The organism is Kitasatospora sp. NPDC090308 (assembly GCF_044769485.1).
Lineage (GTDB): Bacteria > Actinomycetota > Actinomycetes > Streptomycetales > Streptomycetaceae > Kitasatospora > Kitasatospora fiedleri.
In genome coordinates, this window is record NZ_JBIVXY010000009.1 from 56,433 (window position 1) to 102,130 (window position 45,698).

Here is a 45,698-nt window from a genome sequence, read left to right on the forward strand (position 1 = left end):
GGACGCCGTGGCCACCATCGTCGCGGACGAGGTCACCGCCTTCGGACAGGCCCAGCGCGCCGCCCGGATCGCCCCCACCGTGGTCGCCCTGCGCGCCATGGCCTCCGAGGTGGTCCGCGGCGAACTCGCCCGGCTCACCTCCCGGCTGCCGGACCTGGACGAGCGCTCCAGCGCGGAGATCTCGCAGACCGTCCGCCGGGTGGTCGACAAACTGCTGCACGCCCCGACCGTCAAGGTCAAGCAGCTCGCCGCCGAACCCGGCGGGGCCTCCTACGCGGAGGCCCTGCGCGAGCTGTTCGACTTGGACCCCGCGGCAGTGCACGCTGTCTCCGGCACCCCGATCGGCGCCCAGGCGGGTTCCTCGATCCCGCCGGGCGGCGTCCCCGCCGCCCAGGCCGCCCTCGCCCCGCCCGCCGGAGCGACCGCCCCGCCCGCCGGAGCAACCAGATGAACACCCCGTCAGCCCCCCAGCACGACCAGGACGATCACCTCATGAATGGTCCAGAGACAGTGACGCCGCTGCGCCTCGGCACCCGCCGCAGCGCCCTCGCCATGGCCCAGTCGGGCATGGTCGCGGAGGAGGTGGCCGCGATCACCGGCCGCCGGGTGGAGCTGGTCGAGATCACCACCTACGGGGACGTCTCCCGCGAGTCGCTGGCCCAGATCGGCGGCACCGGGGTGTTCGTCTCGGCCCTGCGCGACGCCCTGCTGGAGGGCCGGATCGACCTGGCCGTCCACTCGCTCAAGGACCTGCCCACCGCCGCCCCCGCCGGGCTGCTGCTGGCCGCCGTCCCCGAGCGCGAGGACGTCCGGGACGCGCTGGTCGCCCGCGACGGCCTGGACCTGGCCGGGCTGGTCGGCGGGAGCGCCGGCCGCACCGTCCGGATCGGCACCGGCTCCCCGCGCCGGATGGCCCAGCTGAACGCCTGGGCCCGCGCCCGCGGCGCCGACCTGGAGACCGTGCCGATCCGCGGCAACGTCGACACCCGGATCGGCTACGTCCGCTCCGGCGAACTCGACGCCGTGGTGCTGGCCACCGCCGGACTCAACCGGCTCGGCCGCTCCGCCGAGATCACCGAGCACCTCGACCCCGCGCTGATGCTCCCCGCCCCCGGGCAGGGCGCGCTCGCCGTCGAGTGCGTCGACCCGACCCTGGCCGCCGTGCTGGCCCGGCTCGACCACCGCCCCACCCGGGCCGCCGTGGTCGCCGAGCGCGCCCTGCTGGCCACCCTGGAGGCGGGCTGCTCCGCCCCGGTCGCCGCACTGGCCGGCTGGACCGGCACCGAGCTGCGCCTGGACGGCGTGGTCGGCACCACCGACGGCACCGAACTGCTCAAGATGTCCGCCAACGGCCCCCTCGTCCCCGACGAGACCGCCGAGGAGCAGGCCGCGGCCCTGGGCCGCGCCCTGGCCACCAGGCTGCTCGACACCGGAGCGGCCGACCTGATGGGGGAGCGCGCCCGATGACCGCCGCCGGATTCCACCCGCCCGCAGGGCGCTGCACCTTCCTCGGCGCCGGCCCCGGCGACCCCGGACTGCTCACCCTGCGCGCCGTCGACGTGCTCGGCACCGCCGACGTCCTGGTCGCCGACCCGCTGACCGCCGCCGCGGTCCGCACCCACTGCCCCAGCGGCGTCCAGGTCCTCGACCCGGCCGACGCCGGCCGGGAGCTCGCCGACCTGGCCGCCGACGCGGTCCGGGCCGGCCGCCACCTGGTCCGCACCGTCGACGGCGACCCCGGTCTGGACGGCTGCGCCGCCCAGGAGATGCTGCGCTGCGCCCAGGCCGGCGTGCCCTTCGAGGTCGTCCCCGGCGTCGCCCAGTCGGTCGGCGTGCCCGCCTACGCGGGCGTGCCGCTGCGCGGCGGCCAGGGCGCGGACGTCCGCTTCGTGGACGCCGAGGCGCTGCTGGCCGGCCAGGTCGTCGACCTGGGCTCGCCGGAGACCACCCTGGTGGTGCGCACCACCCTGGGCCAGCTGCCCGCCACCGCCAACTCCCTGGTGGCGCACGGCCGCAAGCCCGACGCGGCGCTCTCCGCGACGCTCTCCGGCACCACCACCCGGCAGCGCACCTTCACCTCCACGCTGGCCGCCATCGCCGCCGACCTGAAGGCCGCCCGGGTGCTGCCCTCGCCGGTCTCCGCCCCCGTGGACCCGGCGACCTCGGTGATAGCCGTGGTGGGCGAGCAGGTCGCCCACCGCGCCTCGCACTCGTGGTTCGAGACCAAGCCGCTGTTCGGCTGGAACGTCCTCGTCCCGCGCACCAAGGAGCAGGCCCACGGCCTGTCCGACCAGCTGCGCTCGTACGGCGCGGTGCCGCAGGAGGTGCCGACCATCGCGGTCGAGCCGCCGCGCACCCCGCAGCAGATGGAGCGGGCCATCAAGGGCCTGGTCACCGGCCGCTACGAGTGGATCGCCTTCACCTCGGTCAACGCCGTCAAGGCCGTCCGGGAGAAGTTCGAGGAGTACGGCCTGGACGCCCGGGCGTTCGCCGGGATCAAGGTCGCGGCGGTCGGCGAGACCACCGCCCAGGCGCTGGTCGACTTCGGCGTCAAGCCCGACCTGGTGCCCTCCGGCGAGCAGTCCGCGGCCGGGCTGCTGGAGGACTGGCCGCCGTACGACCCGGTGTTCGACCCGATCGACCGGGTGCTGCTGCCGCGCGCCGACATCGCCACCGAGACCCTGGTGGCCGGCCTGGTCGAGCTCGGCTGGGAGGTCGACGACGTGACCGCGTACCGCACGGTGCGCGCCTCGCCGCCGCCGGCCGAGACCCGGGAGGCGATCAAGGGCGGCGGCTTCGACGCGGTGCTGTTCACCTCGTCCTCGACCGTCCGGAACCTGGTCGGCATCGCCGGCAAGCCGCACAACGTGACCGTCATCGCCTGCATCGGCCCGGCCACCGCCAAGACGGCGGAGGAGCACGGCCTGCGGGTCGACGTGATGGCCCCGGCCCCGTCCGCGTCCGCGCTCGCCCAGGCGCTGGCCGACTTCGGGGCCACCCGCCGGGACGCCGCCACCGCGGCGGGCGAGCCGGTCTACCGGCCGAGCGAACGCCGCCCCGGCTCGCGCCGCAAGGCGCGCTGACCCTCCGGCGGGGGGAGGCCGCGGCCTCCCCCCGCCGCGTTCTTCCGTGACTCAGGGAGCCTTCGAAGTGTCCGCCGAATTCCCGTCCGTCCGCCCGCGCCGACTGCGCTCCACCCCGGCGATGCGCCGCCTGGTCGCCGAGACCCGGCTGCACCCGGCCGAGCTGATCCTCCCGGCGTTCGTCCGCGAGGGCATCACCGAGCCGAAGCCGATCACCTCGATGCCGGGCGTCGTCCAGCACACCCGGGACACCCTGCGCCGGGCCGCCGTCGAGGCCGCCGAGGCCGGGATCGGCGGCCTCATGCTGTTCGGCGTCCCCGAGGTGCAGGACGCGGTCGGCTCCGAGGGCACCAACCCCCGGGGCATCCTCCAGCTGGCCATCCGCGACGTGGTCTCCGAGGTCGGCGACCAGCTGGTCGTGATGTCCGACCTCTGCCTGGACGAGTACACCGACCACGGCCACTGCGGCGTGCTCGCCGAGGACGGCTCGGTCGACAACGACGCCACCCTGGAGCGCTACGCCGAGATGGCCGTGGTCCAGGCCGACGCGGGCGTCCACCTGGTCGGCCCGTCCGGGATGATGGACGGTCAGGTCGCGGTGATCCGCAGGGCGCTGGACGCGGCCGGCCACCGGGACACCGGCATCCTCGCCTACACCGCCAAGTACGCCTCGGCGTTCTTCGGCCCGTTCCGGGAGGCCGTCGGCTCCTCGCTCAAGGGCGACCGCAAGACCTACCAGCAGGACCCGGCCAACGCCCGCGAGGCGCTGCGCGAGCTGGAGCAGGACATCGCCGAGGGCGCCGACCTGGTGATGGTCAAGCCCGCCATGGCCTACCTGGACATCCTGCGCCAGGTCGCCGACGCCTCCCCGGTGCCGGTCTCCGCCTACCAGGTCTCCGGCGAGTACGCGATGGTCGAGGCCGCCGCGGCCAACGGCTGGATCGACCGCGAGCGGACCGTCCTGGAGACACTCACCTCGATCCGCCGGGCCGGCGCCGAGCAGATCCTCACCTACTGGGCGGTCGAGGCCGCCCGGATGCTGGGCTGACCCGGCCGCGCGACTCCGACCGCGCGCGGGGCGCGCCGGGCGCGGTCGGACTCCGGGAAGCCCTTCCGCTCGACCTCGGCGCGCCGCCCGTCCGGGTGGTGGAAGACGACGCCCTCGGCGAGCGCGCCCGGCGCGAACCGGCGCTCCGGCCCCGCCGGGTACGCCCGCGGCCCCGCGTGGTCGCGCGGCGCTCCCTCGTGCACCGGCGCCTCCCGGTCGAACGGCAGGCACAGGTGCCCGTCCAGCTCCAGCGGGTTGCCCTGGATCCGCGGGCCGAGCGCCTCGCCCGGGTGCTCGCCGCCCGGCCGGCCGCACGCGTCGGCGCCCCGGGCGGCGGCCAGGACCCAGCGGTCCTCGGCGGCGTCCTCGGCGGTGTCGGCGTACCGGCCGTCGACGACGCCCGCCCGCTTCTGCGCGGCGCTCGGGTCGCGGCGCCCCTCCACCCGCACCAGCTGCCCCGAGCGGACGGTCGGTCGGACGTCCGTGCCGTCCGGCTCCCCGGGCGCCGCGCCCTCCCCGGCGAACACCCGGGCGCACCCGGCGCGCGGGCGGTCCACCCCCCGGAAGGCGCCGTCCCGCTCGAACAGCGTCGGAATCTCCTCCACGACCGCCTCCCCCTCCGTACCCGGCCCGGCGGGGACGCCGAAGGGCGCGGCGGCCGTGAACGGCCGCCGCGCCCCGGGGCACTGACGCGGGGTCAGTGGATGGCGACGATGCCGCCCTCGCCGCCGCCGACGGCGGTGGAGGTGGCCCAGCCGTAGCCGCCGCCTGCGGTGAAGATGTGGGAGGTCTCGGCGAAGCCCGCCCAGTGACCGGCGACGAAGGGCTCGTCGGCGCTGGCCACGCCTTCCTGGCCGCCGCCGACGGCGACGTGCGCGTACGCGGGGGCGGCGATACCGGCCAGCGCCAGGGCGGCGACCGAGGTGACGACGACCTTGCCCAGCTTGCTCTTCATGGGGAGGTTCCTCTCTGCGTCGGGGGAGTGGTTTCTACGGGAACACAGCGGTGCGGCTGGAGCGGCGCTGCACGCGCCCACCGACGCTCCGATCACCCGATCGCGCCGCGGACGGCCGGGTTTCCGGGAGCGGCCGGAGACATGGAACCGCCGGGCCCGCGGGATCGCTCCCCCGGACCCGGCGGTCGGTCGCGACCGGAAGGTCAGCCGATCAGGTGGCTGACGCCACCGTCGCCGCTGCCCACGGTGTTCTGGCCGACGACGCAGGTCTGCGTCGGCTTGTTGTCCAGGACGTCGGCCTCGATCGGCACCGCGACGCCGATGACGGCGACGGCGATGTTGTGCACCTCGGGGAGGCAGAGGTTCGGGTTGTCCAGGGTGTGGAAGTTCGGGCTGTGGTTGCCCGAGGTGCCGGTGGCGTTGGTGCCGCCGCTGCCCTGGATGGAGGTGGCGGCGCCGTCCGCGTCGCCGATGGCCATCGCCGGGGAGGCGATCGTGGCGAGACCGGCGGCGGCGACGCCGGCGGCGGCGAGAGCCTTCTTGATCATTGGGTTATTCCTTTTCGGATCTGATGGAGTGGAGCAGCGGCCCGGCGCGTGGCTCGCGCCGGGTCCTGACCGCCGGGCCGGGGGAGCGGACCGGGCGGGTCGTGCCGCGCGGAGCGTGGGGCTCCGCGCCGGGGGCAGCGACGGTGGGTCAGCCGACCAGGTGGGAGACGCCGCCGTCGCCGCTGCCGAGGGTGCCCTGGCCGACCACGCAGGTCTGCTTGGGCTGGTTGTTGAGCGCGTCGACCTCGACCGGGACGGCCACGCCGAGCACGGCGACACCGATGTTGTGGATCTCCGGGAGGCAGATGTTCGGGTTGTCGGCGAAGTGGAAGTTCGGGCTGTGGTTGCCCCAGGTGCCGGTGGCGTTGGTGCCGCCGTTGCCCTGGATCGAGCCGGCCGAACCGTCCGCGTTGCCGATGGCGACGGCGGGGGTGGACACCGCGGCCAGCGCTGCGGCGGCCAGGCCGACGGTAGCGAAAGTCTTCTTGAGCATGGTGGAGATACCTCTCTGAAATGCTGTTCGAGGGGTGCTGCCCCGTCGTCGTCGGGATCAAAGAATGGCGGCACGGAAAGTTACGGGGTCTGCGGGAAATTCGTCATTGGCCACCGTTTTACCCGCGCGCCGGTCGGATTGTTGACGATGCGGAGATCGGACTATTCAGCCGTTCCGGTCAACACCCGCTATCCGCGGGGGAGCTGGCTCGTTCGCCAGGGTGCCCACCGGGCACTCGAACCGATTTCCCGAACTCCCCGAACGAACGGCGAACAGCATGAAGCTCTCCAAGCGGGCGACCGGCGCCCTGCTGCTGGCGGTCGGCGCCGGCGTGGCGGCGGCGCAGGGCGTGGCCCAGGCGGCTCCGAAGACCCCGGCCGAGGTGGCCGCGATCGAGAACGCCACGGCCGGCCAGGAGGTGCCGTTCAGCATCCCGCTCAGCACGGCCGCCTCCCCGCTCCCGCTGCTGCCGGACGGCGGCGGGATCCACGGCGCGATCCCGGCCTCGCCGCTGTCGGCCTCCACCGACAACGGCCAGAGCAGCACCCACCCGGTCCCGGACCAGGTGCTGCCGTCGATCGGCGGCGGCAAGGAGGGCCCCTCGCTGGCCGCGGCGCTGCCGCTGCCCGAGGCCGACCGCGGCGCCGAGCTGGGCACCCTCGGCCTGGACGCCCCGGCCGCCCCGCTCAACCTGGCCGGCCCGGCGCTGGGCCTGGGGCAGCCGGTCTCCTTCGTCGAGGGGCAGGGCGGGCAGATCACCGACGCCGCGCTGAGCCTGGACAAGGTCGACCCGCACCTGGTGACCGCGCCGGTGCAGGCCGTCCCGGGAGCGAGCGCCTCGCTCGGCGGCGAGCAGGACCAGCTCTCGGTCACCGACTCGGTGCGGAACCTGGCCGCCACCACCACCGCCACCACCGGCGAGATGATGAACCAGGCCGACCCGGTGGGCACCCTCACCGGCGCGCTGGACCAGAGCCGGGTCTGACCCGGCGGCACGCGAACGGCCCGGGCCCCGTCGGGGGCCCGGGCCGTCGGCGCACGCGCCGGTCGGCGTGCCGGGTGCTCGGCGTACCGGCTCAGCCCGGCAGCGCGCCGAGCAGCGGGCCGGCCAGCGGGAGGTCCTTCGCGCCGCCGCCGCCGGACAGCGGGGCGGTGAGCGGGGCGGTGCCGACCGGGGCGACGCCGTTGTCGGGGACGACCGCGACGCCGTTGTTCAGCACGTCCGCGCCGGACCCGGCCCACGGGTCGAGCCGCAGCTCCTTCAGCGGGGCGACCGCGTAGCCGAGCGCACCGGTGGTGCCGCCGAGGGCCTGCTGGGCGTCGGTGTTCTGCAGGTGGGTGGTGGGCGCGGGCAGCCCGCCGAGCGGTTCGGTCTCGGCGTGCGAGGCCTGGGCGGTGACGCCGCCGAGCAGCACGGCGGCGCCGAGCGCGGCCACGGCGCCGGTGGTCTTCCGGGTCATCGGCCAATCCTTCGGGGTGAGTGGAACGGTGCTCCAGGGGAAACGCGCGCGGCCCCCCGGCCACTGGGCCGAGGGGCGGTCTGCACGGGGTTGCCGATCAGCGGGGGCTGGTCAGCAGTCTTCGTCGACCGGCGGCTCGTGGTGCTCGTGGTGCTCGTGGTGCTCGGCCGGCAGGTCCACGTTGGCGCAGGAGTTGCCGAACGCCGGGTTCAGCAGGCCGATCACGTTGATCGAGTTGCCGCAGACGTTCACCGGGACGTGCACCGGGACCTGCACGGCGTTGCCGGAGAGCACGCCGGGGGAGTTGGCGGCGACGCCCTCGGCACCGGCCGAGGCGTTGGCCAGACCGGCCGAGCCGAGCACCAGGCCGGCCGCGGCGGCCGACAGGACGGCGGCCTTCTTCACGTTCTGCATGGGGGTTGATCTCCTAGATCACACAGGGAGTTGGTGCGCCGCACCGCACGGGACCGTGCGGTGCGGCGCGGGCGCTGCGTCAGGCAGTTCAGCCGACGTTGGCGCAGGAGTTGCCGAACGCCGGGTTCAGCAGGCCGATCACGTTCACGGTGTTGCCGCAGACGTTGACCGGGACGTGGACCGGGACCTGGATCAGGTTGCCGGAGAGCACGCCGGGGGAGCCCGCGGCGACGCCCTCGGCACCGGCCGAGGCGTTGGCCAGACCGGCCGAGCCGAGGACCATACCGGCGGCGGCGACGGACAGGACCGCGGCCTTCTTGAAGTTGCGCATAGCTTTCTTCCTCACGTTCTGCCCGACTGTGGATGGTCGGGTGCCGGGCGATCGCATCATCACCCGCGGTTTTCCGGATGCGCCGTGAATGTCACTCACGCGGCCCAACACCCTCGTGTCGCCCGTGGCTTGGGCGACGCGTGCCGCGTCGGGGTGCGCCGACGGCTGCCCACTCACGGCTGGGGGCGGTCGTTTGGCGGCGCGTCCAGGGCGGCACGGGGCTGCCTGTGGAGCGGTGTTCGTGAGGAAGAACGAGCCGGCGCGGCCGGGGAAACGGGCGGATTCCCCGATCACCCGAATGCGCGGATTAGGCCGAGTGGGTGATTGTTCGGGGGCGTCCGCAACTGCCCCGGGGTGGCTTCGTTGGCCTGGTGCACGTCCCGTGTGCTTCCTTCGGCAGCCCCCGGCGCGGCAATTGGAAGATCTGATTTATCGAGGAGACTCAATGAGCATCAAGAAGGCCGCCGCCGTCGGCGCCGCTGTCGTGGGCATCGTCGCCGCCGGTGCGGGCTCCGCCATGGCGAGCAGCGGCGCCGAGGGTGTCGCCGCCGGTTCCCCCGGTGTCGCCTCCGGCAACGAGATCCAGGTGCCGGTGCACATCCCGGTCAACCTGTGCGGCAACTCGATCGACGTCATCGGCGCCCTGAACCCGGCGTTCGGCAACTCCTGCGCCAACGTCGGCTGACGCACGGCCCGTCGGCCGAGCCGCCGTCCACACCCTCCTGGCGGGGTGCGGGCGGCGGCTCGTCCGCTTTTCCGGGCCCGGGTCCGCGCCCGGAGCGGTGCCGGACGCGGTGCCGGGCGCGGTCGCTGACGCGTCGTCATGCTGTCGCGAGTCTTGTTGTGTTACCTGTCAGTACCTAGCATGTGAGCCTGCCTCATGTTCTCCGGGCCCCCGCCCGGTCCCCGTGCTCCGCGCCGCCCGGCAGCCGCCGGGCGATCCCCCACCCTCGCAAGGAGTCATGAGTGTCCAGGACACCCCTCGGGAGGGCCGCCCGCCGCCGCCCGCCCGCGCTGCTCGCCACCGCCGCCCTGCTCGCCGCCCTCGGCCTCGGCGCCGGGCTCGGCACCGCCGACGCCAGTGCCGCGTCCGGGAACCCGGGCAAGCCCGCCGCGATCGTCGCGCTCGGCGACAGCGCGATCTCCGGCGAAGGCGCCGGCACCGACACCGGCGACGACTACGTCCCCGGCACCGACACCCCCACCAACTACTGCCACCGCTCCACCAGGTCCGAGATATTCGTGACCCAACTGCCCGGCGTCACCCCGGTCGACCTGGCCTGCTCCGGCGCGCAGACCGGCGACCTGGTCAGCGACCCCGAGCTGGCGAAGATCACCGGCCCCGGCAGCGGCGACTTCGGCGAACCCAAGCAGGACGTCCAACTCGCCGCGACCGCACGCCAGTACGACGTCAAGATGGTGGTCGTCACGATCGGCGCGAACGACGACTTCGAGTTCGCGAACATCATGATGGACTGCCTCGCCCAGTACTTCCCGATCCCGCAGTCCCAGGGCTGCCGGGACACCATCGGCAGCGCCGAGATCACCCGCCGCGCCGCCGGCGTCAAGCCCAAGGTGACCGCCGCGCTCACCAGCGTCCGCAACACCATGCGGGCGGCCGGCTACGCGGACGACTCGTACCAGCTGGTCTACCAGTCGTACTTCAACCCGATCACCCCCGACATCCGGCGCAACGACTACGCCGGCAAGGTCGCCGACGGCTGCCCGGCCTTCCCCGAGGACCTCGCCTGGGGCCACAACTGGGTCGTCCCCACCCTCAGCGACGCCCTGCGCGAAGCCGCCGCCGGCGTCCCCGGCGTGCGCTACCTCGACCAGCGCCGGGTCGCCTTCGGCCACGAGGTCTGCGCCGAGTGGACCAGCTCGCCGTACGAGTACACCAACGGCGACGTGATCGACCTGTCCGAGAAGACCCGCAACGGCTGCGACAGCCCGATCTCCATCCCCGGCCTGTGCATGAACAACGTCCGCCAGTCGTACCACCTGCGGGTCGCCGGGTACGCCGCCGAGGCCGCCTGCCTGCGGCAGTTCTACCAGCAGGCCGCGCTCGGCCAGGCGTTCTGCTCGCTCGACCAGCAGAACACCACCTCGATCACCCCGCTCACCCCCGGCAAGCCGTTCCCCGACACCCCCGAGGACGGCGCCTGGTACCAGCTCACCAACCAGTCCGACGGCCGGGCGCTCGACCTGTCCGGCGGCGGCAGCTACGGCGACTCCACCAACGGCCGCACCGCACTCACCTATCCGGCCACCGGCGGGCTCAACCAGTCCTTCGTGTTCGAGGCCAAGGCCGGCGGCTCCTACGAGCTCGACTTCAGCGGCAACCGCGACATGTGCCTCGACGTGGCCGGCGCCTCCACCGCCCCCGGCGCCAAGATCGAGCAGTGGCGCTGCAACGGCGGCGGCAACCAGCACTGGCTGCTCCAGCCCGTCGGCGACGGCAGCTACAAGCTCGCCGACTCCCAGGACCCGACCAAGCTCGCCACCGCCACCACCCAGACCGACGCCCAGGGCAACCACCTGGTCCAGCTCGCCGCCGACAACGGCTCCGCCGCCCAGCACTGGCAGCTCACCAAGCTCGGCATCGTCTACCTGCACGGCTGACGGGCCCTCAGCGAGCCCCGCAGCAAGCCCCTCAGCAAGCCCCTCAGCAAGCCCCTCAGGGCATGCCCAGCCGGACGGCCGTACCCGGAGCCACCGGGTACGGCCGCTCCGGCGGCAGCAGCCCCGCGTCCCGCGTCGCGTGCAACTCCCGGACCAGCGGCGTCAGGTCCTCGATCCGCACCAGCCACTCCCCGACGTACCGCCGCACCAGCTCCCCGCCCAGCCCGAGCTGGAGCGAGCGGTGGTCCAGCGGCCGCAGGTGCAGGTCCCGCTCCGGGTCCCACTGCACCCGGGCCGCGCCGCGCCGCAGCTCCCGCTGCCACTGCGCCTTCGAGGCGTGCACCCCGCGCCGGTACGAGCTCAGCACCGCCGCCGCCAGCGCGGCGTCGAACCCCTCCCGGCGGATCACCACCCCCAGCACCCGCTCCTGGCCCCCGGCGCGGGCCCAGTCGCTGCGGTGCAGCAGCCAGCGGAACGACGGCTTCACCCACGTCGTCCGCCCGGTGTCGAACGCCGCCGGGAACCGCCCCGCCGCGGCGGCGGGCTCCGCGATCTCCGGCCGGAACGCCTGGTGGACCGTCACCGTCTCCTCGTCGTAGCGGGCCCTGACCTGCCTCTTCGGTGTCTCTCCCACCCCTTCGTCCTGGCCGCCGGGTCAACCGGATTACCCGCCCCCGGGGGCCGGGAACGCGGCCGGGCCGCAGGTGGGAGCATGTGAGCCGTCGATCTGCCTGGAGGTGCGCGGTGGCCGGTGCGCGGCTGGTGTTGGGGTTGGACGTCGGGGGCACCAGTACCCGGGTGCTGGTCGCCGACCTGGACGGGCGGGTGCTGGGTGCCGCCCGCGGGGCCGGGGGGAACCCGGTCGCGCACGGGCCGGAGGTCGCGGCGAAGGAGATCGGGGACACCGTGCGGGCCGCGCTGGCCGGGCTGGACCCGGGGCGGGTGGCGGCGGGGGTGATCGGGCTGGCGGGCGGACTGGTGGCGCGGCCCGCGTTCGGCGGGCTGTGGGACGCGCTCGGGCTGGGCGCGCACCCCGTGCTGGTCAGCGACGTCCTGCTGGCGCACGCCGCGGGCACCTCCGCGCCGGACGGGAACGTGGTGCTCAGCGGGACGGGCGGGATGGCCGCCGAGGTCCGCGGCCACGAGCTGACCCGCACCGCGGACGGGCACGGCTGGTTGCTGGGCGACCGGGGCTCGGGCGTCTGGCTCGGCCGCGAGGCCGTCTCCGCCACCCTGACCGCCATCGACCGGGACGAGCCGCTCACCGGCCTGGCCGCGGCGGTCGCCGGGGCGCTGACCGGCCCGGTCGGCCCGGTCGGCCCGGAAGGCCGGGAGGGCCTGGGCGGCTCGGGCGACGACCTCCGTTCGGCGCTGATCACCGCCGTCCACGGGCAGGCCCCGACCCGGCTGGCCCGGCTCGCCCCCGTCGTCCTGGAGCGGGCCGGGGCGGGCGACCCGACGGCCCTCACCCTGGTCGCCCGGGCCGCCGACCACCTGCTCGACACGCTCGGCCTGCTCCGCGCCCGCGGTTGCGCCCTCCCGATCGTGCTGGCCGGCGGGCTGCTCAGCACCCCGACGCCGCTGGCCGCCCGGCTCCGCCCGCTGCTCGCCGCCCGCTGGCCGGACGCCCCGCTCCGCCCCGCCGGGAACGGCGCGGGCGCGGCGGCCTGGCTGGCGGCGCGGTCACTGGGCCGCGGCACCGAGGAGCTGCACCGCGCGCTGACGGCCTGACGCCCCGTGCACCGGGTGCACCGGGCTCGCCGGGCCCGCCGGGTTCACTGGCAGGTCATCGCCCAGGGCGCGATCTTGCCGGACGGCGCCGGGCGCGGCGCGCCGTCGGCGGTGCCCCCGGCCGGGCGGGAGGCCGCGCCCGGGAGGGCGATCTCGGCCCAGACCCACTTGCCGCCGCGCTTGCGCACCACCCCGTGCGCGAGGGCGAGTTCGGCGATCAGCAGCAGGCCGCGCCCGGACTCCTCGTCGTCGGCGGGGCGGCCGGGGGCGAGGCCGGGGAGGACGGGGGAGGAGTCGTAGACCTCGATGACGGCGCGGTGGTGCAGCGGGTCGGCGTGCACGCCGACGGTGACGGCGGGGCCGGTGGCGTGGCGGACGGCGTTGCCGAGGAGTTCGGAGGTGACGAGGTCGAGGGTGAAGCGGGTGTCCTCGTCGAGCGGGGTGTTCCAGGTGGTGAGGAGGTCGCGGACCCGGCGGCGTCCGGCGGCGACGGTGGCGGGCTCGCGGGGCAGTGAGAACCATCGACGGTGGACGGACATGGCGGGCTCCTCACGCGGTTTCGCCCGATGGGCGGAGACTCGGCAGCCGATATGAGGGTATGTCAGATCCCAACATCTCTAGACAAGCTGAAATCTCTAGAGATGTCAATGCGTCAGGGTCCCGGCCCTGCGTAGGATGTCTAGAGAGGGGAAGGAAGTCCGCCGCCATGAACAGTCACCCGCGCGTCACGCAGCCCAAGTACCAGCGGATCGCCGAGGACCTCAAGCGCGAGATCGACACCGGCCGCTACCGCCCCGGCGACCGGCTCCCCGGCGAGAACGACCTGATGGCGACGTACGGCGTGGCCAGGATGACGGCCCGTCAGGCGCTCGGGGTGCTCCAGGGCGAGGGGATAGCGGAGGCCCGCCGCGGTGTCGGCGTCTTCGTCCGGGAGTTCCGGCCGATAAGGCGGCGCGGCATCCAGCGGCTGTCCGGCCGCACCTGGGGCGGCGGCGCCTCGGTCTGGTCGGCCGACATAGCGGCCCGCGAACTGACGGTGGACCAGCTGAGCGTCACCGAGCGGAAGGCGCCCGAGCAGATCGCCGCCGTGCTCGGCCTCAAGGGCGGCGAACCGGCCTGCGTGCGCAGCCGCCGCTTCGTCCTGGACGGCAAGCCGGTGCTGGTCTCCGACTCCTACCTCCCCGCCGCCCTGGTCGCCGGCACCCGGATCACCGACCCGGACACCGGCCCCGGCGGCACCTACGCCCGGCTCGCCGAACTCGGCCACAAGCCGGTGCACTTCCAGGAGCAGATCCGCTCCCGGATGCCCGCCGGCGACGAGGCCGAACGCCTGGCCCTGGCCCCCGGCACCCCCGTCTTCCTGGTGCACCGGATCGCCTTCGCCGAGGACGGCCAGGCGGTGGAGGTCAACGAGATGGTGCTCGACTCGGCCTCCTACATCCTGGAGTACGACTTCGACGCCTGAACGACCCGCCCGCCACCGCCGGTGGAAAACCCGAACAGTTGTCCACAGGTCTGTGGAAAACCACCGCGCCCGTCCACCGTTCCGGAGCGGCGCCCGGCAGCACCGGTCGAACGGTGGCGGCCCGGGGGTGCGGCGTCGGGAAGGCCCGACTGCGGCTGACCGCAACGGAGTTCAGCGCCCTGGAGCGCCCGGACCGGCGGCCCGGGCCCGCTGCGTCATCGAGACGGTGCGCGGCGTCGGCTACCGGCCGGTGCCCTGAGGGTCAGGGCCAGACCAGGCAGTAGAGCTGGTGGCCGGCCTCGTGCAGGCGGCTGGCGAAGTCCTGCCACTCGTGGAGCATCTGGTAGATGACGAAGGCGTCCCGCGGGCCGCGGCGGTCGGGGACGGTGGACCAGATGAAGGCGGCGGCGCCGAGCTCGGTCTCGTCGGCCTTGCGGAGCGGTTCCACGACGGTGTGCGGGAGTTGGACCACCGCGTAGTCGGGGTGCAGGACGACCAGTTCGAGCGGTGGGACGTGGTGCAGCGGCACGCCCTGGATGCCGGTGAGGACCATCGCGCTCATGGTCTCGGGCTTGATCTTGGTGGAGAGGTGGCCGTTGACGGAGCCGCTGGTCTCCATCAGGTCGCCGAGCCGGCCGAGGGCGCCGAGCTCCCCGGCGTCGAGCCCGAGGCCGCCGGGGCCGAGGGCGGTGGGAACCCTGGCGGCGGTCGCACGGTCCGGAGCGCCGAAGTACTTGTAGGTGACCCCCACTCTGCCCTCGCCCCTCCTTCCCCTGCCGGTACCCGTACCCCCGCCGGTCTCGCCGGGCCTGCGGCCGTGGCCCGCGCCCTCGTCGAAACCGTCCTGCCTCTCGGACACTGGACCATCCTCACCGGAACTCGCCGGAATCGACAGACCCCCGCATGCTCGGTGTCCCTCCGAACATGCCCCTTACCCGTCTGTTTGGCGTGCTACACGAGCGCGCGTCACTCGACCTTACCTTCGGCACAGCCGGTGAGGGGAGCAGCACACGGATCATCGTTCCAGATGATCGGGCCCGACATGCAGAACGCCAGGACACGATTTGAGACCATGTGCGGGTAAGGGCGGTTCCCGGCCGCTCCCAGCACCCAACGGATGAGCGAGCAGATGAGCTACCCGTACGAAGCCCCCCAGTCCCAGTCGCTGTTCGACCGCGCCCTGGCCGTCACCCCCGGCGGGGTCAACTCGCCGGTGCGGGCCTTCCGCGCGGTCGGCGGCACGCCCCGCTTCATGGTGTCCGGCACCGGCCCGTACCTGACCGACGCCGACGGCCGCGAGTACGTGGACCTGGTCTGCTCCTGGGGCCCGATGCTGCTCGGCCATGCCCACCCGGCGGTGGTCGAGGCGGTCCGGCGGGCGGTGGCCCTCGGCACCTCGTTCGGGACGCCCGGGCAGGGCGAGGTGGAGCTGGCGGAGGAGATCGTCTCCCGGATCGCCCCGGTCGAGCAGGTCCGGCTGGTCTCCAGCGGCACCGAGGCGACCATGTCGGCGATCCGGCTGGCCCGCGGCTTCACTGGCCGCGCCAAGGTGGTCAAGTTCGCCGGCTGCTACCACGGCCACGTGGACGCCCTGCTGGCCGCGGCCGGCTCCGGCGTCGCCACCTTCGGCCTGCCCGACACCCCCGGCGTGACCGGCGCCCAGGCCGGCGACACCATCGTGCTGCCGTACAACGACCTGGACGCGGTGCGCGCCGCGTTCGCCGCCCATCCCGGCGAGATCGCCTGCGTGATCACCGAGGCCTCGCCCGGCAACATGGGCGTCGTCCCGCCGCTGCCCGGCTTCAACCACGGCCTGGCCGAGCTCTGCCGGGCCGACGGCGCGCTGTTCGTCTCCGACGAGGTGATGACCGGCTTCCGGGTCTCCAAGGCCGGCTGGTACGGGCTGGAGGCCGCCCGGGAGGGCTGGGCGCCGGACCTGCTGACCTTCGGCAAGGTGATGGGCGGCGGCTTCCCCGCCGCGGCCTTCGGCGGTCGCGCCGACGTGATGGCGCACCTCGCCCCGGCCGGCCCGGTCTACCAGGCGGGCACGCTCTCCGGGAACCCGGTCGCCACCGCCGCGGGCCTGACCCAGCTGCGGCACTGCACCGACGAGGTGTACGCGAAGGTCGACGCGGTCGCCGCCGAGGTCTCCGGCCTGGTCACCGCGGCGCTCGCCAAGGAGGGCGTGGCGCACCGGCTGCAGACCGCGGGCAACATGTTCTCGGTCTTCTTCACCGAGCAGCAGGTCACGAACTACGACGAGGCGCGCGCCCAGCAGGCGTTCCGCTTCAACCCGTTCTTCCACTCGATGCTGAGCCAGGGCGTCTACCTGCCGCCGTCGGCCTTCGAGTCCTGGTTCGTCTCGGCCGCGCACGACGAGCGCGCGGTCGAGCGGATCGCCGCCGCCCTGCCCGCGGCCGCCCGCGCCGCCGCCGAGGCCACCGAGGAGCCCAAGTGACTGACAAGAAGGACATCACCGTCGTCCACGTGATGCGGCACGGCGAGGTGCACAACCCGGAGGGCGTGCTCTACGGCCGCCTGCCCGACTACCACCTCTCCGACCTGGGCCGGGAGATGGCCGAGCGGGTCGCCGAGCACCTGAAGGACCGGGACGTCACGTACGTGGTGGCCTCGCCGCTGGAGCGGGCGCAGGAGACCGCCGAGCCGATCGCCAAGGCGCACGGCCTCCAGGTGGCGGCCGACCCGCGGCTGATCGAGGCGGAGAACGTCTTCGAGGGCAAGACCTTCGGCGTCGGCGACGGCTCGCTGCGCAACCCCGGGTACTGGAAGTACCTGACCAACCCGTTCCAGCCGTCCTGGGGCGAGCCGTACATCGACCAGGCGGTCCGGATGATGGGCGCCCTCGCGGCGGCCCGGGACGCCGCGCGCGGGCACGAGGCGGTGTGCGTCAGCCACCAGCTGCCGATCTGGATCCTGCGCTCGTTCGCGGAGCGCCGCCGGCTGTGGCACGACCCGCGCCGCCGGCAGTGCTCGCTGGCCTCGCTGACCAGCTTCACCTACGAGGGCGACCGGATCGTCTCGATCGGCTACCGCGAGCCGGCCCGGGACCTGCTGCCGGCCCACCTGGTGGGCAAGGGCAAGAAGGGCGACAAGCCGGTCGGGAAGAGCTTCGGCGCGTAGCCCGCACCGGCCCGCGGCCGGCGCGGGCGGCGCCCGCGCCGCTCCCCGCGGGGTAAGCGGCGGCGGCCGGTGATATGCCCGAATTAAGACGATCATAAGCGGAGAACGCGCAGGTCACGAGGGGTCCGGCCGACAAGGCCGGACCCCCCTAAAACGGGCCGAAGAGCCATGCGAAACTTTTCACATGTCACGGACGTCCAGCCGCCGCCTCCGCCTCACCGCCGCCCTCGGCGCGGCCACCGCCCTGGCCCTCGCCGGGTGCTCCAGCTCCGGCAGCAGCGGCGGCGGGGTCGGCTTCGTCACCGGCAAGGGCGGCGTCGCCACCGCCGCCCCCGCCAAGCGGGTCGCCGCGCCCGACGTCACCGGCACCTCGCTGGACGGCGGCGGCGCCCTCAAGCTCTCCGACTACCGCGGCAAGGTGGTCGTCCTCAACATCTGGGGCTCCTGGTGCAGCCCCTGCCGGGCCGAGGCCAAGGGCCTCCAGGAGACCAGCGAGAAGTACGGCGACCAGGTCCAGTTCCTCGGCATCAACACCCGGGACACCGACCCCGCCAACGCCGTCGCGTTCGAGAAGAACTTCGGGGTGACCTACCCGAGCATCTACGACCCGGACGGCGCCGAGATCCTCAAGTTCCCCAAGGGCAGCCTCAACCCGCAGTCCATCCCGACCACCATCGTGGTCGACCGGGACGGGCGGCTGGCCGCCCGGGCGATGCGCGCGATGTCCGCCGAGGACCTGCAGAAGATGGTCGACCCGGTGCTGGCGGAGTCGAAGTGAGCGCCCTGCTGGCGGCTGCGGACGCCGGGTACAACGAGACGGTCGGCAGCGGCGCGCTGGTGCTCGCGCTGCCGATCGCGCTGGCCGCCGGGCTGGTCTCGTTCTTCTCGCCGTGCGTGCTGCCGCTGGTGCCCGGCTACCTCAGCTACGTCACCGGCTTCTCCGCCGCCGACCTCTCCGACGCCCGGGGCGCCCGGCGCGGCCGGATGCTGGGGGGCTCGCTGCTGTTCGTGCTCGGCTTCGCCGCGGTGTTCGTCTCCGGCGGCGCGCTGTTCGGCTCCTTCGGCCAGTCCCTGCAGGAGCACCGGCGGGTCATCTCGATCGTGATGGGCGCGCTCACCGTGCTGATGGGCCTGGCCTTCATGGGCCTGCTGCCCGGCTTCACGGTGCGCGAACTGCGCTCGCACCGCCGCCCGGCGATCGGCCTGGCCGGCGCCCCGCTGCTCGGCGTGGTGTTCGGCCTCGGCTGGACGCCGTGCATCGGCCCGACCATGGGCGCCATCCAGGCGCTGGCCCTCAGCCAGGCCGACGCCGACGCCGGGCGCGGCGCACTGCTGATGGCCGTCTACTGCCTCGGCCTCGGCGTACCGTTCGTCCTGGCCGCCCTGGCGTTCCGCAAGGCGCTGGGCGCCTTCGGGTGGGTCAAGCAGCACTACCAGTGGGTGATGCGGATCGGCGGCGGCATGCTCGTCGCCGTCGGCCTGGCCCTGGTGACGGGGGTGTGGGACGCGCTGGTCAACCAGCTCCAGTACCTCACCCAGGACTTCTCGATCGGAATCTGACCGTGAGCGACACCAAGACCAGCCCCCAGCCGGCCGACGCCGCGCAGGACCCCGACGTCGAACGGCTCAGCACCGCGCCCGAGGAGAACGACACCGCCCCGGTCGGCATGGGCGTGCTCGGCTGGCTGCGCTGGTTCTGGCGCCAGCTGACCTCGATGCGGGTCGCCCTGCTGCTGCTGTTCCTGCTCTCGCTGGCGGCCATCCCCGGCTCGCTGGTGCCGCAGAACACCAACGCGTTCAAGGTCGCGGAGTGGAAGAACACCCACAAGGGCGTGGCGCCGCTCTTCGAGAAGCTCCAACTGTTCGACGTGTACAGCTCGGTGTGGTTCTCGGCGATCTACATCCTGCTGTTCGTCTCGCTGGCCGGCTGCATCCTGCCGCGCACCTGGCAGTTCGTCGGCGTGCTGCGCGCCCAGCCGCCCGCCGCCCCGCGCAACCTGACCCGGATGCCGGTCTACGCGGCCTGGCACACCGACGCCGCCCCGGCGGCGGTCAACGCCGCCGCGCACCGGCTGCTGCGCAAGCGCGGCTTCCGGGCCGCCGCCGGCCCCGGCTCGGTGGCCGCCGAGAAGGGCTACCTGCGCGAGGTCGGCAACCTGCTGTTCCACTTCGCGCTGTTCGCCCTGCTGGCCGGTTTCGCCTGGGCCAGCCTGTTCAGCGGCTCCGGCACCAAGATCGTGCTGGAGGGCCAGGGCTACTCCAACACCACCACCCAGCTCGACGACTTCACCGGCTCGGCGTTCTACGGCGTCGACGACCTGGACGCCTTCGGCTTCAAACTGGACGGCTTCACCGCCGACTACCAGACCCAGGGCCCGGCGGCCGGCACCGCCAAGGAGTTCGTCGCCAACGTCCGCTACTGGGACGGCACCGACTCCGGCAAGCAGAAGAACGCCCGGATCGAGGTCAACCACCCGCTGGAGGTGGGCGGTTCCAAGGTCTTCCTGACCGCGCACGGCTTCGCCCCGGTGGTCACCGTCCGGAACGCGAAGAACGAGGTCGTCTACCGCGGCCCGACGCCGTTCCTGCCCCGGGACTCCAACGTCACCTCGCCCGGCGTGATCAAGGTCAACGACTACGGCACCGACGCCCGGGGCGACAAGACCCAGCTCGCCTTCAAGGGCTTCTTCCTGCCCACCGCGGCGGCCGACTTCACCGGCACCGGCCCGATCTCGGTCTTCCCGGCCGCCGCCGACCCCCGCCTGGTGCTCAACGTCTACGCCGGCGACCTGCGCACCGACAGCGGCCTGCCGCAGAACGTGTACGAGCTCGACGACAAGGCGATGACCCAGCTCCAGGTCAACGGCGCGCCCGCCACCGCGATCCTCAAGGTCGGCGAGGGCTGGGAGCTGCCCGACGGCTACGGCACCCTGACCTTCGACGGCTACCAGCAGTGGGCCAACTTCACCGTCTCGCACCGCCCCGGCAACACGCTCGCGCTGCTCGGCGCGGTCGGCGCGGTCCTCGGCCTGATCGGCTCGCTGTTCATCCAGCGCCGCCGGATCTGGGTCCGGGCCACCGCCGGCGCCGACGGCCGCACCCTGGTCGAGGTCGCCGGGCTGGGCCGCAGCGAGTCCGCCCGCACCGCGGAGGAGCTCGCCGAACTCGCCGTCGACCTCCAGGAGGACGCCCCGGCGACCGACGAGCCGACCCGGCCGGCCGAACCGGACGGCTCCGACCGCCCGGACGGCTCCGACCGCCCCGACCGTTCCGACCGCCCCGAAGACCACGCACCCGCCGCAGCCGACTCCCCGGCCGCTGCCGTTCCCACCGCCCCGGAAACCAAGGAGTAGACGGTGCTGCTCGCGCAGGTCGACACCCAGTTGGCCAACCTCTCCAACTACCTCATCTACTCGGCGATGACGGTCTACACCCTGGCCATGTTCGCCCAGATCTTCGAGTGGACGTTCGGCGCCAAGGGCGGCGTCGCCGTCCGCTCCGCGCAGCAGAGCACCCTCGCCGAGACGGTCGCCGAGGCCGCGGACGCGGCCAAGGGCGTGCGCAAGGTCACCGTCACGGTCGCGGCCCAGGGCGGGGGCACCACCACCCTCACCCGCACCGCCCTCGCCGACGCCGGCGCCACCACGGTCACCAGCGGCCGCGGCGACGACGTCCCCGCCGACGGCACCGGCCCGGCCGGCACCAGCGAGAAGGCCGACCTGGCCGGCCGGATCGCGGTCTCGCTGACCGTCCTCGGCCTGCTCCTGCACGCCGGCAGCGTGATCACCCGCGGCCTGTCCGTGATGCGCTGGCCGTGGGGCAACATGTACGAGTTCTCGTGCGCCTTCGCCCTGATGATGGTCGGCGCGTACGTCATCCTGCTCGTCGCCGGGAAGAACGTCCGCTGGCTCGGCCTGCCGGTGACCGTCGTCGCGCTGCTGATCCTGGGCATCGCGGTCAGCGTGCTCTACACCGACTCCGAGCAGCTCGTCCCCGCCCTGCACTCCTACTGGCTCGGCATCCACGTCTCCACCGCGACGATCTGCGGCGGCGCGTTCTTCGCCGCGTTCGTCGCCACCGCCACCTACCTGCTCAAGGACCGCTACGAGCACCGGGTCGCGGCCGGCCTCACCGTCCGCGCCGCCAGCCTGATGGAGCGGCTGCCCGCCTCCGGCACCCTGGACAAGCTCTCCTACCGGATCAACGCGGTGATCTTCCCGCTCTGGACGTTCACCATCATCGCGGGCGCGATCTGGGCCGAGGCCGCCTGGGGCAAGTACTGGGAGTGGGACCCGAAGGAGACCTGGTCGTTCATCACCTGGGTCGCCTACGCCGCCTACCTGCACGCCCGGGCCACCGCCGGCTGGCGCGGGCGCAAGGCCGCCTACCTGGCCCTGCTCGCCTTCGCCTGCTGGCTGTTCAACTTCTACGGCGTCAACATCTTCATCACCGGCAAGCACTCCTACGCCGGCGTCTGACGCCCGTCCGCCCCACCCCCAACCACGCACCACAAAGCCGCGAGGAGGGCCGCACCATGGAGTGCGACGAGGTCATCATGACCGTCCGAATCACCGCAGCGGAACGCACGCTGCTGCGACGGCTCGCCCAGGGCCATCACAGCGACGTCTCCGAAGTCGTCGCCGACGGGCTGCTGGACGTCCTGCCCACGCTGCACTGCGCGGCGGACGCCTACCGGCTGCTCGCCGCCATCACCACCCCGGCGCCCTGCGCGCTCACCGTCTGGCTCCCCACCGAGCTGGCCGACCTGCTCACCATCGCCACCGCCCGGATCGCCCAGTCCACCGGCGTCCGGCTCGGCTCCTCCTGCATCATGCTGGGGGCCGCCGTCCGGCTCTGGCTCGCCCAGGACCCGCAGCGGCTGGCGGCCAACCTGACCACCATGCACGCCGGCCGCCCGCCCGCGCTGGCGGCCGCGTAGCGACGACGAGGGGCCCGGAGGACCGGGCGGGTGCGTCCCGCCGGTCCTCCGGGCCCCTCGTCGTGCCTCACGCGGCCTGCTGCCAGCTGACCGGGGAGAAGTAGGCCGGGCGGCGCTCGACGCGCGACCAGGTGGCGATCGGCTCGACGGCCGGGGCGGCGGCGGTGGCGGCGGCCACCGCGGCCCGGGCGGCCAGGACCGCGGTCAGCGCGGCCAGTTCCTCGGCGTTCAGCGAGCCGCGGACGATGCGGACGAGAGGTTCGCTCATGGTTCCTGTTCTCCCCCAAGCTTGATTCTGAAAGGTTTCGGCGCGCTTGACCGCCCGTTACATCGGCGGGTTGCCGTGCTTGCGGCTGGGCAGGTCGGCGTGCTTGGTGCGGAGCATGGCGAGCGAGGAGGCGAGCACGGCGCGGGTCTCGGCCGGGTCGATGACGTCGTCGACGAGGCCGCGCTCGGCCGCGTAGTACGGGTGCATCAGTTCGCTCTTGTATTCCTTGATCTTCTGCGCGCGCATCGCCTCCGGGTCCTCGGCCCCGTTGATGTCGCGGCGGAAGATGACGTTGGCGGCGCCCTCGGCGCCCATCACGGCGATCTCGTTGGTGGGCCAGGCGAAGGAGAGGTCGGCGCCGATGGAGCGGGAGTCCATCACGATGTACGCGCCGCCGTACGCCTTGCGCAGGATCAGCTGGATCCGCGGGACGGTGGCGTTGCAGTACGCGTACAGCAGCTTGGCGCCGTGCCGGATGATGCCGTCGTGCTCCTGGTCGACGCCGGGCAGGAAGCCGGGCACGTCGAGCATGGTGACCAGCGGGACGTTGAACGCGTCGCACATCTGGACGAAGCGCGCGGACTTCTCGGAGGCGTTGATGTCCAGGACGCCGGCCAGCGACTGCGGCTGGTTGGCGATGATGCCGACCACGTGGCCGTCGACGCGGGCCAGCGCGCAGATCACGTTGGTGGCCCAGCGCTCGTGGACCTCCAGGTACTCGCCGTGGTCGACGATCTCCTCGATGACCTTGCGCATGTCGTACGGGCGGTTGCCGTCGGCGGGGACGAGGTCGAGCAGCGAGTCGTTGCGGCGCTCGACCGGGTCGTCGTTGGCGACCGACGGCGGCATCTCGCGGTTGTTCTGCGGCAGCAGCGACAGGAGGTAGCGGACCTCCTCGATGCAGGACTGCTCGTCGTCGTAGACGAAGTGCGAGACGCCGGAGACCGAGGAGTGGACGTCGGCGCCGCCCAGGCCGTTCTGGGTGATCTTCTCGCCGGTGACGGCCTGGACCACGTCCGGGCCGGTGATGAACATCTGCGAGGTCTCGCGGACCATGAACACGAAGTCGGTCAGCGCCGGGCTGTAGGCCGCGCCGCCGGCGCACGGGCCGAGCATCACGGAGATCTGCGGGATCACGCCGGAGGCGCGGGTGTTGCGCTGGAAGATGCCGCCGTAGCCGGCCAGCGCGGTGACGCCCTCCTGGATGCGGGCGCCGGCGCCGTCGTTGAGCGAGACCAGCGGGGCGCCGGCCGCGATGGCCATGTCCATGATCTTGTGGATCTTCTGCGCGTGGGCCTCGCCGAGCGCGCCGCCGAAGATCCGGAAGTCGTGGGCGTAGGTGAAGACGGTGCGGCCGTGGACGGTGCCCCAGCCGACGATCACGCCGTCGGTGTGCGGCTTGCGGGCCTCCAGGCCGAAGCCCTGGGCGCGGTGCCGGCGCAGCGGCTCCACCTCGTGGAAGGAGCCCTCGTCCAGCAGCAGCTCGATCCGCTCGCGGGCGGTCAGCTTGCCCTTGGCGTGCTGGGCCTCGGTGGCCTTCTCGCTCGGGCCGCGGCGGACCTGCTCGCGCAGCTCGTGCAGTTCGGCGACCCGACTACGGGCATCGGCCGTGGCCTCGCCGCCGACCGGCGCATCGTGCAGGACCGTCATTTCGAACCACTCCAAGCTCGCGTGGGGCAGCGAACACCTCTACTGCTACGACAGTACGAGTCAGTGCGCCCGGCTTTCGGCGTCGAATCCGTACAAGGTCGGGAGCCGATCGCTGTACAGGCCCGACAGAAGGGGGCGCACGGGCCTCCCGCCGGACCGTCCGGGACGGGTACCGGGGCCGGTCCGGGGACGGGGGTGGCCGGAGGGTCGAACCGGCAGGTCAGCGGCGAGATCGGGACCGCACGAAGGCCGCCGGTCCGCCGCGCGCCGACAGGGGCGCACGGGGGCCGGCGGCCGGGTGCTCGGGCTCCGGATCAAGTCCGGATGGTAGGGATGCGCCAAAAGACGGGATCAGGGCCTGGGGCGGTCGCCGTCCCCGGGGCGGTCCTCGCCCCGGCGCAGCTCCTCCTCGCGGCGGCGCAGGTCCGCCTCCCACTGCTTGAGCATGTCCTCGTGCCGCTCGTTGCCGCGCTTCAGCGAGGCCAGGAACTCCGGGTCGTCGTCCGGGGCGAGCGGACGCCCGGCGCTCCCGTACGAGGGGGACCCGGCGGCCGGGCCGGACGGCCAGGACGCCCGGCGGCGGGCGCGGTCGCGGCCGGCCACCAGCCAGGCGATCGAGCCGACCAGCGGGAAGAGCAGCACGACGATCACCCACACCACCTTCGGCAGGTGGCGGACCTCGTCCTCGGGGGTGGTCAGGCAGTCGATGAACGCCCAGACCCACAGGGCCAGCAGCGCGACCACGGGCACGACTCTCAGCACAGCGCAGAACTCCGGAGCAGGTTCGGACAGGACCCTTGGCGGGCCAAGGGTAGCCCGTACCGGATACTGACAGGTATGGCATACGACGATCTCCGTTCCTTCCTCCGGGCGCTGGAGCGGGAAGGCGACCTGAAACGGATCAAGGTCGAGGTCGACCCCCACCTGGAGGTCGGCGAGATCGTCGACCGGGTGCAGAAGGCCAAGGGCCCCGCGCTGCTCTTCGAGAACGTCAAGGGCTCGGCGATGCCGCTGGCCATGAACGTCTTCGGCACCGAGCGGCGGCTGTCCAAGGCGCTCGGCCTGAAGTCGCCCGACGACATCGCCGAGAAGATCGGCGGCCTGCTCAAGCCCGAACTGCCGCAGGGCTTCACCGGCTTCCGGGAGGCGTTCGGCAAGCTCGCCTCGATGGCGCACGTCCCGCCGCGGAACGTGAAGTCCGCCGACGCGCCCGTCCACGAGGTGGTGCTCACCGGCGAGGACGTCGACCTGGAGGCGCTGCCCGCGCTGTTCACCTGGCCGCTGGACGGCGGCTCCTTCTTCAACCTCGGCCTCACCCACACCAAGGACCCGGACTCCGGCGTCCGCAACCTCGGCCTGTACCGGCTCCAGCGGCACGACCGGCGCACCATCGGCATGCACTGGCAGATCCACAAGGACAGCCGCAACCACGCCGCGGTGGCCGCCCGGCGCGGCGAGAAGCTGCCGGTGGCGATCGCCTTCGGCTGCCCGCCCGCGGTCACCTACGCCGCCACCGCGCCGCTGCCCGGCGACATCGACGAGTACCTGTTCGCCGGGTTCGTCGCGGGGGAGCGGGTCCGGATGGTCGACTGCAAGACCGTCCCGCTCCAGGTCCCGGCCGACGCCGAGGTGGTGCTGGAGGGCTGGCTGGAGCCCGGCGAGCTGCTCCCCGAGGGCCCGTTCGGCGACCACACCGGCTTCTACACCCCGCAGGAGCCGTTCCCGGCGCTGACCATCGACTGCGTGACGATGCGCCGCCGCCCGGTCCTGCAGTCCATCGTGGTCGGCCGGCCGCCCACCGAGGACGGGCCGCTCGGCAAGTTCACCGAGCGCTTCTTCCTGCCGCTGCTCAAGGTGATCATCCCGGACATCGTCGACTACGACCTGCCCGAGGCCGGCGGCTTCCACAACTGCGTGATCGTCTCGATCGACAAGAAGTACCCGAAGCACGCGCAGAAGGTCATGCACGCCATCTGGGGCGCCCACATGATGTCGCTCACCAAGCTGATCGTCGTGGTGGACGCCGACTGCGACGTCCACGACTACCAGGAGGTCGCCTGGCGGGCCCTGGGCAACGTCGACTACAGCCGGGACCTCTCGGTCGTCGAGGGCCCGGTCGACCACCTCGACCACGCCTCCTACCAGCAGTTCTGGGGCGGCAAGGCGGGCATCGACGCCACCCGCAAGCTCCCCGAGGAGGGCTACACCCGCGACGGCGGCTGGCCCGAGATGGTCGCCTCCGACCCGGAGACCGCCGCCCGGGTCACCCGCCGCTGGAAGGAGTACGGACTGTGAGAACCGACAGCCTGCCGAACACGGACCAGGTACAGGAAGACCTTCCCCGCACCCGCGGGGGTCAGCCGGAGTGCGGACTGTGACCACTGCCGCTTTCGAGGCTCCGCCGAGCCGGACCAGGGCCTTCCTGCGCCTGGTCGCCATCGAGCACTCGGTCTTCGCGCTGCCCTTCGCCTACACCGCCGCGCTGACCGCGATGTTCCTCGCCGACAAGTCGGTGCACTGGGGCGAACTGCTGCTGGTCACCGTCTGCATGGTCGGCCTGCGCACCTTCGCGATGGCCGCCAACCGGATCATCGACCGCGAGATCGACGCCCGGAACCCGCGCACCGCCAACCGCGAACTCGTCACCGGCGCGGTCTCGCTGCGCACCGCGTACATCGGCTCGGCGATCGCCCTGGTGGTCTTCCTCGGCTCGGCGGCGCTGCTCAACCCGCTCTGCCTGCTGCTGGCGCCGGTCGCCGTCGTCCCGATGGTGGTCTACCCGTACGGCAAGCGGTTCACCGACTTCCCGCAGGCGATCCTGGGCCTGGCCCAGGCGATGGGCCCGATCGGCGCCTGGCTGGCCGTCACCGGCAGCTGGTCCTGGGAGGCGGTGGTGCTCGGCCTCGCGGTCGGCATCTGGATCGGCGGCTTCGACCTGATCTACGCCTGCCAGGACGTCGCGGCCGACCGCGGCACGGGCGTCCGCTCCGTCCCGGCCCGCTTCGGCGTCCCCGCCGCGATCACCGGCGCCCGGGTCTGCCACGCCCTCACCACCGCCCTGCTGGCCTGGTACGCGGTGCTGACCGACGCGGGCGCGTTCTTCTGGTGCGGACTCGCGGTGGTGGCCGGCGCGTTCGTCTACGAGCACACCATCGTCAAGCCGCACGACCTGTCCCGGCTGAACCGGGCGTTCTTCTCCACCAACGGCTTCGTGGGCATCTCGCTGTTCGTCTTCGCGCTGATCGACCTGGTCAGCCGCGGTCTGACGGTCTGACGGTCTGACGGCCGTACCGGCAGGGGCGCGCGGAGGCACTCCGCGCGCCCCTGCCGTGCGTCCGGGCAAGTTCGCCGGCCGGGGCCGAGGTGGTGGTCACCGAGAAGCTCGACGGCGAGAACACCGTGCTGTACGCGGACGGGGTGCACGCCCGCTCGCCCGACTCCGGGCACCACCCGTCCCGGGCCTGGATGAAGGGGCTCCAGGGCCGGATCGCCCCGCGCGTCCCGGCGGGCCGGCGGATCTGCGGGGAGAACCTGCACGCCCGGCACTCGCCGGCCTGCACCGACCTGGACGGCTGGTTCTACGGCTTCTCGGTCTGGACGGCCGAGGACCGCTGCCCGGACCGGGACGCCACCGTCCGCTTCCTGCGCCGCCTCGGCGCGCCGACGCCCCGGGTGCTGCGGCGCGGCCGGTACGACGAGCGGGCGATCCGCGCGCTGAAGCCCGACCCGGAGCGCCAGGAGGGCTACGTGGTCCGCACCGCGGCCGGGTTCGACCGGGCCGGGTTCGGGCGGCGGGCGGCCAAGTGGGTCCGGCCGCACCACGTGCGGACCGACACCCACCGGATGCACGCGGCCGTGGTGGAGAACGGCCTCGGCCCGAACGCCGCGCTCTGGCACGCCCGTTCCGGTGGCGCCCCGGACGCGGACGCGCCCGGCGCCGCCCTCGGCACCCCGCTGCTGCCCGAACTCGACCGGTTCGCCGCCCGGTTGGACGCGCTCGGCCGGACCGGCGACGCCCGGCTCCCCGGCGTCCTCGCCATCGGCCCGGGCCCCACCCCGCCCACCCCCCCGCGACGCTCGCCCCCTGCTCCGCCACACCCTCCCCGACGTCCCCACCCGCCACCTCCCCGGCGGCGACCTCGACCTCTGAGCCGGGCGGAGCGGAGGACGCAGGACGCAGGACGGAGAACGGGGGCCCGGGAGCGGCGGGTCCGCGTCGCCCCGAACTCCCTTGCCGGTACGCCCTCGTGCGGCAGCGGACCGGTTCCCGTCGCCGCACCGGCACGCCACCCGACGGCCCGTGGGCACCCCCCCCGCCGGATGAACCGCCACCCGCCGCGCCGGTGCGCCATGCTGGGAGGCGGGGGCCACCACGAGCGGAACGGGGAACACGATGATCGGCACACTGCAGTGCGTGGTGCTGGACTGCCACTACCCGGCGGGCCTGGCCCAGTTCTACGCCGCCCTGCTCGGCGGCGAGGCCGACCGGCCCGACCCGCGCTGGTCGCTGGACGAGGACTGGTCCACCGTGCACCTGCCCGACGGCCGGGTGCTCGCCTTCCAGCGGGTCGAGGACTACCGCCCGCCGATCTGGCCCGACCCCGCCCATCCGCAGCAGCTGCACCTCGACATCGAGGTCGACGACCTCGCCGCCGCCGAGGCCGGGGCGGTCGCCCTCGGCGCCGAGGCCAAGGACCGGCACGAGCGCTGGACGGTCTGCACCGACCCGGCCGGCCACCCGTTCTGCCTGGTCGCCCGCCACCCGTCCTGAGCCCGCCACCCGCCCCGGGCCCGCCACCCGCCCCGGGCCCGCCGCCCGCGCGGCCCCGCCACCCGCGCGGCCCCGGCCCCGGCCCGGGTCCCGCCCCGCGCCGGCCGTCACACCAGCGCGAGCGCGTCCCCGATCCGCAGCGGGCCCGGCCGCGACACCGTGGCCAGCGCGGCCAGCTCGGTGTCCCGCTCGTGCGCGATGGTCTTCAGGATCTCCGGGGCGTGCGGCAGCCCGGGCTGGGCCGCCCCGACCATCGCGCACCGCACGCTGGCCCGGACGAACGCCAGCCGCGCCCCGCCCTCCACCCGGCCCTCCCGGCCGAACCACTTGTCCTCGCTGAACGGCGGCGTCCCCGGCGGGGTGCGCAGCAGCACGTTCGGCCGGAACCGGCGCTCGTCCACCACCGCCGAGGGCACCGCCTGCGCGACCCAGTCCAGGGTGGCGGTGGTCAGCACGCTCACCGGCAGCTCGTCGAAGTGCGACACCGTGTCCTCGCGGGCCAGCGCCACGTCCTCCTGCTCCAGGTAGGCGCGCAGGAAGGCGTCCGGGTCGGGCACCGCCATCCCCAGCGGGTCGAACAGCTCCGGGCCGTCGATCCGCGAGCCCAGCCGGGAGCTCAACCGCAGCAGGCCGTCCATCCGCCGGAAGCGCCGGGTGTTCTTCCCCGACCCGAACTTCCCGGCCCCGTCGCGCACCGCGTACAGCCGGTCGCCGACCAGGCCGCGCTCCTCGACCTCGACGGAGTCGAGCAGTTCGCCGCCCGTGGACTTCACGGGGTAGCGCCACAGGCGCTCGACCACACCGACGATCTCAGACATGGCGGGAGCCTAGCGGGGCGCTCCCGGGATGGTCTAGACCAAGTCCCGGAAGCGGGTGCCCCGTTGGCGCCCGCTCACCCGATCCGGGCCACCGCCCGCACCGGCGCCCCGTCCGCCGCCGTCAGCCGCAGCGGGAACAGCGACACCTCCACCGGCCGGCCGGCCTCCTGCGCCGCCAGCAGCGCCGACAGGTCCGTCAGGTTCTCCGCGATCACCCCGCCGCCCTCCGGTCCCAGCAGCACCCGGTGCGCCACCAGCGTCGCCTGCTCCGGCTCCGGGTCGTGCTCGTCCGCCAACTCGGCCAGCAGGCTCGCTATCTCCGGGTCCAGCGGCCCCGGGTCCGGCGTCGGGTCCACCGACAGCGCGTCGATCCCCACCGTCCGGACCCCCGCCGCGACGATGGCCTCCGCCGCCTCCCGGGCCAGGTACGGGTGCGCGAAGTACCGGTCCGTCCCCCAGTACCGCGGCCACCCCGTCGCCAGCAGCAGCACCGTCCCCGGCCCCGAGACCGCGAGCGCCGGCGCGAGGTGCTCCGCCGTCACCACCGCCCGGGCCGACAGCCCCCGCAGGTCCACCACCACCGCGGGCCCGGTGAACAGCTCCAGCGGCAGCCCGTCCAGGGTCGGCCACCGCACGTCCAGGTGGTAGGGCGCGTCCACGTGCGTCCCGGTCTGCGACCCCAGGTGCACCGCCAGCACGTTCACCCCCTCGTCCGCCACCGTCAACGCCGCCCGCAACTCGACGCCCGGGTCCCCCGGATACACCGGCATCCCGGACACCACCGGATGCGTCAGGTCCACCAACTCCGCTGCCATGCGGCCATTCTGACCCGAAAACCCGCCGACCGGCTGCTCCCCGGGAACCGGCGGGCCCGCGCCGCCGCCCGGGCCGGGGCGGGAACCCGGACCGCCGCGCGCCCTGGCCGCCCGGACCGCACGCCCCACAATGGGAACCATGAGCCCCACCCGCAAGCCCTGGGTCGTCGGCGTGTCCGGCGCCAGCGGCACCCCCTACGCCGCCTCGGTGATCCGCGCGCTGCTGGACGCCGGGGAGCCCGTCGACCTGATCGTCAGCCGGGCGGCGCGGCTGACCATCCTGGACGAGACGGGCGTCTCCTTCCGCGACGCGCACTGGCGCGCCGACCTGGCCGCCTGGCTCGGCACCGACGAGTCGCGGCTGCACGACGTCCGCCACTGGCCGGCCGGGGACTTCGCCGCGGGCCCGTCCTCCGGCTCGTACCCCGCGAAGGGCATGCTGGTCGTCCCGGCCACCACCGGCGCCGCGGCCGGCATCGCGCTGGGCCTGTCCAAGGACCTGCTCCAGCGCACCGCGTCCGTCACGCTCAAGGAGCGCCGCCCGCTGGTGCTGTGCCTGCGCGAGACCCCGCTGACCGGCAGCACGCTGCGCCACCTGGTGGCGCTGGACGAGCAGGGCGCGGTCGTCCTCCCGGCGTCCCCCGGCTTCTACGCGGGGGGCTCGACGGCCCGCGAGCTGGTGGACTTCGTGGCCGGCCGGGTGCTGGACGCGGTGGCCGTCCCGCACACGCTGTACCGCCGCTGGTCGGGCGCCCTGGGCGAGGCCGCGAGCACCCCGGAGGACCGCCCCGGAACACGGCCGCGCCGGGGTGAGTGAGCGGGCACGTGACGGGAGAGTATGTTCTCTGGGATACCCGGGTTGAGCGGCGCGCAGCGCCTTGGATTCCGGATAATGATCTGTGGTTCTGGTGAGGTTCGGAAGGACGCGGCAGGCAATGGACTCTGTGGACAGACAGCTCATCCAGGCACTCCGGGAGAACGGCCGCGCCTCGTACGCCGAGCTGGGCCGCCTGGTGGGCCTGTCCGGCCCGAGCGTGACGGACCGGATCAACCGGCTGGAGCAGGCCGGCGTGATCACCGGCTACCGGGCGACGGTCAACCCGGCGACGCTCGGCTACGGGGTGACGGCCCTGATCGGCCTCCAGCTCACCGACGCGGCCGACCACGACGACGTCTCGCACCGGCTGAAGGACCTCCCGGAGGTCGAGGACTGCTGGTTCATCGCGGGCGACGACTCGTACATGCTCAAGGTCCGGGTGCCGGACGTGGAGGGCCTGGAGTCGGTGGTCAAGCGGCTGTCCGGCACCAAGGGGGTGGCGCGCACCCGGACCACGGTGGTGCTCTCCACCAAGTGGGAGAACCGGGTCAGCGAACTCCCGCTCCACCTCGCCGAATAAGCTCCTCCCACCCGCCGTCAGCCGTCGAGGAGCCCCCGCCGTGACCCTGGTCGACCTGGAAGACCTGCGCGCCGCCCAACGCCGGATCGCCGGCACGGCGGTGCGCACCCCGCTGCTGCCCTGCCCGTGGGCGGCGGACGGCGGCCGGCGGCTCTGGCTGAAGCCGGAGAGCCTCCAGCCGACCGGGGCGTTCAAGATCCGCGGGGCGATGAACCGGCTGGCCGCGCTCACCGGCGAGGAGCGGGCCAGGGGAGTGGTCGCCCAGTCCAGCGGCAACCACGCCCAGGCGGTGGCCTACGCGGCCCGGCGGCTCGGCATCAAGGCGGTGATCGTGATGCCCGACACCTCGCCCGCCGTGAAGATCGAGAACACCCGCGCGTTCGGCGCCGAGGTGGTGGTCGTGACCGCCGAGGAGCGCGACACCGTCCCGGCCGAGCTGGCCGCCGCGCACGGCTACGTCTGGGTGCCGCCCTACGACGACCCGTACATCATCGCGGGCCAGGGCACGGTCGGCCTGGAGATCGCCGAGGACGCCCCGGACGAGCTGGACACCGTGCTGGTGCCGGTCTCCGGCGGCGGGCTGATCTCCGGGACGGCCGCCGCGCTCAAGCTGGCCTGCCCGGGCGTCCGGGTGGTCGGCGTGGAGCCGGAGCTGGCGGCGGACGCCCGGCAGAGCCTGCGCGAGGGCGTCCGCACCGCCTGGCCGGTCGCCGACACCTACCGCACCATCGCCGACGGCCTGCGCACCACGTCGGTGGGCGTCCTGCCGTTCGAGCACCTCACCGCCTACGTGGACGACATCGTCACCGTCTCCGAGGACGAGATCCGCGCCACCGTCGCCCTGCTGGCCCGCCGCGGCCGGCTGGTCGCCGAGCCCTCCGGCGCGGTCGCCCCGGCCGCCTACTTCCACCGGGCCGGTGAGCTGGGCGGACGGGTGTTCGCCGCGGTCGTCAGCGGCGGCAACCTCGACCCCGCCCTGCTGGCCGAACTGCTCGCCGCCTAGGCGTAGTCTCGGTCCCGGCAACGAATCGAAGTCCCGAGGAGGCGGAGCACCGCATGGACGCAGGGCTCAAGCGCGAGCTGGAGGCGAAGGTCTACGCCGGTGAGCGGCTGACCCGCGAGGACGGGATCGCGCTCTACGCGAGCGACGACCTGGCCTGGCTGGGCGGCCTGGCGCACCACGTGCGGACGCGGAAGAACGGCGACGTCGTCCACTTCAACGTCAACCGCCACCTGAACATGACCAACGTGTGCAGCGCCTCCTGCGCGTACTGCTCGTTCCAGCGCAAGCCGGGCGAGAAGGACGCGTACACGATGCGGATCGAGGAGGCCGTCCGGCTCGCCAAGGCGATGGAGTCGGAGTCGCTGACCGAGCTGCACATCGTCAACGGCCTGCACCCGACCCTGCCGTGGCGCTACTACCCGCGCTCGCTCAAGGAGTTGAAGGCCGCGCTGCCGAACGTCTCGCTGAAGGCGTTCACCGCCACCGAGATCCACTGGTTCGAGCGGATCAGCGGCCTGAGCGCGAGCGAGATCCTGGACGAGCTGATCGAGGCCGGCCTGGAGTCGCTGACCGGCGGCGGCGCGGAGATCTTCGACTGGGAGGTCCGCCAGCACATCGTCGACCACGACACCCACTGGGAGGACTGGTCGCGGATCCACCGCCTGGCGCACGAGAAGGGCCTCAAGACCCCGGCCACCATGCTCTACGGCCACATCGAGGAGCCCCGCCACCGGGTCGACCACGTGCTGCGGCTGCGCGAGCTGCAGGACGAGACCGGCGGCTTCCAGGTCTTCATCCCGCTGCGCTACCAGCACGACTTCCACGACTCCAAGGACGGCAAGGTCCGCAACCGCCTGATGGCGCGCACCGAGATGGCCACCGGCGCCGAGGCGCTGAAGACCTTCGCGGTGTCCCGCCTGCTGTTCGACAACGTCCCGCACGTCAAGGTGTTCTGGGTGATGCACGGCGTCACCACCGCCCAGCTGGCGCTCAGCCACGGCGCGGACGACATGGACGGCTCGGTGGTCGAGTACAAGATCACCCACGACGCGGACAACTTCGGCACCCCGAACAAGCTGGGCCGCGACGACCTGCTCGGCCTGATCCGGGACGCCGGCTTCCGCCCGGTCGAGCGCAACACCCGCTACGAGGTCATCCGCGAGTACGACGGGCCGGACCTGGCCCGCCGGGAGACCCCGCAGGCGATGCGCCTCTGACCACCCGTTCGGACCACGCGCCCGGTGACCGGTTTCCGGCCACCGGGCGCGGAGCTTTTCCGGGCGGCGCACGGGGTGAAGACGCACCACCGGGGCAGTCGGGAAGCCGAAGAAACGTTTCCTGGGCGCGTATGCTCACAGGCTCATCACACGGCCCGGGTTCCACCTCGTCCCCGCGGTCTGGGAGGATCGTTCGCATGTCCGGTTCCCATCGCGTCTCCTCGCACCGCCGCCCGGCCGCCGCGCCGACCGGCCGGGACGAGGCCGAGCAGCCCCAGGGCCGAGCCGCCGCCCGCCGCAGCCGCCGCAAGCCGAAGCAGCGCCGGGTCCGCAAGCTCACCGTCGGCACCGCGACCCTGCTGGCCCTCGCGGCCGGCTGGTTCAGCGTCGGCCCGGGCCGGGGCTTCCAGAGCGAGACCGCCAGCGCCGCCCCCGACCATGCGCCCGAGGTCGTCCCGATGCAGGCCGCCGACGCCGGGCAGCACACCGAGGCCCCCGCCGCGGACCGCTCCGACCGGGAGCGGATCACCGCCATCCCGGGCATCGGCGCCGACTGGATGGCCAAGGTCCCCGCCGAGACCCGCCAGCTGCTGGTCGCCAGCGGCCAGGGCAAGGACTCCTCGGACAACACCGTCACGCTGTGGACCCGCGGCGACGACGGCAGCTGGCAGGCCGGCCAGACCTGGCCCGCCCACAACGCCTACAAGGGCTGGACCGCCGACCACCGCTCCGGCGACCTGCGCAGCCCGATCGGCCTGTTCTCGCTCACCGACGCCGGCGGCCGCAAGGCCGACCCCGGCTCCAAGCTGCCCTACGACGAGAACAAGAACTTCGTGATGGCCGGACGCGGCTTCAACAACGAACCGCTGGCCGGCTCCTTCGACTACGTGGTGGCGATCAACTACAACCGGGTGGAGGGCAAGTCCCCGCTCGACACCACCTACCCGGAGGGCGCGGCCAAGGGCGGCGGCATCTGGCTGCACCTCGACCACGGCGGCCCCACCCACGGCTGCGTCTCGCTGACCGAGGACCACATGGTCGAGCTGATCAGGACCCTGGACCCGGCGCTGCACCCGATGATCATGATGGGTGACGCCCAGTCGCTGGCCGCCTGACCACGGGCCGGTTGTGAGGGACCTACAGCTTCCGGCACCCGATCCTGTGTCAGGGCGTCACCTCCCGACTCGCCGGTAACCCGGTTGAGTGGCTGTATGACCGCCTCCCGCATCATGGCGCTGGGCCACCACCAGCCGCCGAAGGTCCTGAGCAACGACGATCTCTCGGCGCTGGTCGACACCGACGACGAGTGGATCCGCTCCCGGGTCGGCATCCGCACCCGGCACATCGCGGAGGACGAGACCCTGGTCGACCTCGCGGTGGGCGCCGCCGAGAAGGCGCTGGCCAACGCGGGCGTGACGGCCGACCGGATCGACCTGGTCGCCGTCGCCACCTGCACCGCCGTCGAGCGCAGCCCCAACACCGCCGCCGCCGTCGCCGCCCGGCTGGGCATCCCGGCCCCCGCCGCGTACGAGCTGAACACCGCCTGCTCGGGCTTCTCGTACGCGCTGGCCACCGCCGACCACGCGATCCGGGCCGGCGCCGCGACCCGGGCACTGGTGGTCGGCGTGGAGCGGATGTCCGACATCATCGACTGGACCGACCGCACCACCTGCGTGATCTTCGGCGACGGCGCGGGCGCCGCGGTGCTGGAGGCCGTCCCGGACGAGCGGGCCGGCGTCGGCCCGGTGGTCTGGGGCTCCGAGCCGGAGAAGGGCGAGGCGGTGGCGATCAGCGGCTGGAAGCCGGTGATCAGCCAGCAGGGCCAGACGGTCTTCCGCTGGGCCACCACCCAGGTCGCCCCGCTGGCCCGCAAGGCGTGCGAGAAGGCCGGGATCGAGCCGTCCGAGCTGCGCGGCTTCGTCGCCCACCAGGCCAACCTGCGGATCATCGACGCCATCGCCGGCAAGCTCGGCCTGGCCGAGGACGCGGTGGTCGCCCGCGACGTGGTCGACTCCGGCAACACCTCCGCCGCCTCCATCCCGCTCGCCCTCTCCAAGCTGGTCGAGCGCGGCGAGCTGCACACCGGCGACCCGGTGCTGCTGTTCGGCTTCGGCGGCGGCCTGGCCTACGCCGGGCAGGTCGTGCGCTGCCCCTGAGCGGTGCGCCCGAGCGGTGCGTCGCCTCCGGGCGGCGGTGCCGGGCCCGGCGGGGCGGACAGCCCGGCGGTGCGGACAGCACGGAGGGGCGGCCGGGAGGAAATCCTCCCGGCCGCCCCTCGCGTCCGTTGCAGGACGGCGCTCCGCGGTACGTCGGCGAACCTCCCCCGAGGCACGGCCGCATCCGACACACCCGGACAGGAACCGGGGCCGAGCGCCAGTGGGCTGGAGTCTTACTTCGGCGGCTTCTTTCCGGTGACTCCCAGGTACACCTGGAGCGCCAGGTTGGGCTTGAGGTCCTTGACCTTCACGCCCCACGAAGTGAACGCCTTGCCGTGCTCGGCCGCCGCGGCCAGCAACGACACCAGGGCGCCGGCGACCGCCGACGGTTCGACCGACTTGTCGGTCTTGCCCTGGTTGTTGCGCACCGCTTCGGCGAGCGGGGCCGCCACCGAGTTGAGGACCTTCATGCGGATCTTGAAGAACCGCTTGTCCCCTTCGGCAGCACCGAGCGTGACCACTCGGAGAATGGCGTCATTCTTGCGCCAGAAGGCGAGGAATCCGTCCACCAGTTCTTCGGAAGTGGTGAAGCCGGACTTTCCCGCCCAGGGCTTTCCATCGACGAGCTCTTTGAGCCCGCCGCTGTCCTCGGCCATTTCCTCGGCGATCTCAAGGACTGCGCCCTCGACATCCGGGAAGTACTGGTAGAAGGTCGCGGGGGAGGTACCCGCCATACGGGCGACGTCGATGACCTTGACGTCCCGGTACGGCGACGTGCTGAGCATCTCGCGGAGGCAGTCGAGCAGCTTCTGCCGCGTCTCCTGTCCGCGCCGCCCGGCGACGCGACCGTCGACGGTGCGAACTTGTCCTGTCATGCCGTCAGCTTACAGCGGTGAGATCTTGGCGCTAATCGGTAGTGCGACTATTAGTCCGGGTGAGGGGGGAAACCGTGCCATTTCCGCTTGAGTTGTTGCCCCCCCGTGTGCTGATGACCCCACAGCGTGACGACAAGTCAGCTGAGGGGGGTCCGCCGGGGCCCCGCGGGCGGGCCCGGGGCGGTCCGGCGGGCGGACCCGGAGCGGGCGGCTCCGGTACCCGGGGGCGTGTCCCGGGCGGGGGAGATTGGCTCCCGGGCGGCGGGCATTGGAGAATCGGGGGGCGCCACCGCCGGGGGGCGTTGGCGGAAGGGGAGGTGGCTGAGGAGTGGACCAGCTGACGGCGCACGATCCGAGGCGGATCGGGCCCTTCGAAGTGCTGGCCCGGCTCGGCGCGGGCGGCATGGGCCTGGTGTACCTGGCCCGGTCGGCCTCGGGACGCCGGGTGGCCATCAAGACCGTCCGCACCGAGCTGGCCGAGGACAACCTGTTCCGGGTCCGCTTCGCCCGCGAGATCGCCGCCGCCAAGACGGTGGGCGGCTTCTACACCGCCGCCGTGGTGGACGCCGACGCCGACGCGGCCGTCCCGTGGCTGGCCACCGCGTACGTGCCCGCGCCCTCGCTGGAGGACCTGGTCACCGACTGCGGGCCGCTGCCCGCCGACGCGGTGCGCTGGCTGACCGCGGGCATCGCCGAGGCGCTCCAGTCCATCCACGCCGCGGGCCTGGTCCACCGGGACCTCAAGCCGTCCAACGTGCTGGTGGTCGAGGACGGGCCCCGGGTGATCGACTTCGGCATCGCCGCCGGGGTCTCCAGCACCCGGCTGACCATGACCAACGTCGCGGTCGGCACGCCCGCCTACATGTCGCCCGAGCAGGCCCGGGACAGCCGCAGCGTCACCGGCGCCAGCGACGTGTTCTCGCTCGGCTCGCTGGTGGTGTTCTGCGCCACCGGGCACCCGCCCTACCGCGGCTCCAACCCGGTCGAGACGGTGTTCCAGCTGCTGCGCGACCAGCCCGACCTGTCCGGGCTGCCGGTCGAGCTGGTCGACCTGGTCCGGGCCTGCATGCGGCCCACGCCCGAGCACCGGCCCACGCCCGCCCAGATCCAGGCCGAGCTGGCCCCGCACCTGTTCTCCCGGGCCGACGCCTCCGGCGAGGCCGGGGACTGGCTGCCGCCCGCCGCGCTCGACCTGATCGAGGCCAAGCGCAGCAGCAGACGTCCCGTCAGCGCCCAGCAGCCCCCGGCCCGGCCGCAGCCCCAGCTGGCGCTGCCGGCCCAGCCGGTCGGGCCGCCGCCGCTGCCGGGCGCCCCGGCCCCGGTCGGCGCCGCCGGGCCGGTCTCCGAGGCCGAGGTGGTCACCGAGCGGGTGCGCCCGCACCGGCGGCCGCCGGTCGGCGACCCGGGCGGCGACGGCGAGATCCGGCTGCCCGGCGCGCACGTGCCGATAGGGCCCGGGCCGCGGGCCGAACCGGCCGCGCCGACGCCCGCCCCGGTCGGCACCGACTGGGTGCGCCGCAGCTCCGCGCCGTCCGCCGCCCCGCCGCAGCCCGCCGCGCGCTGGCGGCCCTGGCGGTTCCGGATGTCGAACGACGTGTGGGGCACCCCGGTGGTCGCCGACGGCGTCCTGTTCGCCTCCAGCTTCGAGGTGCACGCGCTGGACATCGGCTCCGGCGAGCGCCGCTGGAAGACCCGGGACGTGGCCTGGGCGCTGGCCGTCGACGCCGGCCGGGTGCACGCCGCCGACGGCCCGCACCTGTACACGGTGGACGCCGCCGACGGCACCGAGCGCTGGCGGCACTCGCTGGACGGCTGGGTGTACGCGCTGGACGCCGCCGACGGCGTGCTGTGCTGCGGGGTGCGCGGCGGCGGCGTGCAGCTGCGCGCGGCGGCCACCGGCGCCGAGCTGTGGCGGGCCGACGACGCCCAGCAGGAGTACGAGAACCCGCAGTCCGGCCCGGCGCTGGTCGGCGGCGCCGCCTACTACCAGGGCGGCGGCCGGCTGCACTGCGTCGACCCGCGCGGCGGCGGGGTGCGCTGGTCGGTGCCGCTGGGCGGCAAGGTGCCCTCCCGGCCGGTCGAGCAGGGCGGCGTGCTGTACGTGACGTCCGGTCAGCGGGTGCACGCGCTGGACGCCGCCACCGGCGCCGAGCGCTGGCGCTTCGACGCGCCGGTGGCGCTGTTCACCCCGCCCGCGGTGGACGGCCGGGCGGTGTACGTCGCCGACTACCTCGGCACCCTGTACGCGCTGGACGCCGCCACCGGGCACGGCCGCTGGCGGGCCGCCACCGCCGCCCGGCAGGGCGCCGAGCCGGCCGTGGTCGCGGACGGGACGGTGCTGCTGGGCTCCGGCGACACCCTGTTCGCCTTCGAGGCGGCCGGCGGCCGCGAGCGCTGGCGCTACACCACCCGGGGCGACCTGGTCGGCTCCCCGGCGGTCGCCGAGGGCCTGGTGCACCTGGGCAGCCGCGACCACTCGCTGCACACCCTGGAGCTGGCCACCGGCCGGCTGCGCTGGGAGCTGGGCACCAAGGGCGAGCTGACCGGCTCCCCGGTCGCGGTCGGCGGCCGGGTCTTCGTCGGCTCCAAGGACCGCTGCGTGTACGCGCTGGACTCCTTCTACGGCACCGCCGTCCCGCAGTAGCGCGGCGAAACGGTACGGCCCCGGACCTCGCGGCGAGGTCCGGGGCCGGTTCGCGCGGGCCCGGGGCTACGGGTGGCGGTGCTGCCAGCCGGCCCAGGCGGAGGCGACCATCTCGCGCACGTCGTACCGGGCGCTCCAGCCGAGCTCCCGCCGGATCAGGTCGGCGGCGGCCACCACCCGGGCCGGGTCGCCGGGGCGGCGCGGGGCGATCTCGGCAGCCGTGTCGATGCCGGTGACCTCGGCGATCTCGGCGAGCATCTCCCGCACCGAGACGCCCTCGCCGCGGCCGATGTTCAGGGTCAGGTTGACCCGCTCGTCCGGCCCGGCCGCGTTCAGTCGGCGGACCGCCGCCAGGTGGGCGGAGGCGATGTCCGAGACGTGGATGAAGTCCCGGACGCAGGTGCCGTCCGGGGTCGGGTAGTCGGCGCCGAAGACCAGCGGGGCCCGGCCGGCCGCCAGCCGCTCGAACACCATCGGGACCAGGTTGGTGACGCCCTCGTCGGACAGCTCCGGGGTGGCCGCGCCCGCCACGTTGAAGTAGCGCAGCGCCACGGTGGACATCCCGTAGGCGGTGGCGGAGGCGTTCAGCAGCCACTCGCCGATCAGCTTGGTCTCGCCGTACGGGTTGATCGGCGCGCACGGGGTGGACTCGGTGACCAGGTCGACGTCCGGCATGCCGTAGACGGCGGCGGAGGAGGAGAGCAGGATCCGGCGCACGCCGCCGGCCGCCGCGGCCTCCAGGACCAGGCGCAGGCCCTCGACGTTCTCCCGGTAGTAGTGCAGCGGCTCGCTGACCGACTCGCCGACCTGCTTCTTGGCGGCGATGTGCAGGATGCCGGTCACCCCGTGCTCGGCGATCACCTTGTCCAGCAGCGGCCGGTCCAGGGTGGAGCCCTCCACCAGGGGGACCCCGGCGGGCAGGCGGTCGGCCGAACCGCTGCTCAGGTCGTCCAGGACGACCACCGGCTCGCCCGCCCCGGCCAGTTCCTTGACTACGTGTCCGCCGATGTAACCGGCACCGCCGGTGATCAACCAGGTCATGGCCCGATCCTAGACGCGGCCTTTTCCCGGTGCCGTGGTGTGTCCGCACGGGCATTCGGACATATCGGTGAAATAGTGACAAAGCTCTGTCCAGCGACCGGAGGTGGCCGCCGTGCGCCCCAAGAAGGAACCGACCCGCCCGATCCCGGCCGGCCCCCGGCCGACCGGGCCCAAGCTGTGGCTCGGACCCGTGGCGGCGCTCGCCTCGGCGGCGCTGCTGCTGACCGGCTGCTCCAGCTCCGGCTCCGGCTCCAGCTCCACCGCGGCGGCCAGCAGTTCCTCGTCCTCGTCCGCGCCCGCCCCCTCCAGCAGCAACCAGCTGGAGCAGGACTACCAGCAGGTGATCTCCCAGGTGCTGCCCTCGGTGGTGCAGATCACCGCCGGGGACAGCCTCGGCTCCGGGATCGTCTTCGACGACAAGGGCGACATCGTCACCAACGCGCACGTGGTCGGCACCGCCACCACCTTCACCGTGACGCTGGCCAACAGCACCAAGCCGCTGGACGCCGCGCTGGTCGGCAGCTACCCGGACTCCGACCTGGCGGTGATCAGGCTCAACAACCCGCCCGGCGGCCTCAAGCCCGCCGCCTTCGCGGACAGCGCCAAGGTCGCGGTCGGGCAGATCACGCTGGCGATGGGCAGCCCGCTCGGCCTGTCCAGCAGCGTCACCCAGGGCATCGTCTCGGCGGTCGGGCGGACGGTCAGCGAGCCCAAGACCACCGACTCGCCGGGCGCCACCATCGGCAACATGGTGCAGACCTCGGCCGCGATCAACCCCGGCAACAGCGGCGGCGCGCTGGTCAACCTCTCCAGCCAGGTGATCGGGATCAACACGCTCACCGCCGTCGACCCGGAGCTGAACGGCTCGGCCGCGCCCGGCATCGGCTTCGCCATCCCCTCCGCCACCGTGACGAGCATCGCCGGCCAGCTGATCAAGGACGGCAAGGTCAGCAACTCCGGCCGGGCCGCGCTCGGGGTGACCGTCCGCCCGTACTTCGACGCGAACTTCCAGCCGGCCGGCGCCGCGGTGGTCTCGGTGGTCGACGGCGGCCCGGCCGCCTCGGCCGGCCTCCAGACGGGCGACGTGATCACCAAGGTCGGCGACACCGCGATCACCAGCCCCTCCGCGCTGACCACCGCGCTGGCCTCGCAGAGCCCCGGCGCCAAGGTCACCGTCGGCTACCAGCGGGACGGGCAGGACAAGAGCGCGGAGGTCACCCTCGGGACGCTGTAGCCCGCCCGACAGACCCGGGCCCGGAGTGCCGTACCGCGCAAGGGAGGCGGCACTCCGGGCCCGTCCACGTCCCGCCCCCGGCCCGGCCCGCCCGGCCGGGGGCGGCGTCGCTCAGCCCCTGTGGCCGGCCCGGGTGTGCCAGGGCAGCTCGACCGTCACCGCGGTCGGCCCCTCCGCCGGGCTCTCCACCACGAACACGCCGTCCACCGACTCGGCGCGCTCGACCAGGCCGGCCAGCCCGCCGCCGGGGTGCACCCGGGCCCCGCCGCGGCCGTCGTCCCGCACCGTCAGCATCAGCCGGTCGTCCTGGCGCCAGACGTCCACCGAGGCGCTGCGGGCGCCGGAGTGCTTGGAGGCGTTGGTCAGCAGCTCGCTGACGGTGAAGTAGGCGATGCCCTCGACCGCGGAGTCCGGCCGCTCGCCGCCCAGCTCGACGTGCACCCGGACGCCGCCGGGCAGCGTGCAGCGGGCCGCGACCGAGGAGAGCGCCGCGTCCAGCCCGCGGTCGGTGAGCACCGCGGGGTGGATGCCGCGGGCCAGGTCGCGCAGCTCCCGCAGGGCCAGCTTGACCTCGCCGTGCGCCGCGTCGACCATCTGCCGGGCCGCCGCCGGGTCCTCCGTCAGCTTCTCCTTGGCCAGGCCCAGGTCCATCGCCAGCGCGACCAGCCGGGCCTGCGCGCCGTCGTGCAGGTCCCGTTCGATCCGGCGCAGGTCGGCCGCGGCGGTGTCGACCACCACGCCCCGGTCGTCCTCCAGCTCGCGGACCCGCTCGGCCAGCGCGCCCGGCGCCAGCAGCACCTCCACCAGCCACCGGGAGACCGCGCCGATCGCCCGCATCGCCCAGGGCAGCACCGGCCAGCCGACCACCAGCAGCACCAGCGTCAGCGTGAAGCCGAGGATCCCCCAGATCAGCAGCACCACGCAGTACAGCGCCGAGCGCCAGCCCAGCCCGTCGGCCAGCGAGGCCGTCACCCGGCCGGCCAGCCCGGCCCGGCGCGGGCGCAGCGGCTCCGGCTCGGCGACCGCGCTGCCCAGCTCGGCCCGCGCCCGGACCCGGGCCAGCCGCCCGAACTGGCGGCAGCAGCCCAGCCCGAAGGCCAGCAGCGGCAGCCCGATCACCGTCACCGCCAGGCCCAGCCCGGCCGTCAGCAGCACCGCCGTCACGGCGAACCCGGCCACCCCGATCGGCAGGTTCAGCAGCGAGTTCCGCACCTCCCGCCACAGCCGTGCCCCGTACAACGACGGGCGCTTCGCCTCGTCCTCCATGGTCGGCGCCCTCTCCTGGTGGTCTCGCCGTGCTTCGTCGATCACCAGCATCCCGTTCGGCGACCGCCCCCCGCCATGGTGCTGCACACCGTCTTCTTCCGGGGGTTATCCCCACCCCCCGACCTGCACCCAGGGCCCGGACCGGCCCCGGAGCGGTCGTGGACGGAATTCCGCCGGTGTCCGCGGGGAGTCCACCGGACGTCTTGCAGGACGGGCAGGTGGCGGAGTAAACGAGCGGTACACATAGACTCCCGCGATAGCGATGGTTATGGACGGGCAAAGAAGAAGGGCGTGACCCATGGAGTGGCAGCCGCTCGCTGCCGACCCCGCCGCCGGCAGCGGCTACTTCGACGCCTACGCGGCGATCGGTCTGCTGGCGGTCATCGGCGTCCTCTTCGTCGTGGTGGCCTTCACCGCGAACCGCCTGCTGCGACCGGTGGTCGACACCCCCGAGAAGCTGCTCGCCTACGAGTGCGGGGTCGACCCGGTCGGCGAGGGCTGGGCGCACACCCAGATCCGGTACTACGTCTACGCCTTCCTCTACGTGATCTTCGCGGTCGACGCGATCTACCTGTTCCCGTGGGCCACGGTGTTCGCCGCCGCCGGCTTCGGGGCGGCCACGCTGGTGGAGATGTTCGTCTTCATCGGATTCCTCGCGGTCGGACTGCTCTACGCCTGGAAGAAGGGCGTTCTGGAATGGACGTGACGCACTCGCACGGGACGCCCGGCTCCGGCCCCGTCCCGCTCGGCATCCCCGACCCGGCCCGCCCCGGCGCCGCCGTCGAGCAGCGCCGCCTCGGCCCGCTGGCCCGGCTCGCCCCGGACCCGGTCAAGGTGGTGCTCAACTGGGGCCGCCGCTACAGCCTCTGGTGCTTCAACTTCGGACTGGCCTGCTGCGCGATCGAGTTCATCGCCGCGTCGATGGCCAAGCACGACTTCATCCGGATGGGTGTCATCCCGTTCGCGCCCGGCCCCCGGCAGGCCGACCTGATGATCGTCTCGGGCACCGTCACCGACAAGATGGCCCCCGCCGTCAAGCGCCTGTACGAGCAGATGCCCGAACCGAAGTACGTCATCTCCTTCGGCGCCTGCGCCAACTCCGGCGGCCCGTACTGGGACTCGTACTCCGTCACCAAGGGCGTCGACCAGATCATCCCGGTCGACGTCTACGTGCCCGGCTGCCCGCCCCGGCCCGAGGCGCTGCTCCAGGGCATCCTCAAGCTCCAGGAGAAGATCGCCGCCGAGGACGTGCCGCAGCGCTACAGCGCGCCCGCCGCCGCGCTGGGCCGCCCGCTGCGCACCGCGCCCGGGGAGGAGGGGCAGTGACCGACACCCCGGACACCCCGGACACCCCGGACACCTCGGACACCTCCGGGGCGCCCGAGCAGGCACCGGAGCCGACCCCCGCCGAGCGCACCGCCGCGGCCGTCGGCCCCTGGGCGACCGCCGCCGAGGCGTACGACCTGCTCACCGTCGACGTGCCCGCCGAGCACTGGATCGAGGCGCTCACCGCCGCCCGCGACACCCTCGGCCTGGCCTTCCTGGACTGGCTGAGCGCCGTCGACGACCTCGACCGGGGCTTCGCGGTCTGCGCGCACCTGGCCGCCGTCGGCGAGCCCGGCGGCGTGCGCCGGCTGCTGCTGCGCACCCGGGTGCCGCGCGAGAAGGCCGCGCTGCCCACCGCCGTCGGGGTGTACGCCGGTGCCGCCTGGCACGAGCGGGAGACCCTGGAGATGTTCGGCATCGAGTTCCCGGGCCACCCGCACCCCGTCACCCTGCTGCTGCCGGACGGCTTCGAGGGCCACCCGCTGCGCAAGGACTTCGTGCTGGCCGCCCGGGTCGCCAAGGACTGGCCCGGCGCCAAGGAGCCCGGCGAGTCCGCCGACCACGGCGGCCCGGCCCGGCGCAAGATGCAGCCCGCCGGCGTCCCCGACCCGAACGAGTGGGGCCCGCTCAAGGGCACCCTGCCGCCGGTCGCCGAACGCCCCGCCCGCGGCGCGCGGGCCGGCGCGGCCGCCGGCGTCGACCGCCCGCGCCGCACCCGCAGCGTCGAGACGGGCTCCGCGAGCCAGGCCGCCCCGGCCGCCGGCGCCGCCCCCGAGACCCCGCCGGTCCGCGCCGACCGCCCGCGCCGCACCCGCAGCGTCGGCGAGGGCTCCGTCAGCCAGGCGACCCCCGGAACCCCGGCCGAACAGCCCGAGCCCCCGCGCCGCGCCGCCCGCACCCAGTCGTCCGACGCCCCGTGGCACGCGCCCGTCCCGGCCCACGACGAGAAGCCCGAGCCCGGGCGGGCGGAGCCTGAGCAGGCCGAGC

General features: G+C 73.8%; 48 protein-coding genes and 1 pseudogene (1 of these 49 only partly in view). 31 read left to right on the forward strand and 18 right to left on the reverse strand.

Going from position 1 to position 45,698, the window contains the following annotated elements; all coding sequences use genetic code 11:
- The 4 genes from ACIQVD_RS21150 to hemB form a co-directional block, all read left to right on the forward strand.
- Positions 1 to 451, forward strand: partial view of a glutamyl-tRNA reductase gene (locus ACIQVD_RS21150; protein ID WP_400687446.1) — the 3' end only. Its footprint begins 956 nt before the window's first position; only the last 451 of its 1,407 coding nucleotides appear in the window; the start codon falls outside the window, past its left edge; it ends in the stop codon at positions 449 to 451.
- Positions 452 to 492: 41 nt separating this feature from the next.
- On the forward strand, positions 493 to 1,467 hold the full coding sequence (gene hemC / locus ACIQVD_RS21155) for a hydroxymethylbilane synthase (protein ID WP_400687444.1): 975 nt from the start codon (positions 493 to 495) through the stop codon (positions 1,465 to 1,467).
- Positions 1,464 to 3,083, forward strand: coding sequence for a uroporphyrinogen-III synthase (locus ACIQVD_RS21160; RefSeq protein ID WP_100837724.1), 1,620 nt, complete (start codon positions 1,464 to 1,466; stop codon positions 3,081 to 3,083). The genes hemC and ACIQVD_RS21160 overlap by 4 nt, the downstream gene beginning before the upstream one ends.
- A gap of 121 nt (positions 3,084 to 3,204) precedes the next feature.
- On the forward strand, positions 3,205 to 4,131 hold the full coding sequence (gene hemB, locus ACIQVD_RS21165; protein WP_400687601.1) for a porphobilinogen synthase: 927 nt from the start codon (positions 3,205 to 3,207) through the stop codon (positions 4,129 to 4,131).
- Here hemB and ACIQVD_RS21170 read toward each other — a convergent pair.
- The 4 genes from ACIQVD_RS21170 to ACIQVD_RS21185 all read right to left on the reverse strand — a co-directional run bounded on the left by ACIQVD_RS21170 (position 4,095) and on the right by ACIQVD_RS21185 (position 6,127).
- Positions 4,095 to 4,736 (reverse strand): hypothetical protein, encoded by a 642-nt coding sequence (locus tag ACIQVD_RS21170; RefSeq protein WP_402291116.1) that lies wholly within the window; start codon positions 4,734 to 4,736, stop codon positions 4,095 to 4,097. The two genes, hemB and ACIQVD_RS21170, sit on opposite strands and share 37 nt — an antisense overlap.
- A gap of 92 nt (positions 4,737 to 4,828) precedes the next feature.
- On the reverse strand, positions 4,829 to 5,086 hold the full coding sequence (locus ACIQVD_RS21175; protein ID WP_400687439.1) for a hypothetical protein: 258 nt from the start codon (positions 5,084 to 5,086) through the stop codon (positions 4,829 to 4,831).
- A 203-nt stretch (positions 5,087 to 5,289) separates the two neighbouring features.
- Positions 5,290 to 5,634, reverse strand: a complete 345-nt coding sequence (locus ACIQVD_RS21180; RefSeq protein WP_100837728.1) for a rodlet layer protein — start codon at positions 5,632 to 5,634, stop codon at positions 5,290 to 5,292.
- Positions 5,635 to 5,782: 148 nt separating this feature from the next.
- On the reverse strand, positions 5,783 to 6,127 hold the full coding sequence (locus ACIQVD_RS21185) for a rodlet layer protein (protein ID WP_100837729.1): 345 nt from the start codon (positions 6,125 to 6,127) through the stop codon (positions 5,783 to 5,785).
- A gap of 277 nt (positions 6,128 to 6,404) precedes the next feature.
- Here ACIQVD_RS21185 and ACIQVD_RS21190 point away from each other — a divergent pair, with 277 nt between their 5' ends.
- A complete protein-coding gene (locus ACIQVD_RS21190) occupies positions 6,405 to 7,112 on the forward strand; it encodes a hypothetical protein (RefSeq protein ID WP_400687437.1) in 708 nt (235 codons plus the stop codon).
- A 91-nt stretch (positions 7,113 to 7,203) separates the two neighbouring features.
- Here ACIQVD_RS21190 and ACIQVD_RS21195 read toward each other — a convergent pair whose 3' ends face one another.
- From ACIQVD_RS21195 to ACIQVD_RS21205, 3 genes are all read right to left on the reverse strand, one after another.
- Entirely contained in the window at positions 7,204 to 7,587 is a 384-nt protein-coding gene (locus ACIQVD_RS21195; protein WP_402291119.1) for a hypothetical protein, read from the reverse strand.
- 111 nt (positions 7,588 to 7,698) lie between these two features.
- Positions 7,699 to 8,001: a chaplin gene (locus ACIQVD_RS21200; RefSeq protein ID WP_100837732.1), complete on the reverse strand. Its 303-nt coding sequence runs from the start codon at positions 7,999 to 8,001 to the stop codon at positions 7,699 to 7,701.
- A gap of 88 nt (positions 8,002 to 8,089) precedes the next feature.
- Positions 8,090 to 8,332, reverse strand: a complete 243-nt coding sequence (locus tag ACIQVD_RS21205; RefSeq protein WP_100837733.1) for a chaplin — start codon at positions 8,330 to 8,332, stop codon at positions 8,090 to 8,092.
- A gap of 445 nt (positions 8,333 to 8,777) precedes the next feature.
- Between ACIQVD_RS21205 and ACIQVD_RS21210 the strand changes: the two genes are divergently transcribed.
- Complete coding sequence (locus ACIQVD_RS21210; RefSeq protein WP_030457840.1) at positions 8,778 to 9,017, forward strand: chaplin; 240 nt, start codon at positions 8,778 to 8,780, stop codon at positions 9,015 to 9,017.
- A gap of 281 nt (positions 9,018 to 9,298) precedes the next feature.
- On the forward strand, positions 9,299 to 10,954 hold the full coding sequence (locus ACIQVD_RS21215) for an RICIN domain-containing protein (protein WP_402291122.1): 1,656 nt from the start codon (positions 9,299 to 9,301) through the stop codon (positions 10,952 to 10,954).
- A gap of 55 nt (positions 10,955 to 11,009) precedes the next feature.
- On the opposite strand, the gene ACIQVD_RS21220 is transcribed toward ACIQVD_RS21215, so the two are convergent.
- Positions 11,010 to 11,588: a DUF4291 family protein gene (locus tag ACIQVD_RS21220; protein WP_402291124.1), complete on the reverse strand. Its 579-nt coding sequence runs from the start codon at positions 11,586 to 11,588 to the stop codon at positions 11,010 to 11,012.
- 110 nt (positions 11,589 to 11,698) lie between these two features.
- Here ACIQVD_RS21220 and ACIQVD_RS21225 point away from each other — a divergent pair, with 110 nt between their 5' ends.
- Entirely contained in the window at positions 11,699 to 12,685 is a 987-nt protein-coding gene (locus ACIQVD_RS21225) for an N-acetylglucosamine kinase (RefSeq protein WP_402291125.1), read from the forward strand.
- Between the two features lie 44 nt (positions 12,686 to 12,729).
- Here the strand turns inward: ACIQVD_RS21225 and ACIQVD_RS21230 are convergent, their stop codons facing one another.
- Positions 12,730 to 13,224, reverse strand: coding sequence for an ATP-binding protein (locus ACIQVD_RS21230; RefSeq protein WP_402291127.1), 495 nt, complete (start codon positions 13,222 to 13,224; stop codon positions 12,730 to 12,732).
- A gap of 167 nt (positions 13,225 to 13,391) precedes the next feature.
- Between ACIQVD_RS21230 and ACIQVD_RS21235 the strand changes: the two genes are divergently transcribed.
- Positions 13,392 to 14,150 (forward strand): GntR family transcriptional regulator, encoded by a 759-nt coding sequence (locus ACIQVD_RS21235; protein WP_402291129.1) that lies wholly within the window; start codon positions 13,392 to 13,394, stop codon positions 14,148 to 14,150.
- A 262-nt stretch (positions 14,151 to 14,412) separates the two neighbouring features.
- On the opposite strand, the gene ACIQVD_RS21240 is transcribed toward ACIQVD_RS21235, so the two are convergent.
- Positions 14,413 to 15,009, reverse strand: coding sequence for a hypothetical protein (locus tag ACIQVD_RS21240; protein ID WP_282206015.1), 597 nt, complete (start codon positions 15,007 to 15,009; stop codon positions 14,413 to 14,415).
- Positions 15,010 to 15,267: 258 nt separating this feature from the next.
- On the opposite strand from ACIQVD_RS21240, the gene hemL reads away from it, so the two are divergent.
- The 7 genes from hemL to ACIQVD_RS21275 all read left to right on the forward strand — a co-directional run bounded on the left by hemL (position 15,268) and on the right by ACIQVD_RS21275 (position 22,230).
- The gene (gene hemL / locus ACIQVD_RS21245) at positions 15,268 to 16,608 is read left to right on the forward strand and encodes a glutamate-1-semialdehyde 2,1-aminomutase (protein ID WP_400687424.1); all 1,341 of its coding nucleotides are present in this window, start codon (positions 15,268 to 15,270) and stop codon (positions 16,606 to 16,608) included.
- A 32-nt stretch (positions 16,609 to 16,640) separates the two neighbouring features.
- Entirely contained in the window at positions 16,641 to 17,291 is a 651-nt protein-coding gene (locus ACIQVD_RS21250) for a histidine phosphatase family protein (RefSeq protein WP_400687599.1), read from the forward strand.
- A gap of 184 nt (positions 17,292 to 17,475) precedes the next feature.
- Positions 17,476 to 18,069, forward strand: coding sequence for a TlpA family protein disulfide reductase (locus ACIQVD_RS21255; RefSeq protein ID WP_400687422.1), 594 nt, complete (start codon positions 17,476 to 17,478; stop codon positions 18,067 to 18,069).
- Positions 18,066 to 18,851: a cytochrome c biogenesis CcdA family protein gene (locus ACIQVD_RS21260; RefSeq protein ID WP_402291132.1), complete on the forward strand. Its 786-nt coding sequence runs from the start codon at positions 18,066 to 18,068 to the stop codon at positions 18,849 to 18,851. Before ACIQVD_RS21255 ends, ACIQVD_RS21260 begins: the two co-directional genes overlap by 4 nt.
- Before the next feature lie 2 nt (positions 18,852 to 18,853).
- A complete protein-coding gene (locus ACIQVD_RS21265; protein ID WP_402291134.1) occupies positions 18,854 to 20,644 on the forward strand; it encodes a cytochrome c biogenesis protein ResB in 1,791 nt (596 codons plus the stop codon).
- 3 nt (positions 20,645 to 20,647) lie between these two features.
- Entirely contained in the window at positions 20,648 to 21,769 is a 1,122-nt protein-coding gene (gene ccsB / locus ACIQVD_RS21270) for a c-type cytochrome biogenesis protein CcsB (RefSeq protein ID WP_400687416.1), read from the forward strand.
- Positions 21,770 to 21,825: 56 nt separating this feature from the next.
- Positions 21,826 to 22,230, forward strand: coding sequence for a hypothetical protein (locus ACIQVD_RS21275; RefSeq protein WP_111555989.1), 405 nt, complete (start codon positions 21,826 to 21,828; stop codon positions 22,228 to 22,230).
- Positions 22,231 to 22,297: 67 nt separating this feature from the next.
- Here the strand turns inward: ACIQVD_RS21275 and ACIQVD_RS21280 are convergent, their stop codons facing one another.
- The 3 genes from ACIQVD_RS21280 to ACIQVD_RS21290 all read right to left on the reverse strand — a co-directional run bounded on the left by ACIQVD_RS21280 (position 22,298) and on the right by ACIQVD_RS21290 (position 24,910).
- Positions 22,298 to 22,498 (reverse strand): acyl-CoA carboxylase epsilon subunit, encoded by a 201-nt coding sequence (locus ACIQVD_RS21280; RefSeq protein ID WP_100837743.1) that lies wholly within the window; start codon positions 22,496 to 22,498, stop codon positions 22,298 to 22,300.
- A 57-nt stretch (positions 22,499 to 22,555) separates the two neighbouring features.
- Entirely contained in the window at positions 22,556 to 24,148 is a 1,593-nt protein-coding gene (locus tag ACIQVD_RS21285) for an acyl-CoA carboxylase subunit beta (RefSeq protein WP_400687413.1), read from the reverse strand.
- Between the two features lie 351 nt (positions 24,149 to 24,499).
- The gene (locus ACIQVD_RS21290) at positions 24,500 to 24,910 is read right to left on the reverse strand and encodes a PLD nuclease N-terminal domain-containing protein (protein ID WP_402291137.1); all 411 of its coding nucleotides are present in this window, start codon (positions 24,908 to 24,910) and stop codon (positions 24,500 to 24,502) included.
- Positions 24,911 to 24,985: 75 nt separating this feature from the next.
- On the opposite strand from ACIQVD_RS21290, the gene ACIQVD_RS21295 reads away from it, so the two are divergent.
- The 4 genes and pseudogenes from ACIQVD_RS21295 (at position 24,986) to ACIQVD_RS21310 (ending at position 28,919) form a co-directional block, all read left to right on the forward strand.
- Entirely contained in the window at positions 24,986 to 26,443 is a 1,458-nt protein-coding gene (locus ACIQVD_RS21295) for a menaquinone biosynthesis decarboxylase (protein ID WP_400687409.1), read from the forward strand.
- 79 nt (positions 26,444 to 26,522) lie between these two features.
- A complete protein-coding gene (gene mqnP, locus ACIQVD_RS21300; RefSeq protein ID WP_400687407.1) occupies positions 26,523 to 27,422 on the forward strand; it encodes a menaquinone biosynthesis prenyltransferase MqnP in 900 nt (299 codons plus the stop codon).
- 50 nt (positions 27,423 to 27,472) lie between these two features.
- Positions 27,473 to 28,186, forward strand: a pseudogene (locus ACIQVD_RS21305) (RNA ligase family protein); the annotation flags it as partial.
- A 355-nt stretch (positions 28,187 to 28,541) separates the two neighbouring features.
- Entirely contained in the window at positions 28,542 to 28,919 is a 378-nt protein-coding gene (locus tag ACIQVD_RS21310; protein WP_100837748.1) for a VOC family protein, read from the forward strand.
- Positions 28,920 to 29,026: 107 nt separating this feature from the next.
- Here the strand turns inward: ACIQVD_RS21310 and ACIQVD_RS21315 are convergent, their stop codons facing one another.
- Both ACIQVD_RS21315 and ACIQVD_RS21320 read right to left on the reverse strand, forming a co-directional pair.
- Entirely contained in the window at positions 29,027 to 29,737 is a 711-nt protein-coding gene (locus ACIQVD_RS21315; protein ID WP_400687405.1) for an MOSC domain-containing protein, read from the reverse strand.
- 74 nt (positions 29,738 to 29,811) lie between these two features.
- Positions 29,812 to 30,552, reverse strand: a complete 741-nt coding sequence (locus ACIQVD_RS21320) for a cyclase family protein (RefSeq protein ID WP_100837750.1) — start codon at positions 30,550 to 30,552, stop codon at positions 29,812 to 29,814.
- A 139-nt stretch (positions 30,553 to 30,691) separates the two neighbouring features.
- Here ACIQVD_RS21320 and ACIQVD_RS21325 point away from each other — a divergent pair, with 139 nt between their 5' ends.
- The 6 genes from ACIQVD_RS21325 to ACIQVD_RS21350 all read left to right on the forward strand — a co-directional run bounded on the left by ACIQVD_RS21325 (position 30,692) and on the right by ACIQVD_RS21350 (position 36,325).
- Positions 30,692 to 31,369 carry a UbiX family flavin prenyltransferase gene (locus tag ACIQVD_RS21325; RefSeq protein WP_400687402.1) on the forward strand — a complete coding sequence of 226 codons (678 nt, stop codon included), beginning with the start codon at positions 30,692 to 30,694 and terminating at the stop codon, positions 31,367 to 31,369.
- Between the two features lie 118 nt (positions 31,370 to 31,487).
- On the forward strand, positions 31,488 to 31,949 hold the full coding sequence (locus tag ACIQVD_RS21330) for an Lrp/AsnC family transcriptional regulator (protein WP_030462120.1): 462 nt from the start codon (positions 31,488 to 31,490) through the stop codon (positions 31,947 to 31,949).
- A gap of 40 nt (positions 31,950 to 31,989) precedes the next feature.
- Positions 31,990 to 32,952: a threonine/serine dehydratase gene (locus ACIQVD_RS21335; RefSeq protein WP_400687400.1), complete on the forward strand. Its 963-nt coding sequence runs from the start codon at positions 31,990 to 31,992 to the stop codon at positions 32,950 to 32,952.
- A 53-nt stretch (positions 32,953 to 33,005) separates the two neighbouring features.
- Positions 33,006 to 34,169, forward strand: a complete 1,164-nt coding sequence (gene mqnE / locus ACIQVD_RS21340; RefSeq protein ID WP_400687398.1) for an aminofutalosine synthase MqnE — start codon at positions 33,006 to 33,008, stop codon at positions 34,167 to 34,169.
- A 197-nt stretch (positions 34,170 to 34,366) separates the two neighbouring features.
- A complete protein-coding gene (locus ACIQVD_RS21345; protein ID WP_402291142.1) occupies positions 34,367 to 35,284 on the forward strand; it encodes a L,D-transpeptidase family protein in 918 nt (305 codons plus the stop codon).
- A 96-nt stretch (positions 35,285 to 35,380) separates the two neighbouring features.
- Entirely contained in the window at positions 35,381 to 36,325 is a 945-nt protein-coding gene (locus tag ACIQVD_RS21350; RefSeq protein ID WP_100837755.1) for a beta-ketoacyl-ACP synthase III, read from the forward strand.
- A gap of 233 nt (positions 36,326 to 36,558) precedes the next feature.
- Here ACIQVD_RS21350 and ACIQVD_RS21355 read toward each other — a convergent pair whose 3' ends face one another.
- Positions 36,559 to 37,200: a TetR family transcriptional regulator gene (locus tag ACIQVD_RS21355; protein ID WP_402291145.1), complete on the reverse strand. Its 642-nt coding sequence runs from the start codon at positions 37,198 to 37,200 to the stop codon at positions 36,559 to 36,561.
- A gap of 328 nt (positions 37,201 to 37,528) precedes the next feature.
- Between ACIQVD_RS21355 and ACIQVD_RS21360 the strand changes: the two genes are divergently transcribed.
- The gene (locus tag ACIQVD_RS21360; protein ID WP_400687393.1) at positions 37,529 to 39,844 is read left to right on the forward strand and encodes a serine/threonine-protein kinase; all 2,316 of its coding nucleotides are present in this window, start codon (positions 37,529 to 37,531) and stop codon (positions 39,842 to 39,844) included.
- 66 nt (positions 39,845 to 39,910) lie between these two features.
- On the opposite strand, the gene galE is transcribed toward ACIQVD_RS21360, so the two are convergent.
- Complete coding sequence (gene galE, locus ACIQVD_RS21365; RefSeq protein ID WP_100837758.1) at positions 39,911 to 40,885, reverse strand: UDP-glucose 4-epimerase GalE; 975 nt, start codon at positions 40,883 to 40,885, stop codon at positions 39,911 to 39,913.
- A 142-nt stretch (positions 40,886 to 41,027) separates the two neighbouring features.
- Between galE and ACIQVD_RS21370 the strand changes: the two genes are divergently transcribed.
- Positions 41,028 to 42,119, forward strand: coding sequence for a S1C family serine protease (locus ACIQVD_RS21370; protein WP_400687597.1), 1,092 nt, complete (start codon positions 41,028 to 41,030; stop codon positions 42,117 to 42,119).
- 111 nt (positions 42,120 to 42,230) lie between these two features.
- On the opposite strand, the gene ACIQVD_RS21375 is transcribed toward ACIQVD_RS21370, so the two are convergent.
- Positions 42,231 to 43,385, reverse strand: a complete 1,155-nt coding sequence (locus ACIQVD_RS21375; protein WP_400687596.1) for a sensor histidine kinase — start codon at positions 43,383 to 43,385, stop codon at positions 42,231 to 42,233.
- A gap of 298 nt (positions 43,386 to 43,683) precedes the next feature.
- Here ACIQVD_RS21375 and ACIQVD_RS21380 point away from each other — a divergent pair, with 298 nt between their 5' ends.
- The 3 genes from ACIQVD_RS21380 to ACIQVD_RS21390 all read left to right on the forward strand — a co-directional run.
- Positions 43,684 to 44,091, forward strand: a complete 408-nt coding sequence (locus ACIQVD_RS21380; RefSeq protein ID WP_111554876.1) for an NADH-quinone oxidoreductase subunit A — start codon at positions 43,684 to 43,686, stop codon at positions 44,089 to 44,091.
- Positions 44,082 to 44,711: an NADH-quinone oxidoreductase subunit B gene (locus tag ACIQVD_RS21385; protein ID WP_400687388.1), complete on the forward strand. Its 630-nt coding sequence runs from the start codon at positions 44,082 to 44,084 to the stop codon at positions 44,709 to 44,711. The genes ACIQVD_RS21380 and ACIQVD_RS21385 overlap by 10 nt, the downstream gene beginning before the upstream one ends.
- Positions 44,708 to 45,698 (forward strand): NADH-quinone oxidoreductase subunit C (locus tag ACIQVD_RS21390; protein WP_402291148.1); only part of this gene is annotated, 991 nt, incomplete at its 3' end. The genes ACIQVD_RS21385 and ACIQVD_RS21390, both read left to right, overlap by 4 nt.

Coding starts and splice junctions, on each gene's coding strand:
- hemC (WP_400687444.1), top strand. CDS start 493: ATGAATGGTCCAGAGACAGTGACGCCGCTGCGCCTCGGCACCCGCCGC.
- ACIQVD_RS21160 (WP_100837724.1), top strand. CDS start 1,464: ATGACCGCCGCCGGATTCCACCCGCCCGCAGGGCGCTGCACCTTCCTC.
- hemB (WP_400687601.1), top strand. CDS start 3,205: ATGCGCCGCCTGGTCGCCGAGACCCGGCTGCACCCGGCCGAGCTGATC.
- ACIQVD_RS21175 (WP_400687439.1), bottom strand. CDS start 5,086: ATGAAGAGCAAGCTGGGCAAGGTCGTCGTCACCTCGGTCGCCGCCCTG.
- ACIQVD_RS21180 (WP_100837728.1), bottom strand. CDS start 5,634: ATGATCAAGAAGGCTCTCGCCGCCGCCGGCGTCGCCGCCGCCGGTCTC.
- ACIQVD_RS21185 (WP_100837729.1), bottom strand. CDS start 6,127: ATGCTCAAGAAGACTTTCGCTACCGTCGGCCTGGCCGCCGCAGCGCTG.
- ACIQVD_RS21190 (WP_400687437.1), top strand. CDS start 6,405: ATGAAGCTCTCCAAGCGGGCGACCGGCGCCCTGCTGCTGGCGGTCGGC.
- ACIQVD_RS21195 (WP_402291119.1), bottom strand. CDS start 7,587: ATGACCCGGAAGACCACCGGCGCCGTGGCCGCGCTCGGCGCCGCCGTG.
- ACIQVD_RS21200 (WP_100837732.1), bottom strand. CDS start 8,001: ATGCAGAACGTGAAGAAGGCCGCCGTCCTGTCGGCCGCCGCGGCCGGC.
- ACIQVD_RS21205 (WP_100837733.1), bottom strand. CDS start 8,332: ATGCGCAACTTCAAGAAGGCCGCGGTCCTGTCCGTCGCCGCCGCCGGT.
- ACIQVD_RS21210 (WP_030457840.1), top strand. CDS start 8,778: ATGAGCATCAAGAAGGCCGCCGCCGTCGGCGCCGCTGTCGTGGGCATC.
- ACIQVD_RS21230 (WP_402291127.1), bottom strand. CDS start 13,224: ATGTCCGTCCACCGTCGATGGTTCTCACTGCCCCGCGAGCCCGCCACC.
- ACIQVD_RS21235 (WP_402291129.1), top strand. CDS start 13,392: ATGAACAGTCACCCGCGCGTCACGCAGCCCAAGTACCAGCGGATCGCC.
- hemL (WP_400687424.1), top strand. CDS start 15,268: ATGAGCGAGCAGATGAGCTACCCGTACGAAGCCCCCCAGTCCCAGTCG.
- ACIQVD_RS21250 (WP_400687599.1), top strand. CDS start 16,641: ATGCGGCACGGCGAGGTGCACAACCCGGAGGGCGTGCTCTACGGCCGC.
- ACIQVD_RS21255 (WP_400687422.1), top strand. CDS start 17,476: ATGTCACGGACGTCCAGCCGCCGCCTCCGCCTCACCGCCGCCCTCGGC.
- ACIQVD_RS21275 (WP_111555989.1), top strand. CDS start 21,826: ATGGAGTGCGACGAGGTCATCATGACCGTCCGAATCACCGCAGCGGAA.
- ACIQVD_RS21280 (WP_100837743.1), bottom strand. CDS start 22,498: ATGAGCGAACCTCTCGTCCGCATCGTCCGCGGCTCGCTGAACGCCGAG.
- ACIQVD_RS21285 (WP_400687413.1), bottom strand. CDS start 24,148: ATGACGGTCCTGCACGATGCGCCGGTCGGCGGCGAGGCCACGGCCGAT.
- ACIQVD_RS21295 (WP_400687409.1), top strand. CDS start 24,986: ATGGCATACGACGATCTCCGTTCCTTCCTCCGGGCGCTGGAGCGGGAA.
- ACIQVD_RS21310 (WP_100837748.1), top strand. CDS start 28,542: ATGATCGGCACACTGCAGTGCGTGGTGCTGGACTGCCACTACCCGGCG.
- ACIQVD_RS21315 (WP_400687405.1), bottom strand. CDS start 29,737: ATGTCTGAGATCGTCGGTGTGGTCGAGCGCCTGTGGCGCTACCCCGTG.
- ACIQVD_RS21320 (WP_100837750.1), bottom strand. CDS start 30,552: ATGGCAGCGGAGTTGGTGGACCTGACGCATCCGGTGGTGTCCGGGATG.
- ACIQVD_RS21325 (WP_400687402.1), top strand. CDS start 30,692: ATGAGCCCCACCCGCAAGCCCTGGGTCGTCGGCGTGTCCGGCGCCAGC.
- ACIQVD_RS21330 (WP_030462120.1), top strand. CDS start 31,488: ATGGACTCTGTGGACAGACAGCTCATCCAGGCACTCCGGGAGAACGGC.
- mqnE (WP_400687398.1), top strand. CDS start 33,006: ATGGACGCAGGGCTCAAGCGCGAGCTGGAGGCGAAGGTCTACGCCGGT.
- ACIQVD_RS21345 (WP_402291142.1), top strand. CDS start 34,367: ATGTCCGGTTCCCATCGCGTCTCCTCGCACCGCCGCCCGGCCGCCGCG.
- ACIQVD_RS21350 (WP_100837755.1), top strand. CDS start 35,381: ATGACCGCCTCCCGCATCATGGCGCTGGGCCACCACCAGCCGCCGAAG.
- ACIQVD_RS21355 (WP_402291145.1), bottom strand. CDS start 37,200: ATGACAGGACAAGTTCGCACCGTCGACGGTCGCGTCGCCGGGCGGCGC.
- galE (WP_100837758.1), bottom strand. CDS start 40,885: ATGACCTGGTTGATCACCGGCGGTGCCGGTTACATCGGCGGACACGTA.
- ACIQVD_RS21375 (WP_400687596.1), bottom strand. CDS start 43,385: ATGGAGGACGAGGCGAAGCGCCCGTCGTTGTACGGGGCACGGCTGTGG.
- ACIQVD_RS21380 (WP_111554876.1), top strand. CDS start 43,684: ATGGAGTGGCAGCCGCTCGCTGCCGACCCCGCCGCCGGCAGCGGCTAC.
- ACIQVD_RS21385 (WP_400687388.1), top strand. CDS start 44,082: ATGGACGTGACGCACTCGCACGGGACGCCCGGCTCCGGCCCCGTCCCG.